47 protein-coding genes and 8 tRNA genes are annotated in these 57,671 nt (G+C 45.1%); 22 read left to right on the forward strand and 33 right to left on the reverse strand.

Annotated features, from left to right (window positions below; all coding sequences use genetic code 11):
* Positions 1-69 precede the first annotated feature (69 nt).
* The 4 genes from L5L91_RS00760 (at position 70) to L5L91_RS00775 (ending at position 4,703) form a co-directional block, all read left to right on the forward strand.
* Positions 70-1,539, forward strand: coding sequence for a M48 family metalloprotease (locus L5L91_RS00760; RefSeq protein ID WP_263199100.1), 1,470 nt, complete (start codon positions 70-72; stop codon positions 1,537-1,539).
* A 128-nt stretch (positions 1,540-1,667) separates the two neighbouring features.
* Entirely contained in the window at positions 1,668-2,018 is a 351-nt protein-coding gene (gene arsC / locus L5L91_RS00765; RefSeq protein WP_263235428.1) for an arsenate reductase (glutaredoxin), read from the forward strand.
* Between the two features lie 52 nt (positions 2,019-2,070).
* A complete protein-coding gene (locus tag L5L91_RS00770) occupies positions 2,071-2,445 on the forward strand; it encodes a DUF2069 domain-containing protein (protein WP_028760312.1) in 375 nt (124 codons plus the stop codon).
* A 302-nt stretch (positions 2,446-2,747) separates the two neighbouring features.
* Positions 2,748-4,703: a hypothetical protein gene (locus L5L91_RS00775; RefSeq protein WP_263138244.1), complete on the forward strand. Its 1,956-nt coding sequence runs from the start codon at positions 2,748-2,750 to the stop codon at positions 4,701-4,703.
* Positions 4,704-4,821: 118 nt separating this feature from the next.
* On the opposite strand, the gene hda is transcribed toward L5L91_RS00775, so the two are convergent.
* Both hda and L5L91_RS00785 read right to left on the reverse strand, forming a co-directional pair.
* The gene (gene hda, locus L5L91_RS00780; RefSeq protein WP_168823935.1) at positions 4,822-5,532 is read right to left on the reverse strand and encodes a DnaA inactivator Hda; all 711 of its coding nucleotides are present in this window, start codon (positions 5,530-5,532) and stop codon (positions 4,822-4,824) included.
* Between the two features lie 62 nt (positions 5,533-5,594).
* Positions 5,595-6,686, reverse strand: coding sequence for a DUF2066 domain-containing protein (locus tag L5L91_RS00785; RefSeq protein ID WP_105252829.1), 1,092 nt, complete (start codon positions 6,684-6,686; stop codon positions 5,595-5,597).
* Positions 6,687-6,901: 215 nt separating this feature from the next.
* On the opposite strand from L5L91_RS00785, the gene L5L91_RS00790 reads away from it, so the two are divergent.
* The gene (locus tag L5L91_RS00790; RefSeq protein WP_028760316.1) at positions 6,902-8,152 is read left to right on the forward strand and encodes a uracil-xanthine permease family protein; all 1,251 of its coding nucleotides are present in this window, start codon (positions 6,902-6,904) and stop codon (positions 8,150-8,152) included.
* Positions 8,153-8,313: 161 nt separating this feature from the next.
* On the opposite strand, the gene grxD is transcribed toward L5L91_RS00790, so the two are convergent.
* Positions 8,314-8,646 carry a Grx4 family monothiol glutaredoxin gene (gene grxD, locus L5L91_RS00795; protein ID WP_011846572.1) on the reverse strand — a complete coding sequence of 111 codons (333 nt, stop codon included), beginning with the start codon at positions 8,644-8,646 and terminating at the stop codon, positions 8,314-8,316.
* A gap of 225 nt (positions 8,647-8,871) precedes the next feature.
* Here grxD and sodB point away from each other — a divergent pair, with 225 nt between their 5' ends.
* From sodB to L5L91_RS00815, 4 genes are all read left to right on the forward strand, one after another.
* A complete protein-coding gene (gene sodB / locus L5L91_RS00800; protein WP_028760317.1) occupies positions 8,872-9,456 on the forward strand; it encodes a superoxide dismutase [Fe] in 585 nt (194 codons plus the stop codon).
* 286 nt (positions 9,457-9,742) lie between these two features.
* Complete coding sequence (locus L5L91_RS00805; RefSeq protein ID WP_105253139.1) at positions 9,743-11,677, forward strand: PrkA family serine protein kinase; 1,935 nt, start codon at positions 9,743-9,745, stop codon at positions 11,675-11,677.
* A gap of 66 nt (positions 11,678-11,743) precedes the next feature.
* Positions 11,744-13,012 (forward strand): YeaH/YhbH family protein, encoded by a 1,269-nt coding sequence (locus tag L5L91_RS00810; RefSeq protein WP_263235431.1) that lies wholly within the window; start codon positions 11,744-11,746, stop codon positions 13,010-13,012.
* A gap of 9 nt (positions 13,013-13,021) precedes the next feature.
* The gene (locus L5L91_RS00815) at positions 13,022-14,548 is read left to right on the forward strand and encodes a SpoVR family protein (protein ID WP_263235434.1); all 1,527 of its coding nucleotides are present in this window, start codon (positions 13,022-13,024) and stop codon (positions 14,546-14,548) included.
* A gap of 84 nt (positions 14,549-14,632) precedes the next feature.
* Here the strand turns inward: L5L91_RS00815 and fadR are convergent, their stop codons facing one another.
* Positions 14,633-15,349: a fatty acid metabolism transcriptional regulator FadR gene (gene fadR / locus L5L91_RS00820; RefSeq protein WP_028760321.1), complete on the reverse strand. Its 717-nt coding sequence runs from the start codon at positions 15,347-15,349 to the stop codon at positions 14,633-14,635.
* 301 nt (positions 15,350-15,650) lie between these two features.
* Between fadR and nhaB the strand changes: the two genes are divergently transcribed.
* The 3 genes from nhaB (at position 15,651) to L5L91_RS00835 (ending at position 20,660) form a co-directional block, all read left to right on the forward strand.
* Positions 15,651-17,252, forward strand: a complete 1,602-nt coding sequence (gene nhaB, locus L5L91_RS00825) for a sodium/proton antiporter NhaB (RefSeq protein ID WP_028760322.1) — start codon at positions 15,651-15,653, stop codon at positions 17,250-17,252.
* Between the two features lie 89 nt (positions 17,253-17,341).
* Positions 17,342-17,869, forward strand: coding sequence for a disulfide bond formation protein DsbB (gene dsbB, locus L5L91_RS00830; protein ID WP_263235437.1), 528 nt, complete (start codon positions 17,342-17,344; stop codon positions 17,867-17,869).
* Between the two features lie 160 nt (positions 17,870-18,029).
* Positions 18,030-20,660 carry a PAS domain-containing protein gene (locus L5L91_RS00835; RefSeq protein WP_263235439.1) on the forward strand — a complete coding sequence of 877 codons (2,631 nt, stop codon included), beginning with the start codon at positions 18,030-18,032 and terminating at the stop codon, positions 20,658-20,660.
* A gap of 11 nt (positions 20,661-20,671) precedes the next feature.
* On the opposite strand, the gene L5L91_RS00840 is transcribed toward L5L91_RS00835, so the two are convergent.
* From L5L91_RS00840 to L5L91_RS00875, 8 genes are all read right to left on the reverse strand, one after another.
* Positions 20,672-21,034, reverse strand: a complete 363-nt coding sequence (locus L5L91_RS00840; RefSeq protein ID WP_028760325.1) for an STAS/SEC14 domain-containing protein — start codon at positions 21,032-21,034, stop codon at positions 20,672-20,674.
* Positions 21,035-21,456: 422 nt separating this feature from the next.
* Positions 21,457-21,813 (reverse strand): DUF3802 family protein, encoded by a 357-nt coding sequence (locus L5L91_RS00845; protein WP_113938764.1) that lies wholly within the window; start codon positions 21,811-21,813, stop codon positions 21,457-21,459.
* A 176-nt stretch (positions 21,814-21,989) separates the two neighbouring features.
* The gene (locus L5L91_RS00850; protein WP_263235441.1) at positions 21,990-22,565 is read right to left on the reverse strand and encodes a YceI family protein; all 576 of its coding nucleotides are present in this window, start codon (positions 22,563-22,565) and stop codon (positions 21,990-21,992) included.
* 154 nt (positions 22,566-22,719) lie between these two features.
* Positions 22,720-23,172, reverse strand: coding sequence for a YaiI/YqxD family protein (locus L5L91_RS00855; protein ID WP_006081277.1), 453 nt, complete (start codon positions 23,170-23,172; stop codon positions 22,720-22,722).
* Positions 23,173-23,240: 68 nt separating this feature from the next.
* Complete coding sequence (gene pdxH, locus L5L91_RS00860; protein ID WP_131523902.1) at positions 23,241-23,879, reverse strand: pyridoxamine 5'-phosphate oxidase; 639 nt, start codon at positions 23,877-23,879, stop codon at positions 23,241-23,243.
* A 28-nt stretch (positions 23,880-23,907) separates the two neighbouring features.
* The gene (locus L5L91_RS00865; protein ID WP_263235651.1) at positions 23,908-24,849 is read right to left on the reverse strand and encodes an S-adenosylmethionine decarboxylase proenzyme; all 942 of its coding nucleotides are present in this window, start codon (positions 24,847-24,849) and stop codon (positions 23,908-23,910) included.
* Positions 24,850-25,008: 159 nt separating this feature from the next.
* The gene (gene speA / locus L5L91_RS00870) at positions 25,009-26,922 is read right to left on the reverse strand and encodes a biosynthetic arginine decarboxylase (protein ID WP_028760330.1); all 1,914 of its coding nucleotides are present in this window, start codon (positions 26,920-26,922) and stop codon (positions 25,009-25,011) included.
* Positions 26,923-27,409: 487 nt separating this feature from the next.
* Positions 27,410-27,562: a hypothetical protein gene (locus L5L91_RS00875; RefSeq protein WP_011846564.1), complete on the reverse strand. Its 153-nt coding sequence runs from the start codon at positions 27,560-27,562 to the stop codon at positions 27,410-27,412.
* Between the two features lie 598 nt (positions 27,563-28,160).
* Between L5L91_RS00875 and L5L91_RS00880 the strand changes: the two genes are divergently transcribed.
* The 5 genes from L5L91_RS00880 (at position 28,161) to L5L91_RS00900 (ending at position 32,330) form a co-directional block, all read left to right on the forward strand.
* On the forward strand, positions 28,161-29,003 hold the full coding sequence (locus tag L5L91_RS00880; protein WP_263235443.1) for a S1 RNA-binding domain-containing protein: 843 nt from the start codon (positions 28,161-28,163) through the stop codon (positions 29,001-29,003).
* A 133-nt stretch (positions 29,004-29,136) separates the two neighbouring features.
* On the forward strand, positions 29,137-29,808 hold the full coding sequence (locus L5L91_RS00885) for a YceH family protein (protein ID WP_263138240.1): 672 nt from the start codon (positions 29,137-29,139) through the stop codon (positions 29,806-29,808).
* A 161-nt stretch (positions 29,809-29,969) separates the two neighbouring features.
* Positions 29,970-30,800: an ABC transporter permease subunit gene (locus L5L91_RS00890; protein WP_263138239.1), complete on the forward strand. Its 831-nt coding sequence runs from the start codon at positions 29,970-29,972 to the stop codon at positions 30,798-30,800.
* The gene (locus L5L91_RS00895) at positions 30,797-31,708 is read left to right on the forward strand and encodes an ABC transporter ATP-binding protein (RefSeq protein WP_105252836.1); all 912 of its coding nucleotides are present in this window, start codon (positions 30,797-30,799) and stop codon (positions 31,706-31,708) included. Before L5L91_RS00890 ends, L5L91_RS00895 begins: the two co-directional genes overlap by 4 nt.
* A 340-nt stretch (positions 31,709-32,048) precedes the next feature.
* Entirely contained in the window at positions 32,049-32,330 is a 282-nt protein-coding gene (locus tag L5L91_RS00900) for an HU family DNA-binding protein (protein WP_263235445.1), read from the forward strand.
* Between the two features lie 152 nt (positions 32,331-32,482).
* On the opposite strand, the gene bioD is transcribed toward L5L91_RS00900, so the two are convergent.
* From bioD to bioB, 4 genes are all read right to left on the reverse strand, one after another.
* Complete coding sequence (bioD, locus tag L5L91_RS00905; RefSeq protein WP_105252838.1) at positions 32,483-33,223, reverse strand: dethiobiotin synthase; 741 nt, start codon at positions 33,221-33,223, stop codon at positions 32,483-32,485.
* 166 nt (positions 33,224-33,389) lie between these two features.
* Positions 33,390-34,349 carry a methyltransferase domain-containing protein gene (locus tag L5L91_RS00910; RefSeq protein ID WP_263235447.1) on the reverse strand — a complete coding sequence of 320 codons (960 nt, stop codon included), beginning with the start codon at positions 34,347-34,349 and terminating at the stop codon, positions 33,390-33,392.
* Positions 34,350-34,413: 64 nt separating this feature from the next.
* Positions 34,414-35,646: an aminotransferase class I/II-fold pyridoxal phosphate-dependent enzyme gene (locus L5L91_RS00915; RefSeq protein ID WP_263235451.1), complete on the reverse strand. Its 1,233-nt coding sequence runs from the start codon at positions 35,644-35,646 to the stop codon at positions 34,414-34,416.
* Positions 35,647-35,798: 152 nt separating this feature from the next.
* The gene (gene bioB / locus L5L91_RS00920) at positions 35,799-36,851 is read right to left on the reverse strand and encodes a biotin synthase BioB (RefSeq protein ID WP_028760338.1); all 1,053 of its coding nucleotides are present in this window, start codon (positions 36,849-36,851) and stop codon (positions 35,799-35,801) included.
* A gap of 122 nt (positions 36,852-36,973) precedes the next feature.
* Between bioB and bioA the strand changes: the two genes are divergently transcribed.
* Both bioA and L5L91_RS00930 read left to right on the forward strand, forming a co-directional pair.
* The gene (gene bioA, locus L5L91_RS00925) at positions 36,974-38,329 is read left to right on the forward strand and encodes an adenosylmethionine--8-amino-7-oxononanoate transaminase (RefSeq protein WP_263235454.1); all 1,356 of its coding nucleotides are present in this window, start codon (positions 36,974-36,976) and stop codon (positions 38,327-38,329) included.
* Between the two features lie 392 nt (positions 38,330-38,721).
* A complete protein-coding gene (locus L5L91_RS00930; protein ID WP_263235457.1) occupies positions 38,722-40,323 on the forward strand; it encodes a methyl-accepting chemotaxis protein in 1,602 nt (533 codons plus the stop codon).
* A 141-nt stretch (positions 40,324-40,464) separates the two neighbouring features.
* On the opposite strand, the gene L5L91_RS00935 is transcribed toward L5L91_RS00930, so the two are convergent.
* Positions 40,465-43,905 carry a PAS domain-containing hybrid sensor histidine kinase/response regulator gene (locus L5L91_RS00935; RefSeq protein WP_263235460.1) on the reverse strand — a complete coding sequence of 1,147 codons (3,441 nt, stop codon included), beginning with the start codon at positions 43,903-43,905 and terminating at the stop codon, positions 40,465-40,467.
* Positions 43,906-44,079: 174 nt separating this feature from the next.
* Between L5L91_RS00935 and acs the strand changes: the two genes are divergently transcribed.
* The 3 genes from acs (at position 44,080) to L5L91_RS00950 (ending at position 48,330) form a co-directional block, all read left to right on the forward strand.
* Positions 44,080-46,032, forward strand: a complete 1,953-nt coding sequence (acs, locus tag L5L91_RS00940) for an acetate--CoA ligase (protein ID WP_219233758.1) — start codon at positions 44,080-44,082, stop codon at positions 46,030-46,032.
* A 222-nt stretch (positions 46,033-46,254) separates the two neighbouring features.
* The gene (locus L5L91_RS00945; protein ID WP_263235464.1) at positions 46,255-48,009 is read left to right on the forward strand and encodes a DEAD/DEAH box helicase; all 1,755 of its coding nucleotides are present in this window, start codon (positions 46,255-46,257) and stop codon (positions 48,007-48,009) included.
* A 60-nt stretch (positions 48,010-48,069) separates the two neighbouring features.
* Positions 48,070-48,330, forward strand: coding sequence for a GrxA family glutaredoxin (locus L5L91_RS00950; protein WP_028760344.1), 261 nt, complete (start codon positions 48,070-48,072; stop codon positions 48,328-48,330).
* Between the two features lie 369 nt (positions 48,331-48,699).
* Here L5L91_RS00950 and L5L91_RS00955 read toward each other — a convergent pair.
* The 16 genes from L5L91_RS00955 to L5L91_RS01030 all read right to left on the reverse strand — a co-directional run bounded on the left by L5L91_RS00955 (position 48,700) and on the right by L5L91_RS01030 (position 57,510).
* A tRNA-Lys gene (locus L5L91_RS00955) sits at positions 48,700-48,775 on the reverse strand.
* A gap of 50 nt (positions 48,776-48,825) precedes the next feature.
* Positions 48,826-48,916: transfer RNA gene (locus L5L91_RS00960), tRNA-Lys, on the reverse strand.
* A gap of 59 nt (positions 48,917-48,975) precedes the next feature.
* Positions 48,976-49,051: transfer RNA gene (locus tag L5L91_RS00965), tRNA-Lys, on the reverse strand.
* Positions 49,052-49,088: 37 nt separating this feature from the next.
* A tRNA-Lys gene (locus tag L5L91_RS00970) sits at positions 49,089-49,164 on the reverse strand.
* A gap of 37 nt (positions 49,165-49,201) precedes the next feature.
* Positions 49,202-49,277: transfer RNA gene (locus L5L91_RS00975), tRNA-Lys, on the reverse strand.
* Positions 49,278-49,336: 59 nt separating this feature from the next.
* Positions 49,337-49,412, reverse strand: a tRNA-Lys gene (locus L5L91_RS00980).
* A gap of 38 nt (positions 49,413-49,450) precedes the next feature.
* Positions 49,451-49,526 (reverse strand) — tRNA-Lys (locus L5L91_RS00985).
* A gap of 184 nt (positions 49,527-49,710) precedes the next feature.
* Positions 49,711-49,786, reverse strand: a tRNA-Lys gene (locus L5L91_RS00990).
* Between the two features lie 142 nt (positions 49,787-49,928).
* Complete coding sequence (ybgF, locus tag L5L91_RS00995; protein WP_028760345.1) at positions 49,929-50,675, reverse strand: tol-pal system protein YbgF; 747 nt, start codon at positions 50,673-50,675, stop codon at positions 49,929-49,931.
* Positions 50,676-50,699: 24 nt separating this feature from the next.
* Positions 50,700-51,233 carry a peptidoglycan-associated lipoprotein Pal gene (gene pal / locus L5L91_RS01000; protein WP_028760346.1) on the reverse strand — a complete coding sequence of 178 codons (534 nt, stop codon included), beginning with the start codon at positions 51,231-51,233 and terminating at the stop codon, positions 50,700-50,702.
* Between the two features lie 46 nt (positions 51,234-51,279).
* Complete coding sequence (gene tolB, locus L5L91_RS01005; RefSeq protein ID WP_173496539.1) at positions 51,280-52,608, reverse strand: Tol-Pal system beta propeller repeat protein TolB; 1,329 nt, start codon at positions 52,606-52,608, stop codon at positions 51,280-51,282.
* Positions 52,609-52,617: 9 nt separating this feature from the next.
* On the reverse strand, positions 52,618-53,643 hold the full coding sequence (gene tolA, locus L5L91_RS01010) for a cell envelope integrity protein TolA (RefSeq protein WP_028760348.1): 1,026 nt from the start codon (positions 53,641-53,643) through the stop codon (positions 52,618-52,620).
* On the reverse strand, positions 53,644-54,078 hold the full coding sequence (gene tolR / locus L5L91_RS01015) for a protein TolR (RefSeq protein ID WP_028760349.1): 435 nt from the start codon (positions 54,076-54,078) through the stop codon (positions 53,644-53,646).
* Entirely contained in the window at positions 54,078-54,764 is a 687-nt protein-coding gene (gene tolQ, locus L5L91_RS01020; protein ID WP_028760350.1) for a protein TolQ, read from the reverse strand. The genes tolR and tolQ overlap by 1 nt, the downstream gene beginning before the upstream one ends.
* A complete protein-coding gene (gene ybgC, locus L5L91_RS01025) occupies positions 54,754-55,155 on the reverse strand; it encodes a tol-pal system-associated acyl-CoA thioesterase (RefSeq protein WP_263235466.1) in 402 nt (133 codons plus the stop codon). Before ybgC ends, tolQ begins: the two co-directional genes overlap by 11 nt.
* Positions 55,156-55,326: 171 nt before the next feature.
* Entirely contained in the window at positions 55,327-57,510 is a 2,184-nt protein-coding gene (locus L5L91_RS01030) for a prolyl oligopeptidase family serine peptidase (RefSeq protein WP_168823900.1), read from the reverse strand.
* Positions 57,511-57,671 lie beyond the last annotated feature (161 nt).

The following is a 57,671-nucleotide window of genomic DNA, read 5'->3' on the forward strand; positions in this document are numbered from 1 at the left end:
GCACCTCAAACTACAAGCTAAGTGCAGTATCTGCCTTTAGTTGAGATAATTAGAAATAAAAGGATCCGCTTGCGTAACTTGACTTTTTTGACTCGATTAAAACCTTTTGTTGCAGGCGCACTCTCCTTGATGCTGCTAACATTCGCCGCCAAAAGCTTTGCCAACAATGACTTACCGGATTTAGGTACGGCCGCAGTTAACACCTTCAGCCTTGAAAAAGAAATGGTTTACGGTGATGCTTATATGCGCATCATTCGCTCATCGGCACCTATGCTAAATGACCCCGTGTTGAGTCAATATCTTACCGAGCTTGGCAATAAACTGGTCGCCCATGCCACAGGCGTAAAAACGCCGTTTTATTTTTTCCTATTACAAAATGATGAAATCAACGCCTTCGCCTTCTTTGGCGGCCATGTTGCCGTGCACACAGGCTTATTTCTCAATGCCGACAATGAAAGCGAACTGGCTTCAGTATTAGGCCACGAAGTGACTCACGTTACTCAACGTCACCTTGCGCGTTCGCTTGAAGCACAGCAAAAAAGTAATCCTGCAACAATTGCCGGTTTACTCGGCGCCATTTTGTTAACTATTGCAGTACCACAAGCAGGTATGGCGGCACTTGCGACAACCCAAGCTATGGCGACACAATCGAAAATCAACTACACCCGTTTGCATGAAAAGGAAGCCGATCGCATCGGAATGCAAATTCTAGTGGATGCAGGCTTTAATCCTAATGCTGCAGCGGATTTCTTTGGTAAATTAGCCAGTCGTTATCGCTTTACCACAACACCACCACAAATGTTATTAACTCACCCATTACCTGAATCGCGGATCACTGAAGCCCGTAACCGTGCCGAGCAATACCCTAAACGTTATATCCCTGATAATCTTAATTTTCAGCTAGCAAAAGCTCGTATTCAAGTCCGTTTTTCCAGCTATAGCGACGAAGCAGTATTAAGCATGTTTGATCGGCAGCTCAACAAACAGACCTATACCTTCAAAGAGGCAGCACTTTATGGCAAAGCGCTGGCTTTATATAGATTGAAGAAGTTTAATGAATCAGAAAAAATCGTCGATGAACTGTTAAAAATCGATAATAACAACCTGTTTTATATAGACACTAAATCTGATTTACTGATCGAACGTAAGGACTATGCAAAAGCGATTACTATGCTCGAAGCCCAGCGTAAAATGAAACCAACGTCTCAAGTGATCAATGCCAACTTAGCCAATATATATATCGAAGCCGATCAAGCCCCCAAAGCAATTCCTTTGCTGGAGGATATGATTTTCCTCGATAAACAAAATGAACTGCCCTATCAATTGTTGACTATGGTGTATAAAAAAACCGGCAACCAAGCATTGGAATATTTTTCCACCGCAGAGCTGATGGCCTTAGGTGCTAACTATAAGGGCGCAATCGATCAACTTAACTTTGCCTACCGTGCATCCGAAAATAATCCATTACAGCTTGCACGTATTGAAGCACGTATTCGCCAGTTTAAAATGGCTGATAAAGAAATGGATGCGCTTAAGTAATAAGTTGTTTTACAAATAGATTAAAGACAATAACCCATTTATGCGCCCCGAACACACTGACGGGGCGCGGTTTTTTCTGTTATTATCCGCGCCATTGTTATTTCAGCCCGTATTGAGCCTCTAGTACTATGACCCAAGCGACGATTTACCATAACCCACGTTGTTCAAAAAGCCGTGAAACCTTAGCTTTACTCGAGCAACAAGGCTGCGACATTACCCTAGTGGAATACTTAAAAAATCCCCCTACGGCTAAAAACATCGGCGACATTCTGGCTAAACTAGGCATAAGTGCTCGCGAATTAATGCGCACCAAGGAAGCAGAATATCAAGCCTTGGGACTTGCAGACTCATCACTAACAGAATTGCAGTTGATTGAGGCTATGGTCAACACTCCTAAACTCATCGAACGGCCAATTGTGCTCGCCAATCAAAGCGCAGCCATCGGCCGTCCTCCTGAGAATGTGCTCACTATTCTTTAATCCATGATTTTTAAACCAAAATGGCTTTTATTTTCAACCCTTAGGTAGACTTATGACGTCCAACACCTTATTTATCCTTAGCCGTTTAGGCTACTTTGCGCTAGTGCTGCTATTAGGCGGTTGGTTTGTTGGCCAAGGGATTAGCGGTGAATACACCCTGCTATTTAGTCTCTTATGGATAGTGCCGTTATTACTACCCGCAAAGGGTGTTTTCCAAGGTAATCCATACACTTACGCTTGGGCAAGTTTTATTCTGTGCTTATATATGTTACATGGGCTCACCCTGCTTTATGTCACCAATGACGCCTTCGCTTTTGCCTTAATCGAAGTATTATTGATTGGCGTACTGCTAATCGCTTTCCCATTTTATGCCCGCATACGTGGTCGTGAACTGGGATTAGGCCTGAAGAAAAAATCTAAAGAATAGTCAGTTCAATGTATTTTCAGTGCCGTTTAACCTTGCTGGGTATGGCGGCATTTTTTATATTAGAAGGCCAAACCTTGGCTCAAATATCCCTTATGATCTCAGTCTGAATATCCATTTCAACCTTAGTTTCAACCTCTGTTCCGACGTCAATTCCCATCACGACAAAATTAACACTTATTATACTTACACTGACTTTTTGCAACTAAGTACCCGTGCTATAGTCAGTTTCTCACAGTATAAGCGTCCCATGACGCCACAAAAGTCTAAATAGCACAGCAGAGTTAGCAAGGGAGAATGGTGTAATGGGAATGTCGATACCACTGAAATTTTTCGGATTTATGGCTTGCTCTGGCCTACTTGCGGCATGCGGGGGCGGTGGTGATAGTAAACCAGATGATAGTGTAGTCACGCCCCCCTCCACCTCACTAGCACGCTGCACAGATAGCATTTCGCCACTCATTACCACCACGTCATCCTCAATTCGCTTTCAAACCGAGCAAAATTATGTGGCGGGTCAATCTAGTACTATCATTGCCAATATCCTAAATCGTGACAGCCAAGACTTAACCTTCCGTTGGCAGCAAATCGATGGCCCTAACATAGCACTCGTCAGTCAAAACAGCCCGGTATTAGCCCTTGATACTCCCACCACAGGCGGCTACCGTTTTAGCTTGCATGTGACGGGCAGTAATCTAGATGTCTCCGGAGAAATTGGTATTAATGTCGATCCCGCATCGACGGGTATGCTAAACGTCCGTCAAGATCACCAAGTGGTTGAAGGCAATAATGTGAGTTTAAGACTCGGGCAACAATCGGAATTAAGCGCAGCAAATATCTCTTGGTGTGTAGCATCTGGCCCAGATTTAATGGTCGATGTGAGCGATCCGTTTAGACCCTTGTTTACCGCGCCAACGGTCACTCAGGATACAATCACTCGCCTCAAAGTGAATGCCAACGTCAATGGCAATCAGCTTAGCGATGATGTCTTTGTGCTAACAACCTCAGCGCCAGCGATCAGTTCGCCATACTTCGATACCCCAGTTGCGCGCACCCATGCCTATCGTCCGACTTCACCTTACGCCAATGTGCTAGCAAACTGTGTTTACTCCAATCAGCTTAATGATAGCTGCACTATCAATACCTTACCTTTGATAGGTCAAACCTCAAGCGATCTAAATCGTGAGACCATTCTAAATCGTGTACTGGTTTCACACGACTGGATGGGCGATAACTTTGCCGCTTTCTTAGCCCAGATGGACCCCAACAGCGATTTTGCTCGCCTATTACAATCCGTCACGGCCGTGGTGATTAGCTATGATGTACGCCCTTCTTTTTATTGGGTAGTCACAGGGGCGATTTATCTCGATCCCAATGATTTATGGCTTACGCCAAGCCAACGCGACACTATTAATGAAGCGCCGGATTACCGCAGTAATTTTGGAAATGATCTTAACTTTGTGATGCCTTGGCGTTATGTAAAAGATAACCAATATGCCTCCCTTGGCGTGCCTATCACCGTCAGAGCAAACCGCACATTAGCGCAAATCAACCCCGATCTGGCCTCCTTGTTGTATCACGAACTCGCCCATGCCAATGACTTTTTTCCACGCAGCGTGCATGCCACACTCACAGGGCCAAGACTGTTAGATGACTACAGCCGCCGCAATGCCAACAAGAGTCTAATTTCAGATCAAGTCAGCAAAACCTACCCATTAACGAGCACTGAAATGATGGGACTTGCCAATGTTAGTTTCCTCGGCGCAGCGGCGAGTAATGTGCAAAAGGCCTATCAAGCATCGGATGTCAGTACTTTCTTTTCTACCGATATCGCCAGCGACTTCTATGCCTATTCCAGTACCCGTGAAGACACGGCCATGTTATTTGAGGAAGCCATGATGAGTTATCGCTATCAAATATTGCGTGATGTCGCCGTCACCAATAAACCTGCGATTTTAACTGCGGATTCGCTGATTATTGACTGGGGACAAAGGGGACGAATTGCGCAAGACAGTCTAGAAAATCGCGCTGCGTTGGTGATTGATGAAATGCTGCCAGAGCTTAATGGGATCAGTCTGGTCGAAAGCCTACCCGAGCCAATTAATATGGTGCAAGGTCAAAGCTGGCGTCAAACATTAGCAATATCGCCTGCGAATACGCAGCTCAAAGGCCAAAGCAATGCAACTGCAATTAATGCCGAGTCTCGTTTTGAAGCCGAACTTCGCTTAAGTGGTGACCGTCACCAACATCCACAACAATAGCGTTTTAAATTTTAGATAAACAAAAGCCCGTATGTATTCAACATGACGGGCTTTACTATTTTTGGCTTTAATGCCAGTAGGTTTTGTATCTTCAGAACGAACACAAGCCATGCTGTATCTAAAGGTGTAGCATCTCTTTAGCAAACGGAATCGTGAGCTTACGCTGATGCACTAATGAGGCTTTATCTAACTTATCCAATACATCAAACAAGGTACGCAAATCCCGCGCCATACGGTTCAGTAAAAAACGCCCGACATCTTCCGGTAATTGCAGGCCACGCATAGCGGCGCGGCGTTGCAGTGCGGCAAGTTTTTCATCATCTGCCATGGGTTGCAGTTGGTAATTCAACCCCCATTGCATACGTGAAACAAGATCTGGCAAGAGGAACCCAGCATCCGCAGGAGACGAGCTGCCGCTGACCACTAAGGCGCAATTCTTATTTTCTGCGACGCGATTGTAGAGATCAAAAATCGCCTCTTCCCAAACGGGGTGGCCGGCGATGGCATCGACATCATCGATACAAACCAAATCCAACTGTTCTAGGCCTTCAAGCAATGCGGTCGAAATACTCGCATGTATGCCTAAGGGAATATAAAAGCTGCGACGCTCCACTTCATTAGCGTGCGCGCAAGCAGCGTGCATTAAATGGGTTCGACCCGATTTAACTGGGCCCCACAAATAGATGGCGGCTTCACCATGCCCTTCGGCATTCGCTCTCAATTTTTGAATAAGTTCATCATTACCCGCGGCGGGGTAATAACTATTAAAGGTTTCGTCGTCTGGCAAATGCACAGGTAACGAGAGTTGCAGAGGTGAGTTTAAGGGCACTCGGTCTTCTCAATATTAAATAAAAACAATGCCGTGCTTAACTAAGCACGGCCGATAACATCTTAATGTAAACGCCATTCATACACAGGTTTGCCAGTTTGATTAGAGACAGGGCTAAATTCACCTGCACTCACAGGTGCGACCACAGAAATACGCGGCTCTAAGCTTAATAAGCGTTGTAAATCCGTCTCTGAGCCAAATAAATCTAACGAGAAAGTCACAGTATTACCTTGAATATGCGTTAACGTGGCATTTTTAATCGCGCTGAGTTGCTTCAAATATTTTTCAACTTCAACTAATTGCGCCATTTTTTGGATATTAACGAAGGTAACACTCGCACCAAGCTGAGTACCAGTATCGGCAATCGCATACTTAGTAAAATAATATTCACCTAACGCCGCCATCATAGCGGTAATCGCTTGGGCCGAATTTTCAGCAGTACCGTTGTAACTGAATAACGGTGGCGTCAAAGAGTCAATGGTAGCCTTAGTATAAAGATTTAAACGATAACGAACCTGATTCCCGGCGGCATCAATTGCCACTAGCGCCAAAAAGTCAGCTTGATAGCGGCCAGATACACTCGCTACTATGTCGGCAAACATCCCTTTAATATCGTTAGGATTTATACCCATCAACTCATCAAGATCTAAGATAGGCAGGAGTACAGGTATACCGCGGGCATAGGAAAAATCGCTAAAAATCTTACGTTCGGCTAACGCAGATGAGTCACCCAATATCATAGTGTCGCCATCACCAGGCATAGCGACCCAAAATAAGGTCAGCGGGCGTTGAGTTCCCCAAACAGGCAATTGTGCCTGACGCAGTAACGCCACTATGCGGCGATGCTCAAAACTCGCGGTCAACAGCAATTGGCCATTTTGCTCGATATAACCATACTGGCTCAGCAAGGTATCAGGATTACTGAGCTGAGATTGGATTAGGCTGTTATCGAGGGATCGCGCCGTCCCAGTGTTCTTGATAATGACTTGCTCAAGTGCACTTTTTAAGGCTTTGTCGCGTTCAGCAACTGCGCGCGAAGACACAGGCACATTGGCCTCATCTAATTTACTCACCTCAACAGCATTGACGCTATTAATCGTGAACAGACAATATAGAAATGCAATTAAGCTCGGCTTCAATAGGAATTTCAGCATCTTTGAGTAGTTGAAGTAGCGTCAGATGAGGCAAATTGTACCATAGTTAGCGCCTTAAGCGAGTCTTGCCAAAATTTAGCCCCATTTCCGTGCCAGCCATAGCACAGAAAACCCAAACAGTGATCAACGTCGGCAAAACAGGCGATTTTCTCCTGCTCAAAATCCGACAAACTGTTATCATTTGGCGGTTTACCCTAAATTAACGAGAATAATAAATGAGACGACTCGCTATCCCCCTACAGGGCGCGCAAATGCTATTTGTGGCCTTCGGTGCCCTAGTACTAATGCCGCTACTTACAGGGCTCGACACCAGTGTGGCATTGTTTACCGCAGGTATCGGTACCCTACTCTTCCAATTGATTACTAAACGCCAAGTGCCTATCTTCCTCGCATCTTCCTTCGCCTTTATTGCCCCCATACTTTATGGCGTGCAGACTTGGGGAATTCCATCCACAATGGGCGGCATTATGGCCGCGGGCGTGGTCTACGTCATGCTCGGCGCCTTGGTTAAAGTGCGCGGCACCGACTTTATTCACAGACTATTGCCCCCAGTCGTAGTGGGACCTGTGATCATTATTATCGGCCTTGGCTTAGCCCCCGTTGCGGTGAATATGGCATTAGGCAAGAGTGGTGATGGTAGCTTGACTTTAGTCGCTACAAATACGGCGTTATTTATTTCGCTCGCATCGCTTGGTACCACTATCGCGGTGGCGATTTTCGCAAAGGGCCTACTCAAAGTGATGCCGATTTTAGCAGGTATTATAGTAGGTTACAGCTTAAGCCTAGCCTTTGGTATTGTTGATTTTGCCGTTGTGACCGCTGCAAGCTGGATTGCTATTCCTAAATTTGTCGCGCCAGAATTAAACTGGTATGCCATCGCATTTATGATCCCAGTGGCAATCGCCCCTGCGGTAGAACATATAGGTGATATTCTGGCGATATCCAACGTCACGGGTAAAGATTTTATGAAAAAACCCGGTCTGCATCGCACGCTAACGGGTGACGGGATTGCCACAATTGCAGCCGCAGCCTTTGGTGGTCCACCGAACACAACTTACTCAGAAGTGACAGGTGCAGTAACTTTAACCCGAAATTTTGATCCTAAGATCATGACTTGGACTGCCATTACCGCCATCACTTTAGCCTTCGTTGGCAAACTCGGTGCGCTGATGCAAACTATCCCCGTCCCAGTGATGGGCGGTATCATGTGTTTGCTATTTGGTTCCATTGCCGCAGTTGGCCTCAACACCCTTATTCGTAATCATGTGGATTTATCAGAGCCACGTAATTTAAGTATTGTAGGTGTTACCTTAGTCTTTGGTATCGGCGGCATGGCATTTGGCATAGGTTCATTCAGTCTGACTGGTATTAGCTTGTGCGGTATTGTCGCAATTACCATGAACTTACTATTACCCGCGACTAAGCCACACAATAAACACCACGAGTCTGATGTAACGCCTCATTAATTACGGCTTGAAGACACGATCAATTTCGAAGTAGGTCGTTGAAAAATGAGTACTTTATAAAATTGATCGTTTCTTAAGAAACCACCATAAAAAAGCCGCCGTGATATCAATCACGGCGGCTTTTTTATGAAGCAATATTTTTATGAAGTAAGAATTAACTCTTACTCCTCAGTCTTGATCTTAGCGGCAGCCGCTTTAATCAAAGGTTGTAATTCGCCTTTTTGGAACATGTCCACGACGATATCACAGCCACCAATCAACTCACCTTCAATCCACAATTGTGGGAAAGTCGGCCAGTTAGCAAACTTAGGTAATTCTGCGCGAATGTCTGGATGCTGAAGAATATCCACGAATGCAAACTGCTCACCGCAGTTAATCATGATCTGAGCGACCTGTGACGAGAAGCCACAGCTAGGCAACTTTGGAGAACCTTTCATATAAACAATGATAGGGTTTTCCGTGATCTGTTGCTTAATTTTCTCTACTGTTTCCATTTTGATTCCGAAGTAGGATGACATTGACTCAATGCGACTATTGTACGTCAGCTAGACGCAGAACAAAATCCCACAGTTTGTAAGGTTATGTCGACATTTGATTTTTCGATGGCGTCTATCTAGTCAATTAGCTAAACAATGATTCACATCACAAATTTTATCGGTACAATAGTCCTAAGTGAGCACGTTTAAGAAACGATAACCTAAGACCATGGAGAGATACTAATGGCTTTCGAATTACCCGCATTACCATATGCAAAGAACGCACTAGAACCACACATTTCTCAAGAAACCATAGAATACCACTACGGCAAGCACCACAACACTTATGTTGTGAAGCTAAACGGCTTAATCGAAGGAACTGATTTCGCTGGCAAATCTTTAGAAGATATCATCAAGACTTCTACCGGTGGCGTATTTAACAACGCAGCTCAAGTGTGGAACCACACTTTCTACTGGAACTGCTTAGCCCCTAATGCTGGCGGCGAACCAACAGGCCCAGTTGCTGATGCAATCAATGCCGCTTTCGGTTCATTCGACGCATTCAAAGCGCAATTTACTGATTCAGCAGTAAACAATTTCGGTAGCGCTTGGACATGGTTAGTGAAAAAAGCCGATGGCACTCTTGCTATCGTTAACACTAGCAATGCAGCGACACCACTGACTGACAGCACAGTAACGCCAATCATGACAGTTGACGTGTGGGAACACGCTTACTACATCGATTACCGTAACGTGCGTCCTGACTACCTTGCCCACTTCTGGCAATTAGTTAACTGGGACTTCGTTAACCAAAACTTCGCAGGTTAATTCATTTAACCTAACGTAGTTTACTGCCGAATGAGCAGTGGGTTAATCCCAGTAAAAAGAGCCCTAGTGGCTCTTTTTTTATGCCCCTCGTTTGCCGCCCATCCCTTATCCCACCGATTTATCCTCCGCTAACTACAAGTGCAATAATTGCGTTTGCAACTATTTGTTATTGTTTTTATTTGATATTTTTTTGACACAGATAGTGAGTTTGTGTCTAAGATTAGAGTAGGAGGCTGGCTAGCCAGTTATCCGTTCCATGACATCACTGGCGTTTCAGGGGGTTTATATGGGCATTTTCGAGCATTACCAAAAGCGCTACGAACAAAAACTCGATGAAGAATATTCTTTGCAGGAGTTTCTGGACATCTGCAAGGGAGATCGCAGCGCTTACATGTCAGCATCAGAGCGACTACTGCTTGCAATTGGTGAAGCAGAAGTCATTGATACCGCAAAAAATCCAACACTTAGCCGTATTTTTTCGAATCGACTTATTTCACGCTATCCCGCATTTAAAGATTTCTTCGGCATGGAAGACGCCATAGAGCAAATTGTGGCTTACCTAAAGCACTCGGCTCAAGGATTAGAAGAATCCAAACAAATTCTATACCTACTGGGCCCAGTGGGCGGCGGTAAGTCATCGCTAGCCGAAAAACTCAAAGCCCTAATGCAAAAAGTGCCCATTTACATTCTGAGCGCGAATGGAGTCCGCAGCCCAGTCAACGATCACCCCTTCTGCCTGTTTGATGTGGAAGAAGATGGACAGCTGTTAAAAGAGGAATTCAACATTCCCAACCGTTATCTGAAAACCATCATGTCGCCTTGGGCGGTAAAACGTCTGCATGAGTTTGGTGGCGATATCTCCAAATTTCGCGTGGTAAAAGTCTTTCCATCCATTCTCGACCAAGTGGCAATAGCGAAAACTGAACCCGGTGATGAAAACAACCAAGATATTTCGTCCCTTGTCGGTAAAGTCGATATTCGGCAACTCGAACATTTCTCCCAAGATGATCCCGATGCTTACGCCTATTCAGGCGCATTGTGCCGTGCAAACCAAGGGGTGATGGAATTCGTCGAGATGTTTAAGGCACCAATTAAAGTGCTGCATCCACTACTGACTGCGACGCAAGAAGGTAACTATAACGGCACAGAAGGCTTATCGGCCCTGCCCTATAGCGGGATTATTCTGGCTCACTCAAACGAGTCCGAGTGGTCAACCTTCAAAAACAACAAAAACAATGAAGCCTTCCTTGACCGTGTTTACATAGTCAAAGTGCCCTACTGTTTACGGGTCTCAGAAGAGCTGCAAATCTATCAAAAATTGCTAATCAACTCTGAGTTATCGAAAGCGCCCTGCGCTCCCGGCACCTTAGAAACCTTAGCGCAATTTAGTGTGTTGTCACGCATCAAGCCGCCTGAAAACTCCTCCATCTACTCTAAGATGCGGGTATATGACGGTGAAAGCCTCAAAGATACCGATCCTAAGGCTAAGTCTTACCAAGAATACCGTGATTACGCAGGTGTCGATGAAGGCATGAATGGACTATCCACCCGTTTTGCCTTTAAGATTTTGTCGCGGGTATTTAACTTCGACCATTCAGAGATCGCAGCCAACCCAGTACATTTATTCTATGTCCTCGAACGACAAATTGAACAAGAACAGTTCCCCGGTGATACCGCCGAACGTTATCTTGAATTCCTAAAAGGTTATTTGATCCCTAAATATGTGGAGTTTATCGGTAAAGAAATTCAAACCGCTTACTTAGAGTCTTACTCTGAATACGGCCAAAATATCTTCGACCGCTATGTCACTTACGCCGATTTTTGGATCCAAGATCAAGAATACCGCGACCCAGAAACAGGTCAGCTATTCGACCGCGCCGCCCTCAATGCTGAACTTGAAAAGATTGAGAAGCCCGCGGGGATCAGTAATCCTAAAGATTTCCGTAATGAAATCGTCAACTTTGTGCTGCGCGCCCGCGCGAATCATGAGGGTAACAATCCACTCTGGACCAGCTACGAGAAACTTCGCACAGTGATCGAGAAGAAAATGTTCTCCAACACAGAAGATTTACTGCCTGTTATTTCCTTTAACGCCAAAACGTCGAACGACGATCAACGCAAACACGATGATTTCGTCAATCGCATGATGGAGAAAGGCTATACCAAAAAACAAGTCCGACTCTTGTCTGAGTGGTATTTACGAGTTCGTAAATCTTCTTAAACTTGCGCTAACTAAGTACAGGGCTTTGGTGTTGCCAAAGCCTTCGCTGGGTTTTGGGAGGTGCGTATGGCGAACTTTATCGATAGACGGTTGAATGCGAAAGGAAAAAGCACAGTCAACCGCCAACGCTTTATCAATAGATATAAGCAACAAATTAAAAAAGCCGTCAGCGATGCAGTGACTCGTCGCAGCGTAACGGATGTAGATAAAGGCGAAAAAATCAGTATCCCTACACGGGATATCAGTGAACCTATGTTTCACCAAGGCAAAGGCGGTGTCAGGGATAGAGTGCATCCCGGTAATGACCAATTTACCCGTGGCGATAAAATTGACCGACCACCTGGTGCTTCAGGCAGCGGTTCGGGCAAAGGTGAGGCCTCAAACTCGGGTGAAGGCGACGATGACTTTGTGTTCGAAATCTCTAAGGATGAGTATCTAGAGTTATTGTTTGAGGACTTAGAACTCCCCAATCTACAAAAAAATCGCCTTAATAAACTGGTGGAATACCAAATCTACCGTGCGGGATTCACCAATGATGGCGTCCCCGCTAACATCAATATTGTCCGTTCATTACGTTCATCCCTTGCTCGTCGCATTGCGATGTCGGCCAGTAAAAAGAAACTATTAAAAGAGTTAGAACAAGAACTTGCTGAACTGGAAAATATTCCAGGTACTAAGGCGGAGTTGATTTTGGATTTAAAAGCTCAAATTGAGGAGTTAAAACAAAAGATTGCTAGAGTGCCGTTTATCGATACCTTCGATCTGCGCTTTAATAATTATGCGAAACGAGAAATCCCCTCTAGCCAAGCTGTGATGTTCTGTTTAATGGATGTGTCTGGTTCTATGGATCAGGCAACTAAAGATATGGCAAAACGCTTCTATATCTTGCTGTATCTGTTCCTCACCCGTACCTATAAAAATTTAGAAGTGGTTTACATTCGCCACCATACCCAAGCCAAAGAAGTCGATGAACACGAGTTCTTTTACTCCCAAGAAACGGGCGGCACCATAGTGTCCAGTGCATTGAAATTAATGCATGAAATTCAACAAGCCCGCTACCCAGCCGATGAGTGGAATATTTACGCAGCACAAGCATCCGACGGTGATAACTGGGCTGACGATTCACCTACCTGTAGGCAATTGTTAGAACAAAAAATATTGCCACTGGTGCGCTACTACAGCTATATCGAAATCACCAATCGCGCCCATCAAACCCTGTGGCGCGAATATGAATCCCTGCAACAGCATTACGACAACATCGCCGTGCAGCATATACGTCAAGCCGAAGATATTTACCCTGTCTTTAGGGAGCTATTCAAGAAACAAGCGGTTTAAGGGGGCACTATGGGGATAACTAAATCAACATCTTGGACACCACTGAGCGATGGTCCCGACTGGAGCTTCGAGCTACTGCAAGACTACCTCAAGGAAATTGAGCGGGTGGCAGCGCTCTATAAACTCAGCACTTACCCAAATCAAATTGAAGTCATCACTGCTGAACAGATGATGGATGCTTATGCTGGCATAGGCATGCCCATAGGTTACACCCATTGGTCTTTCGGCAAACGTTTTATCGAAACCGAGCAAGGTTACAAACGTGGCCAAATGGGGCTCGCCTATGAAATTGTGATTAACTCTAACCCCTGCATCGCTTACTTAATGGAAGAAAACACCATCACAATGCAGGCGCTGGTGATAGCTCACGCCTGTTTCGGACATAACAGCTTTTTTAAAAACAATTACTTATTTAAGACATGGACAGATGCGAGCTCGATTATTGACTACCTTGTCTTTGCTAAAAACTACATAAGTGACTGCGAGCAAAAATACGGTGTAGAACAAGTCGAAAGCGTCATAGACTCCTGTCATGCGCTAATGAACTATGGTGTCGATCGTTATAAACGTCCCTCTGAAATCTCATTCAGGGAAGAACAAGCAAGACAAAAGGATCGCGAGGCTTACCTTCAAAGCCAAGTAAATGATTTATGGCGCACCATTCCAACCCATCAACATGAGCAGTCTCAATCGAAAAAACGTCGTTTCCCCGCCGAACCGCAGGAAAATATTTTATATTTCATCGAGAAAAACGCTCCTTTGCTTGAACCATGGCAAAGGGAAATAATCCGTATTGTGCGTAAAATGGCGCAATATTTTTATCCGCAAAAACAAACTCAAGTGATGAATGAAGGCTGGGCAACCTTCTGGCATTACACTATCTTGAATCACTTGTACGACGATGGCGTGGTCACTGACCGCTTCATGATCGAGTTTTTGCAAAGCCATACAGGCGTTGTGGCCCAACCCGATTACAACAGTCGTTATTACAGTGGCATCAACCCATACGCCTTAGGTTTTGCTATGTTCACCGATATTCGGCGTATTTGTGAAAATCCAACCGATGAAGATAAAGCTTGGTTTCCCGACATTGCTGGCAGCGATTGGATTGAAACCTTACACTTTGCGATGCAAAACTTTAAAGATGAAAGTTTTATTAGCCAATATCTTTCACCTAAAGTTATCCGCCAATTTAAATTGTTCGGTATCCATGATGATGAGAAACGCAATTATCTTTCGGTATCCGCGATCCACGATGAACGGGGCTATCAAGATATTCGCCAGTTACTATCACGACAATATAACCTGTCTAATATTGAGCCAAATATCCAAGTACATAATGTGGAAATCAACGGTGATCGATCCTTAACCTTACATTATGTGCCAAATAACGATATTCCCTTAGCCAATAGCCATAAAGAAGTATTAAAGCATTTACATCGATTATGGGGTTTCACTGTCACCTTAGAGCAAAAAAATGCAGATGCGAGTATTAGCGTCTTAGCATCCTGCCCTGAAGCCAATAAACCAGAATAATAAGCACAATAAAAAGGCCGTTTCCAATTGAAACGGCCTTTTTGTTTATTTAGCGCTATCTTAACGCGATATCACTCACAGATATTAATGATCTTGAGCAATAGAAGCCGGCATATCTTCGCGTAATTGTAACCACATCTTACCGCTATTCATTCCATAGGTACGCATTAGCGCAGAGACATCGAGGTAATTTTTCGCCTGAGCCAACAGTTCTAATTCTTTGTAAAAGTTCAATGCTAATAAACGCGCATCTGAGCTGGTAAAGTAATAACGACCAACTCGACTATACAAACCTTTAAATCCGTTTAATATCAAAACGTAAAGTGGATTTCCAGACGAAAACGCTAAGGTATGATGCAGTAAGTAGTCAAATTCAGCATAGGATTCAGCCGTATCTTCAAGCTGGTGTATCTTTGCAAGTACCTCCACAGCGGTATCCGGGTTATAACGCAAAGCACCGCGAAAATAGATAGCACTGACGTTCGTTCTAGCTGACAAGAGTTGGTCAACCAATACCGGAAAACCCTCGGGATTCAAATCAGCAATAGTCTCAAGGATGTTTAAGCCTGAGGTTTCCCAAAAGTTGTTAACCCGTGTTGGTTTGCCATGCTGAATTTTCAACCAACCGTCACGCGCCAAGCGCTGTAGCACCTCACGCAGAGTGGTGCGAGTCACACCAATCAATTCTGAAAGCTCACGTTCAGCCGGTAAAATGGACCCTGGAGGAAATTTGTTTTCCCAAATTGATCTCACAATATACTTCTCTGCAAAACTTGCAGGTCCTTTGGCATTGATAATCATCAGCCCACTTATCCAGTTGTTGTGCGTCGTAATGGTCACTGATCATACCAGAGCGGTAAAAAATGGAAACCATTCACTTAAAATCACTGTGTTATCGCCGTGTAAATGTCACAGAATCGCTCAAAAAAACGACCAAGGTCAATACAGGATGGGCCAATTTTGCCGCTTAGCTCCGCTTTTTGAAATGTCGGTATCAGTAACTCATTACATTAGCTTTCTCTTTAGGCTAGACTCATTTAACTAACGCAGGTATTGATAATAATCACGTGCAATTTTTAACATAATTAGAAGAGAGGCTGCCATGCCGGCGACAATGAGTCAGGCGTTTATTGGGAACTTCTTAGGAAATTCTCCTAAGTGGTACAAAACCGCAATACTGTCATTTTTAATTATCAATCCAATACTCTTTTTCTATGTCGACCCCTTTGTGGCTGGTTGGGTATTGGTTCTAGAATTTATTTTTACCTTAGCAATGGCATTAAAATGCTATCCATTACAGCCTGGCGGATTATTGGCAATTGAAGCCGTCGCGATCGGAATGACATCGGCAAGCCAAGTCTTACATGAAATAGAAGCCAACCTCGAAGTATTATTACTCTTGGTGTTTATGGTCGCTGGTATATATTTCATGAAGCAATTGCTGCTATTTGGCTTCACGAAAATCATTACTAAAGTGCGCTCTAAAATTTTAGTGTCATTAATGTTTTGTTTGGCTTCAGCCTTTTTATCAGCCTTCTTAGATGCGTTAACAGTTATTGCCGTCATTATCGCGGTCGCTGTGGGTTTCTATTCTATTTACCACAAGGTCGCTTCTGGAAAAGATTTCGGCGCCGATCACGATCATACCTCTGAAGGTAAAAATGATGATGGTGAAGATCAGTTAAACGAAGAAGAACTCAGTGCATTCCGTGGTTTCCTACGTAATCTGTTAATGCATGCGGGTGTAGGTACTGCGCTGGGCGGCGTGTGTACTATGGTGGGTGAACCACAAAACCTTATTATCGCCGCGCAAGCAAATTGGCAATTTGGTGAATTCGCCGTGCGTATGTCACCCGTTACTGTTCCTGTATTAATCTCGGGTATCTTAACTTGTTACTTAGTTGAAAAATTTGGCATTTTTGGTTATGGCGCTAAGTTGCCAACGGCCGTTCATCGGATCTTATGTGAATATGCCGCCCATGAAGATGCGCGCCGTACCAATAAAGACAACATGAAGTTAATCGTCCAAGCCTTAGTGGGTGTCTGGTTGATCGCAGGACTTGCATTGCACTTGGCCTCAGTGGGCTTAATTGGTCTTTCTGTGATTATTTTAACCACAGCCTTTAACGGCGTTACCGATGAGCATGCCCTCGGTAAAGCTTTCGAAGAAGCACTGCCTTTTACTGCGTTATTAGCTGTCTTCTTTGCAGTTGTTGGTGTGATTATCGACCAGCACTTATTCGCACCAGTGATCCAATGGGCACTGAGTTATCAAGGCAATACTCAGTTGGTGATTTTCTATATCGCCAACGGATTACTGTCTATGGTGAGTGATAACGTGTTCGTCGGCACTGTGTATATTAACGAAGTGAAAGCGGCATTGATTAACGGTCAAATCAGCCGTGATCAATTCGACTTGCTGGCCGTTGCGATTAATACTGGAACTAATTTACCTTCGGTTGCCACGCCCAATGGTCAAGCGGCGTTCTTGTTCCTACTAACCTCAGCCCTAGCACCACTTATCCGCTTATCCTATGGCAGAATGGTATGGATGGCATTACCTTACACTATCGTGCTGTCTATCGTAGGAGTCATGGCGATTCAAACGGGTTTCTTAGAACAAGCTACCCAATATTTCTATGATTCCCAGATAATCATCCATCACAGCGCTAGTGAAGTTTTAGAGCCGATGACTGGACATTAATCTTCTTTATTGACTGAACTTTATTTAATAAGTAGAGTCCAAAAAACGCCCCATGTCTGAGGGCGTTTTTTGTTGATATGGAGCTCACTTTGACTGTAATGACTCGCTTTGCCCATTCCCGTTCATCTTGGTTTATTCTCGCAGGCACAGCCCTTGGGTTAGAAGCAGCCGCCCTGTATTTTCAATATGTTATGAAACTGGAACCCTGTGTCATGTGTATTTACCAAAGACTCGCTATTTTTGGTTTATTGGCGGCAGGTCTCATTGGCATGACAGCACCCAAATATCGAATAGTCAGGATCTTAGCTGCCATGCTCTGGGCTATCAGTGCAACTTGGGGATTAAAACTGGCCTTATCGCTCGTAGATATGCAAGCCAACCCATCCCCTTTTTCAACCTGTTCATTCTTACCTGAATTTCCTGCTTGGATGCCATTACACGAATGGTTCCCTGCCATTATGATGCCTACTGGCATGTGTACTGATGTACCTTGGGTCTTTATGGGTGTAACGATGCCCGAATGGATGGTAGTGGCCTTCAGTGGCTTCTTAGTCGCTTGGTTACTCTTTATTGTGCCTGTCCTAAGTGGTTCAAATAAACCATCTCTTTATAAATAACGAGTTTGAGATAAGGCAGGCATAAAACCTGCCTTTTTATTGACGATTATATTCCACTTATCCTATTCAATCCTCGCAACTTAAACATATGCCAATAGCAAAACAGTGAGAAAGCGCTACACTGGCTCAATGAAAAGTGGTGATTTGGAAACTGGGGATTATGGGAAAAAGTTCGACATCTGAGCCACACACGCCATTAACCCAATGGCAAAACAGTTTGCCATTCAAATTTAGCCTTATTCAGCTCGTCATTGCCGCTATTTTGATTTGTAGTACAGCTTGGGTGATGCTGAGCATTCAACGCCAACAAGTTCTTGATCAGCAAGCCGTGTTAAACCAAAACTATGGCCAGTTGATTATCGCCAAACTGCAGGAAATGACTTCACAGGTTGAAACCGTAGTCGACTCTATTTCCAGTATTGCCAAACTTTACCGCTATGATCATGAGCAACTGGTGAAAACCATTCCCACGTTGCTGAAACTCGATAGTCAACAACGCATCATTTCTGGCGGCGGCGTCTGGCCGGAACCTGGCGCGTTTAATCAGCAAAAATTTCGAGATAGCCTGTTTTGGGCACACAATGTAAACGATGAATTAGTCGCCATTGATTCCTATAACAAAGACACGTTCCCAAGCTACCACACCGAAGAATGGTATCGCCCGACGCGCTATTTTCCTGCTGGTAAAATTTTCTGGTCAAAATCTTATTTCGATCCGACAACCCATGAGTCAATGATCACAGCCTCAGGCGCTATGTGGATGGACCATCAGTTTATTGGTGCCGCCACTGTGGATATCAGTTTAGAAAAGCTCAATGTGTTATTACGCAATACTATGATTAATGTCAGAGGCTATGTCATAGCCTTAGATCATCAAAACCAAGTACTCGCCTATCCAGATACCAATAACGATCTTAAGCATCAAACCAATACCAATCATTCTTTCGTCACCTTCAATCATCTCGCCAGCCAACAGCCAGATTTCAGCCCCGTCAAAGTCGCATTGCAGAGTGCAGATAAAGCCTTTATAGAAGCGGCGATTGCCGAGCGCGTTTTTACCCAAGAACAGATGCAGCATCTAACGAGACTAAGTCATCAAGATGAGCGTGACATGTTAGCGGCCATCGTAAATAACAATGCCTTAAATCATTTTACTGCCCCGAAATTACTGACGTCGGTAACTTTGACCCATGATCCAATCCTTAAAACGGCATCCCTCGTTTCGGTATTTCTCATGCCAAATACCTATTGGAAGGTACTTGTCGTCACCCCAATTTCACCGCTGCAGGATACCGCTAAACATTTAATCGAAAAGGTCGGCATTTATTTAGTCTGTATTCAACTATTAGGCTTAATTCTATTATTCTTACTCCAGCACCGACTATTTATTACCCCCATTATTGAAATCGTCCAAGCCTTAAAACGTAATGATTCCGCCTCTATCGAACTCAAAGCCAATAACAGCCATGACGAAATTGGCTTATTGGCAAAAACATTCCTATCGCGTACTCGACAACTTGAAGTGGCAATGGCGAGCTTAGATGCGAGTAACCTGGCGCTAGAACAGCAATTGCAGAGCCAAAATCTGTTTCAACTGGAGTTAAAGCGCCATAAAGAACAATTGAGGGCTTTGCTTAAATTTTCTCAAAATCTCATCTATATCAAAGATCTTCACGGTAAATATATTCTCGTCAATGACAAATATTGTGAAATCTTAGGTATAGAACGCAGACGCATTATTGGCACCTCTGATTTTGAGATATTTCCCAGCCAATTTGCCCACGAGTATCAACAAAATGATCGACGCGTTCTGCATAATCATGAAGCCATAAACTTCGAAGAAGCTATTCCATCGCCCCTAGGCAATCTTATTTATATCGTGACTAAATTTAAGATCAAAGATGATGACGATACCGTTATTGCAGTCGGTGCTATCGCCTTTGATATCACCTTACAAAAAATTAAAGAGCAAGAACAAGAAAAGTTACTTTTAGGGCAAGTCGAGGCGCTTAATCACCTACAAGAACAAGTTCGCCTCAGTAATCAACATAACCATGAACTCCATCTGCTCCAAGACAAATCAACCCAATTGCTTGAGAAACATCATCAACTCAATCTCAGTCGTGAACAAAGCCAACAGCTAATGCAAAATTTTCTAGCTGAAATGATGACGCAAATTATGCATGAACAAGATCAGCTACTCGCCAAAGTGTGCCAACTTCAGCCAATAGATAATGCTAACGGCCAAAATCAGATTACCGAAATCATGGTGACTCAGGCAGATAAATTGCGACATATTGCCCAGTTATTAACGAACCATCAAAACGATATTCGGCCACTGCATCTCGCACAATTTATGCGTCATCTTTTAGGGTTGCTAAAGGTACAGTTAGCTAAAACAAATGTGGAAATAGCGTTAAATTGTGAAGAAAATATCATCATTGATGGCCCTTCTTGGCAATATTTGCAGCTGTTTTATCGTCTAATCACCAACACGTTGAATCATGCATTTAAAGCTCACAATGAACAGCGTGAAATAACCATTAATATCGACAAGTCGAGTGAAGAGTTACACATCAGTATTATCGATAATGGGATAGGTATGACAGAGCCGCAACTCGCACAGTTACGGCAAGAACTAGCGCAAGAACTCTGCCTTGGAACGCTGACCTGTATAAATCTGTGGCTTAAAAATGATCTCAATGGCAGCCTTAGCATCAGTAGCCACTTGAACCAAGGCACACACATTCAATGTCGTTGGCCACTGAGTACAGATTTAGAACCGCAATAAACAAAGGTGCGTTATTGATCTAACCATGCCTTGGCTTGGCTATGTTCATCGGCGGTAAATACCTTTACCGGACATGGCAGCATGCAGGCTAGCGCATTAACCATAGCATTTGTTTGAGTGGCATTAGCAATCATCACGACCCTTGAAAAATCACTTAAATGAAATAAACCTAATACCGCATCATCCCACAGGGCCCCAACGGATATACCTTCAAATTCAGGGGAAAACTCGTACCAAAGGCGAATACTGGCGTGGTCTTGCAGCTTGGCTTCTATGGCGGGAACCAAATAGCCTTCAACATCCCCATGGTTAACACGGCCAGATGCGACCACAGCCAATATATCATCAGCATGACCCGAAGAAATCGTTAGCATTGAACACTCCTTATCAATACATGAAGGGAAAAATAGTTAAAGCTCATACACTAAAGATACACAGACAATGACATAAATGCGGGAAAGATGGGCTTTTATTTTAAGCTAACACCATTTTATACATACACATCAGTGATGCAAATAACGTCAAAAGGAGCTAATCCACAGCGATAACTCGCATAACCCAGCAACAAAACTTAGTCGCAGAACTCGATGAAAAATGGTGGCCATACGAAATAACATGAGGTGAAGCAAAGAGCAGATATTTACCTCACACTCAAAGCTGCTGCAGCTCGAGCTTAACAATAAGAGTGAGGAAACACATGGTACTCAAACGATGATGATTTACGCTGCTAAAAATTAGTATTAGTCCTGACTTACCTGAAATCACGCATTAATAAATAATCTAATTGCTATTCTGACTAAGCACTCACTTGAAGTTTAGCGATTTCTTGATCGAACAAATTCTTAATCAAACTAGAAAACTCGGTAATAAATAAAGTCTGTGCGGGAGTCGCTTTATGGTTGGCAACTGAAGCTAAAATTTCTTCTAAATCATACACAATTGCATCCACTTCACGGATAATCACATTACGTTGCGTAAAAGACAACGATGGATTTTGGCCACACACCATAATGATCTGTGCCGACAATTGCTCTTCAAATAACTCCATCACAGTATCGTCTGAAACAACCTCTGAACTTGGTGTTTCAAATAAGCCAAGATGTTCAGTTAAATACTGGACCAAATGCATGTAACCATCTTTATCTGTGACCATTTTTTACCCTTTAAACTCATTAACTTAATATCTATTGTGATGCTATTAATAGCACATCAGAAAATATCAAAGAAGCCAAAGGCTCGGCTTCTTATCAAGATCTAGCATACGCCACTTATTTAACTCTAGCCTATCTTCGATAACAGACGTATTGATCTATACCAATCTTATTGAAGTTACTGAGTTAAGGTTAGTATAAATGACACAGGAACAGCTTGACTAATGCTCGATAAACCCGCAATTTCACGTAATTTATCAATCCCAGCAACAAGATCAAACTCATTGGCATTAACAATTACCGGTTGAAAACTGTTCACTAAAAGTTTGTTATCAGAAACTTTAGTGATAATCACCGAAAAAGCCTTAGTTTGCGATTTACCGTGTAACGCAATTTTTCCATCAATATCAAAAACTTTACTCTCACCAACGCCAAGATTTTTTAGTATCTGAGGGTCTACTTGTGATGACAGTTTCAGCTCTGGATACAAAGACACTTCAAATAACAAATTTTGCATCCGCTCATCGCGGACATCAATACCCGTTGCCACACCGATTAGTGGAATTGTTAATTCAAATAGACCGTTATCTTTTAGCGTACCTTTGAGTTGTTTAAAGTGATGGACTTCACCTATATCACCTTTCTTTACCGAAATAAAACTGACTCGCGAATCTTGTTCCATCACTTGCCATTGCGCGGCACAGCTAAAACTGGCCATAGCAGATAAGGCGACAATTCCCATCCATTTTTTCATCGTATCCGTCCTTAAAGAGTGAGTTTAAAGCCATGCCGTAAAGAAAATCGACATCCGCAACAGACTAAAATCCTGCCCAGTTAAACGTGATCAACATCACCTAACTTAAGCTAAAGATACTCTGTTTATCCATTAGCGACCAGTAAACTATGATTCATACGCGCACTAACCATTTATCTAAGCTATTGGCAAAAGCCTGTTTATCTGCTTGAGAAAACGAATCAGGCCCGCCAGTGTGCACGCCAGAACCGCGCAAATCCTCCATAAAATCGCGCATCGTCAGCTTTTGTTTTATGTTATCGACGGTATAAAGCTCGCCACGGGGATTGAGCGCCAAGGCGCCCTTTTCAATGATTAAAGCCGCTAAGGGAATATCCGCGGTGATCACTAAATGCGTCGGTTCAACATGATCGACAATATATTGATCGGCCACATCAAATCCCGCACCGACTCGAATTTGGCTGATATAGGGAGATGGTGGTACGCGGATCATTTGATTAGCCACCAGCACCAGCGGCAGGGCTTTGCGCTCCGCCGCCCGAAACAGGATTTCTTTGATAGGATTGGGACACGCGTCCGCATCAACCCAAATTTTATAATCACTCAATGTCTTTTAACTCTGTAATTAGGTTCACAAGCTCAGTTTTATGCCGAGCTATCGAACTATGCACCGTACTAAGGCGCTAAACGATCGATTTCCCACTCTGCATCATGGCGAGAATAAATAAAACGATCATGCAGCCTATGTTCTCCACCCTGCCAAAATTCGATACTCGAAGGTCTCACTAAGTAACCGCCCCAAAAACTGGGTAAAGGCACATCGCCCTTGGCGAACTTAGCTTTCATTTCGAAGAATTTGCCTTCAAGTACTTGTCTAGCGCTGAGTTTACTCGACTGCTGCGATACCCAAGCAGCAATTTGGCTGTCCTTAGGACGGGTCATAAAGTATTTAAGCACTTCAGCGGTGGACAGTGCCTGCGCTTCACCGAGCACCGATACTTGACGCTCTAGAGGATGCCAAGGGAAATGCAAACTGACTTTATTATTAGCAGCAATTTGCTGTGCTTTGCGGCTGCCAAGGTTAGTAAAAAATACGAAACCTGTGTCATCAAAACGCTTAAGTAATACTATACGTTGAAAAGGTTGGCCGTGCTCATCCACAGTCGCCACACACATAGCGGTGGGATCGCTAAGCTCTGCATCCCTCGCCTGCGTCATCCACAGTTCAAACAAATCCATCGGGTTTTGCGGTAAGTCGGCACGTCTTAAGCCGCCTTTGGCATACTCGCGGCGGATATCACTGAGATCTGTCATAGGGTTTCCTTAAGCAAACGCCAAAAATTCACATGAGTTCAGGGATCAGCACTTCAGCCTGAAGCTGCTGATAGTGGCTAAAACCAATGTTATAACCTTGCTCGGTCGTTAATGAACACCGCCCTAAGCATAAATGGGCAGGAAATCCCTGCGTTGAGTCGTCGGTATTAAAGCGGATTGTGTCCCAACTGACAGGAGCAAACAAGGTTAATAGACGCGCTAATAGATCTTGCGGATACTGCGCTAAATCCAGATTCGTTTCAAAGCTCACATAGGAGCTAGCGCACGCATTGTCGCTTTGAGGCGTAATATGCAAAGTAACATAATATTTGCCCCAGAGACCGTTCATCGAAAAGCCTGACGGATCAAATAAATGGGCGTCAATCTCAAATTCAGGGAGTAAATCGTTAAGTTCGAGTGCAGCGCAAATCTCATCGTTACTCTGCGAGCCGCCATTAAGATAGTCGGCAAATTCGCCACGAATGTGATACATCAACAGCTCACTAGTTTGATCATCCTTTGGTGCTCGATAATCACTGTCAGAGCAGAAAAAATAGTGATGATGGCTGTCGAGATGACCCACTCGAAAGGCTTTACCGGCGATACGTTGGCGCAGTTTGCCAATATCCTCGGCAAAACTCGTGGTTTGCAGATGGGCTTGGTATTCGTTTTTACGCTGATAACTCACCAAGGCCATGGCAGGCACGCCAAGCGCGTCGATAAAATAACAAGCGGCGTCCACTAAGGTACTGTTACCACAGGTGAGCATGACAAATCTGTCATGCCATACAAACAAGCTGGATTCGCTCAAAAGATAGGCATCACAGTCCGCATTACTTAACTGCGACAGTATCTCGGCGTGGGCACAGTTGACTAAGGCAGACCAAAAACTCACATCGAGTTCTCGTAAATTCGGCGCAGACGCCGTCACGATAATCTCGAGTTTTTTTTCTGAACCTTCAAAAAACATCAACCCTTTGACCTCATGATCGTCACTCATCCTTTACTTGATCCTAGAACAACGCGATTTTACACGACTAAAACGGCAATAAAAGTGAAAAATCTGTCCTTATAAAAACAAAAATCAGCCGAGGTTACCCAAGGCTGATTTATTTTAACACGCTAGAAATTAAGAAAAATCTTCTAAATAGGTATAGCCTTTCAGCCCTAGTTGCAATTCTTCTAAAATTTGTGCGCGTTCACCTTCGGCGATATGCAGATTCACTAACTCTTCATAAGTGCGCATAAAGGCCACCGCATCTAAGTTAACGTAACGCAATACGTCAGCAACCGTGTCACCCGCCAATACAGATTCGATGTTAGTCACACCATTATCTTCGATGCGAACCACTGCTGAGTTTGTATCACCAAACAGGTTATGCATATCACCCAAGATTTCTTGGTATGCACCCACAAGGAAGAAACCAATCAGGTATGGGCTATCCGCACTCCATGCTGGCACTGGCAGCGTGGTTTCAATCCCTTGACCATCAACGTATTGATCGACAATACCGTCAGAGTCACAGGTGATATCGAGCATGACAGCACGGCGCTCAGGGGCTTTATCTAGGCCCGATAACGGCAATACTGGGAACACTTGGTCAATACCCCAAGCATCCGGTAATGACTGGAATAATGAGAAGTTAACAAAGAACTTATCGGCTAACTTTTCATTGAGTTCATCAATGATAGGTCTGTGATAACGGTTTTTCGCACTCAATAGCCCTTGCACTTCATGACACACGCGCAGGTTAGCTTGCTCAGCCCACGCACGCTCCGCTAAGGTCAATTGACCTAAAGCGAATAGCGAATGCGCTTCTTGTAAGTCACTTTGGCTATCGTGGTAAATCTCAATCAAAGCACGTTGATCGGCGCGGCCGCTGATCTCAGACCATGAATGCCACATGTTATGCAATAACTGTGGTGAATCTTCCGCTGGCGGTTGAATATCTTCAGGCTGATAAGCTTCAGTACCGATAACATCGGTGATAAGCACAGCATGGTGCGCCGTTAAGTAACGACCCGATTCTGAAATAATACGTGGCATAGGTTGCTCGTATTCATTACAGATGTCAGTCAATACGTTAACTATGTTGTTGGCGTATTCGGTCAGGCCATAGTTCATCGAGTTATTACTTTGGCTACGAGTGCCATCGTAATCCACCGCTAAACCACCACCGACGTCGAAGCAGTTAACGCTTGCGCCTAATTCACGTAATTCACAGTAGAAACGACCCGCTTCACTCACACCTTGGCGAATATCACGGATATTAGCGATTTGCGAACCTAAGTGGAAATGCAGCAATTGCAGCGAATCCAGCATATCGTGTTGCTTAAGTTGCTCTACAACCAACAAAATTTGCGCAGCAGATAAACCGAACTTAGATTTTTCACCGCCGCTCGCCTGCCACTTGCCTTTGCCTTGGAACGCTAAACGTGCACGTAGACCTAAACGCGGTGTCACACCCAGACGTTTAGATTCAGCTAACACCATTTTCAGTTCAGACAGTTTTTCTAAAACGATGTAAACCTTGTGGCCTAACTTTTCACCAATCAGTGCTAAACGGATATATTCATTATCTTTATAACCATTACATACAATGACTGAACTGGCTTTTTGCGCCATGGCTAACACAGCCATCAGCTCAGGCTTACTGCCTGCTTCTAAACCCAGTTGTGGTACTTCTTTTGATGCCTGACTCGCCAGGATCTCTTCCACCACAGTTTGCTGTTGGTTTACTTTAATCGGGTAAACCAGCAAATAGTCCGCCTGATACTCGTACTTCTGTATCGCTTGGTCGAATGCTTGGCACAAACTGTTCACTCTGTGGTGCAGGATCTGCGGAAAACGAACTAGTACAGGTAAAGCGACTCCCGCCTTAACCATGTCTTTGGCTAGCTCATTTAAGCCAATCTTGTAATCAGGATTTTTGGGGTCCGGTGACACAGTCACCTCACCTTGATCGCTAATCCCATAAAAACCTTGGCTCCAGTGAGTAACATTGTACCCAGCACGAGCATCATCAATAGACCAATCATTCATTATTATTTAGCCCGTCTATTAAAAAATGGGTTAAACGGTTATGGCTTAATAGCACAACCGCCCGTTCGACAAACCCAGGCAAAGGGACACCTTACCTGACATACACGAAGGTAGATTTTACCTTCTCCTTAATGCCGCAACGTCACGCTAGTGTAAGTGACATTGCTGCGATTTTCATTAATGGCGCAAGAGACAACGCATCTTAGCGCAATACATCGTATCATATTGAAGGGAAAGCTTATTCCCTTACCTCAGTAAAGCTATCTTTACTTGCCTCGCTTGCATTTATCCTCAGGCTAAAGGGCGAAAATACCGCCAAAAAGCCAAATAAGATCCTGAGTCACATCCTTAAAACATCAAGCTAATAAGTAGCTTAAAGACGTTTGAAAGAGGTTAAGACCTTCAGAAACAGATAACACAAGTAGAAAACGAAAACCGATAACACTGAACTAGCGAAAACGCCAAACCAGCTTATCGCTAGGCAAGATTATTTTAACAGGGGACTATTGGCTTCTTCGCGGCCAGAATTGATGCGGATCAACGTGAGATGCTTAAGGCCAGTATCATCGTATGGTACGACAATCGAGCGTTGGCATTGTGACACTTTTAGGCAAAGTGCAAAAAATGGATGCTTGTGCATTAGCTAATAAAAACCCTCTTAACCCCATGTAATTCGATATGTTGTCAATTACACGGTTAATGACTGGTGAACCATAAAACCTTTATTACTCACGTAATATTTGTAATGTCTGCAACGAGCGGAATCGTTGAACGGCGCAATTAAACCGCGCAATGTCACAGAATGCAAGCAAGAATCTCATTTAATCTTTTACATTAAAATATAATAAACACCTGCTTAACAATCACCCGCCACCCATTGGTTTTAAATAGAGTAATATTAGTTAGTTAACCCATAAACGTCGTACAAGTCTGTTCAATATTTTTTATATCACCTTTGTCACTTTTATTGACATTTACCCCTGCAAATATCCCTGATTTTTGTGTGTCACTCAAGTGATGCACATTTGCCAATATTAAGTGAAGCCAAACAACCAATTATCACGGCGCCAAACCCGCCACAAATCAGTGGTTCCTCCGAGACACAATACGTGGTCAAGCCTGCGCTAAGTGACGACTCACACACGCTAAAATAAAGCTCAAAGACAATAATGCTGCAGTTTCAGCACCGAAGTGTATAATCGCAACCGAATCACATTCCATTATGCACAGAGAGATCCATGGTACAGATAGGTAAAACCTGCAAACTTGAGGTTGTAAAACAAGTCAGCTTTGGCGTGTATTTAAACGCCCACGAATTAGGGCAAGTACTGCTGCCAAACAAAGTCACCCCAAAAGACTGCCAAGTCGGTGATCTGCTTGACGTGTTTCTGTATCTAGATTCTGAAGATATCGTGATTGCTACCACGCGCCGTCCATTGGCACAGGTAGGCGAATTTGCCTATTTAAAAGCCGTTACAACCGGCCCTTATGGCGCCTTTTTAGACTGGGGCTTAGATAAAGATTTATTACTGCCCTTCGGTGAGCAACATAAGCCTATCGAAGAAGGCCGCTCATATCTGGTCTATGTACACGCTAACCGCGCCGATGAACGCATCATGGCCTCATCAAAAATCGATAAGTTCCTCGATAAGACAGAGCCAGGGTACACAGTCGGTGAGCAGGTCGATTTATATATCGGCGGCACCACAGATTTAGGCTACAAAGCCATTATTAATCATGCCCATTGGGGCGTGATTTACGAAAACGAAGTGTTCCAAAAACTGCGTTTCGGCCAAAGACTCAAAGGTTTCATCAAACAAGTGCGCCGCGACGGCAAAATCGATCTTGTGCTGCAACAAGGCAGTAAACAAGAATTAGATAAGCATGCCCACATCATTCTGATCAAACTCAAACAGGCTGGCGGCTTCTTAGCCCTGACCGATAAAACCGATGCTGAAATCATTTACGATCAGCTTGGTATGAGTAAAAAAGCCTTCAAAAAAGCCATAGGTGGCTTATTTAAGAATGGCCAACTGAGCATAGATAATGATGGTTTGCGTTTAACTGAAACAGCAGAATAATCAACTCTATTCAGGACTTAGCGTTAAAATTGTACAGTTTACCGCCACTAAGGCAGAGTTTGACTGACAACTCCTAGGATATTAAGCATGGCTCTGTTATAAACAAAGCCATGCTTTTTTCTTTGGAGCTTATATGGAACTCACGTTACACGAAGCCAGAGTCATCGGATGCCTGCTTGAGAAAGAAATCACCACCCCCGAGCAATATCCACTCTCGCTAAACTCATTGACCTTAGCCTGCAATCAAAAAACCAGCCGCGAGCCCGTACTCGAACTCAGTGAAACCCAAGTGCAAATCGCCGTTGATTCCCTAAATCGGAAACGTTTGATCAGCGAACAGTCGGGATTCGGCAGCCGCGTCGTTAAATACAAGCACAGATTCTGCAATACCGAATTCAGCGAACTTCAACTGTCCCCCGCCGCACTCGCCATCGTCTGTTTGTTGCTATTACGTGGCCCACAAACACCGGGAGAACTTCGGACCCGCAGCAACCGCCTACACGAATTTAAAGACGTGATCGACGTGGAAGATTGCATCCGCCAATTAATGAGCCGTGAAAAGCCCTTCTTAAAACAATTACCCAGAGAAGCTGGTCGCCGTGAATCCCGTTATGTGGAATTATTCTCTGCAGCGTCATCGCACGAAAGTGCTAGTCAATCCCATAGCACAAGTCATCCCTTAGCCCATGTCGCTGTATCTGTAGACGCAGAGCCGCTTGAATTAGTGAACAGAGTGACAGAGCTTGAACAACAAGTCGCCGAACTGACGCAAAAGCTCGATGAATTAATCGCCTCATTGAGCTAATTAGCGATAGATAATGACTGATAAATACCGATGGATAATAAGTGCTATGTGAGCAACATGGCACTTATGGACCAATCCACTGTCTACCCAAGGGTGAGAAACTTAACCGCGCCAAGCACCATAGCCCCTAAACCTAGCGCAAAAAAGAATAGAGACAGCACATGACCAATAATCCACCCAGCAGTTTCAACAACATGTTTATTATCGCCATGTTTGAACTGCGCAAATTTTTATTTAATACCCGCGGGATCATCGCCTTGGTCGCCTTTGGTTTAGTTTGGGGTGTACTTCTGCTTTACCCCATTCAAAGTGCATCGGCCATGTTATTGCAGCCCAATGTAAAAGATATCATCGACAGCTTATTTGGTGCCAATACCCTCAATGTGCTCTTTGAGTGGCCCGTGGCCGAAATGGCAGTGTTTTGGTGTTTTGCGCTGTATTTGTTTCCACTGTTCAGTATTCTTATCGCCGCCGATCAGTTCTCATCGGATAAAACCCGCGGCACGCTGCGCTTTTTAACCATACGCACTAGCCGTGACAGCTTATTGTTCGGCCGTTTTCTCGGCCAAATTCTGATCCAAGGTTTACTGATCCTATTAACGATTATCGCCACTGTCGCCCTCGCGCTCAGCCGCGACAGCCAACTGATTTTATCTGCGTTAACGTCTGGCGCCTTAGTGGGCCTTAACCTCATCATAGTGATCTTGCCCTACACGGCTGTGATGACTTTATTGTCCCTGTATGCGCGCACGGCACGCCAAGCTATGGTGTTTGCCACCATTTTATGGACGGTGATTTCCATCACTATCGTGGTGTTAGCGAATCAATCTAGCCTACTAGCACAACTCCAGTGGGTATTACCCGGTGCTCAACTGTCGGACATGCTCAATACCAATGGACTCAATAGCTTAGTCTATGCCCCTATTCCACTGTTACAAACCGCTGTGGCCCTCTTGCTCGGCAGAATTTATATGCAAAGGAGCTCGCTATGAGTCTGATCCAATGCCAAGGGCTGTCGAAGCTTTACGGCAGCAAAAAGGCGCTGAATGATGTGAGTTTCAGTCTTGAAGCGGGTGCCCCCATCGCCCTTGTCGGTCCCAATGGCGCGGGTAAAACCACGCTTTTTAGCCTGTTATGCGGCTATTTATCACCCAGCTCTGGAACCATAACCCTACTCGGTGAAGCCCCCAATAGCCCTAAACTCTTAGGCAAGATTGCCGCTTTACCCCAAGATGCAGTGCTCGATCCCAACTTGACGATTGTCAGCCAGTTAATATTTTTCGCTCGCCTGCAGGGCATGAACCTAGAGCAAGCAAAGCAAGAGGCACTGCGCGTGTTGGCCTTGGTCGATCTAATTGATGTTGCCGAGCAAAAACCGCCTAGCCTTAGCCACGGTATGAGTAAACGTGTATCGATTGCGCAGGCGCTGATTGGCTCGCCAGAATTAGTATTATTAGATGAACCGACAGCGGGACTCGACCCTGCCAATGCAAAAAAAGTCCGTGAACTGGTTAAAGCCTTATCACCCACCACAACTTTTATGATCAGCTCCCATAATCTCGATGAGCTCGAAAAGCTGTGCGATCAAGTGTTGTATTTAGATAAAGGCCAACTGAGTCAAGCGGTGTCAATGCATGCGTCGACCGACAGCGATTACCTGACGTTAACCATGCAAAACTGTGACAGCGATGCATTGCAAGCGGAAGTGGCAAAACTGGCGGGAGTGGTGAACATCAGCTCAAAACAAAGCAATGTGTTTATTATCCAGCTAGACACAAATACAGAAAAAGCGCACAACAGTGATATTGAGATGCGCCTATTCGCCCTCTTCAATCAGCATCAATGGCAATACAAGATGCTGCTGAAAGGTCGCACTCTGGAAGAAACACTCTTTTCATAGGCAAGCGTTAAAAGGGATTTCTCATCACCCAACGGTTGAATAGTGTTCAATCCATAGCCTAAGCGCAATACGCCTTGCGCTTAGGCCTTTTAACTAAGGTTTTAAACTAAGGCTTTCAATAAGCCTTTAAATTAAGTCAGTCACTTCGCCCAGTAAAATCAGCCCACCACTCAATCCGACAAACTTGTACTTACTTTAGCAACACACAATCACCAAAAGCTTCACAAGCCTGTCAATAAAACACCAATCAACCGCGCTGAGCTTGCTATGGCTTTCAATCTCGGGACGAGCTTGTTATAACTCCCCTTCGATTGAACCTAAGCTGACTTCAGAGGTTTCTATGAACAAAGCACAACTTATCCAACGTATTGCCGCCGAGCTCAATGCATCGCAAGCGAGCACTAAACCTGTGGTTGAGCAGATACTGCAACAGATCCACGTCGCATTGAGCGAAGGCGAGAAAATTTTCCTGCCACAATTTGGCACCTTTGAACTCAGATACCATGTCGCTAAAACAGGGCGTAATCCACAAACGGGCAAAGCCATAGAAATCGACGGTTACAATCAGCCCAGTTTTAAAGCCTCAACCGCATTGAAGCAGAAAATCAATAGCGGCGCTTAGCTTTAATGTGCAGGCACTATTTTGCGAGATTTTGCGAACATTAGTCAGCAGCCTTGATAGAAATGAGCCTCAACATAATTTGAGGCTCATTTTTTATCAAAAGAAAAATAACCGTTCCGCTTAGGGGAAAGCCTTAAACAATTAAGTAGTCGCTAAGTATTGCTCTCCTCACCTTGATAAAGTGGCGCAATATCGACATAGTCAGCAGCGTTTTCAGCACTTGGATCCTCGAGAAATGGCACACAACCGAGGAAAGGTGCCGTCATCATCTCTTTAAGGCTCGTCAGATTCTCCTCAAACATACTCATATTCGGGTCGACACGATTAGCAACCCAGCCTGCAATCTTAAGCCCATCGGCCAATATCGCCTCTTGAGTCAGCAATGCATGATTTAAGCAGCCAAGTTTCATGCCAACCACGAGGATCACTGGCAGTTCTAATCTCTGTACGACTTCCGAAAGATACCTGCCATCACCTAAGGGTAAACGCCAGCCTCCCGCGCCCTCAATCAAGCAAAAATCCGCTTGAGCAAATGCCACTAAATCTAAACTTTCAATGATAGCTTCAGGCGCTAAACTCACGCCCACTTGGGCGGCGGCAATGTGCGGTGCAATCGCAGGTTCGAAGGAAAAAGGATTGATGAGTGGATAAGCCAATTTTAACGATGATGACGTCATCAGCTGTAACGCATCGGCATTACGCAATCCTTCAGAGGTTTGCGCGCAGCCCGAGGCGATGGGTTTAACACCTAAAGTCAACATAGTGTTGGCTGCAAGAATACTCACAGCGGAGTCAGCATTGGCTATGAGCCCTAAACGATTCACAGCGGTTAATAATGCCGCCGAAACCAAAGTCTTACCGCTATCGGTATCTGTACCTGTTACAAAATACATATTAGATCCTTATCTGTTGCTATGAGTTGTGCTTTGTTAAGCACACTCTCCATAAGCTAAATGTCCATATAGCTAACGATCTCTATACGTAATGTTAAAAATCCAACGTTTTCTAGATATTAGTGCTAATTGATAATGCCATGACTAAAGGCATAATATGTGAACTTTAAAACCTACGCCGAGCACGTATTTGAACTATCTGGTAGGTTAAAGGCAAACCTTGGGGTAAACGTAGCGATTCAGCTTTGGCCTGCATGGCCTGCCAATCTTGACGACCACGCAGCCGTGGAGTGAATTCTGAAGCACTCACTGTTGAACCTGAAACCCGAGTTGTTGAACTGGCTACATGTACAGAAGCCCCCACACCTTTAATTGAATATAGTAGTACCTTAAGAGTGTCAAAATACACTGTCATAGGGACGAGTCGCACTTCAAATAATTGCCATGTATCGAGTTTAAATGCAGCTTTTAGCACCTCCAGCGTCGAAAAGTCATTCACTCTTAACCCTAATTCAGCTAATTGATTCAAACTCCCCTGCGCTACTAGGCTCAAATGACACTCACCGTTCGGCTTAAGTACCCGCGCCATTTCGGCTACCGCAGCGGGAAAATCAGCACACCATTGCAGGGCTAGATTAGAGTAAATAACATCCATGCAGCCATTGGTAAAAGGTAAACACTGCGCATCGGCACATACGCCGAGATAATCGGGATAAGACTGTTTTAGCTTTTGCAGCATGCCAAGGGCAATATCCACGGCAAATACAGTTGTGGATGAATTTTGCGTAGAGAGATCCGCTGGTTGAGACACACTGTGATACCTAGAAAAATCCGTGCCTGGGCCTGCCCCTATATCTAACAGATAACCTGCTGCCGAAAACTCACTGAGTAAACTGGCAGCGCTCAGGCGTTGTAATTGATTATGATCTTGGTAACTATGGGCCGCTGCGGAAAAACGTTCAGCAATTTGAGTCCCGTGCACATTGGACACAGTCCCCGCGAGAACGCCCCCATAAGAAACGCCCGCATTAAGCTCACTCAGCTTAAGATCGCAAGAAATAAACTTGTTTGACTCATGAGCAAACTCACTACAGCTTGGATCACTAGACTTTATCAGGCTTGGCATTTTAACTAACACTCAACCATAAAAACTTAACATTCAATAAAATAACGCGATCTATAGGGTGCATTTATCTGTACTCATCGGCAGATTCTCGTTCACTGACAAGCGGAATACCAACACGACTGAGCACTTGGGCTAATTGCTCAACACAAGCAGCGATATCTTCAGCGGTATGGGTCGCCGTTAAGGTAATGCGTAACCGCGCCGACCCTACAGGCACCGTCGGCGGGCGAATCGCCCCAACCCAAATGCCCGCGGCTCTTAACGCTTCGGCGACTTGCAGGGTTTGCTGCGCATCGCCAATGATCAGCGGCTGAATTGCGGTATCCGAACCTAAAAGGGGCACGGCAGCATCGAGGCATAACTGTTTGAATAGCGAAATATTCTCAAGCAGTTTCTGCTGTAACTCAGGATGTGCAGTGCAGTACTGAGTCGCGGCTAACGCTAATGCGGCATTGGCGGGCGATAAGGCGGTCGAATAAATATATTCGCGGGCATTACTGACCAAAAAGTCAATCAGCGCCTGACTCCCCAAAACCGCTGCGCCTTGGCAACCTAATGCCTTACCAAAGGTCACCACTTGCACATCAATAAGCTTGGCGGCTTTATCTCTTACATCACTATTTTGATAGTCACCGAGCACCGCAAAACCATGGGCATCATCAACAATCAACCAAGTATTCTGTTGACGACAAAGCGCCGATAACTGAGTGATCGGCGCACAATCCCCGTCCATGCTAAACACGCTTTCTGTGATTAACGCCGATGCGTGATTTCGAGTCAGAAGCCGCTCAGCGCTCTCAAGGGAATTGTGTAAAAAACGTTTAAGCTGCGCACCGCTGTCCTGCAAACCATCGATAATTGAGGCATGCACAAGTTTATCGGCAATCACAGTATCTTGCTGATCAAACAAGGTTTTCATTAACGCCGTATTAGCACTAAAGCCCGAGCAGAATAGTAATCCCGCTTCATGCCCCGTTAAGGCGCAGAGTTCACGTTCAAGTGTGACATGCGCATCACTGTACCCTGTCACTAAGGGCGATGCGCCGCTACCCACACCGTAGGTCTGCGCCCCAAGGTGCAGCGCTTCAACCAACTCAGGAACGCGGGATAAGCCTAAATAATCATTACTGCTAAAATTAACATAGGATCGCCCTTCGAACACAAAGCGCGGGCTCGAAGTGGGTGCGTTAACATCAAAGCAGTGATCAACACTCAGCATTTTACGTTGCCGTAATAAACCTTGCTCACGTAAGGCTTGCTGACGGTCGGCAATTTTCATCTCGAGCAGAGAACTCATCGATTTAGCCTCAAGAATGATTGTCTTAAAAATGCTTGCTTGAAAAATGGAGTGCGGTCAATAAAGCTATCGGCCGCAATCAAAATAGGCTGCAGCCAACAAGGTTTACAGGCTATTCGACCTGTTTGTCGGACAACATGCGCTCAGTGATATTACAAAGCACCCGCGTCATAGAATTGTGCCGATGACTTATCTTGATAGGCCGCCGCTTTGGCTAATACAGCACTTTCTTCTTCCAGTTTTGCCGCTGCGCCCTGCTCGGGACGTAAGCCTAAACGTCGAAATAGCCCCATATCATCGCTTTCTTCTGGGTTTGGTGTGGTCAGCAATTTACAACCATAGAAAATCGAGTTAGCGCCAGCAAAGAAACACATGGCCTGCAGCTCATCACTCATATTTTCGCGGCCTGCCGATAACCGTACGCGGGAAAGCGGCATTAAGATACGCGCCACGGCGATAGTGCGCACAAATTCGAGTGGGTCGAGGTCGTCAAGCTTCTCAAACGGCGTGCCCGCCACTTTAACTAACATATTGATCGGTACTGAATCAGGATGCTGCGGTAAATTAGCCAGCTGTTGTAGTAAGCCTGCRCGATCCGTCGCCTTTTCACCCATGCCGACAATCCCGCCCGAGCACACTTTCATACCAGAAGCGCGCACATGTGTCAGTGTATCTAAACGATTTTGATAGGTACGTGTCGTGATCACATCGCCGTAATATTCAGGCGAAGTATCTAAATTATGGTTGTAATAATCTAAGCCAGCACTGGCTAAATCGTTCGCTTGATCTTCAGAAAGCATGCCGAGCGTCATACAGGTTTCCATACCTAAGGCTTTGACTTCTTGTACCATTTGCTTAAGGTACGGCATGTCTTTTTCTTTTGGGTTACGCCAAGCTGCGCCCATACAGAAACGAGAAGCACCCGCGGCCTTAGCGCTGCGCGCTTCGGTCAGCACAGTTTCCATTGCCAGCAAACGCTCTTTTTCTAGACCTGTGTCATAACGGGCGCTCTGTGGGCAATATTTACAATCCTCAGGGCAAGCACCGGTTTTAATCGATAACAAGCGGCTAATTTGCACTTCATTAGGATCGTACACTTCACGGTGAATGCTGTGGGCTTTAAATAACAAATCATTCATCGGCAGCGCAAATAAGGCTTCGATTTCTTCCCGCTTCCAATCATGACGAACTTGCAACTGCGACATTGAACACCCTTTTTATTCTGTTTTTTATCTTGGCTAGGATAACCTCAGCCCTTAAACTGTCAACGCCAACCAGTGAACCCAGTTTACTAATGGCTACTTTATCACCAAAAAAGTGAGCATTTATGCGCAATTTACTCGATTTTGACTTTGATAGCGCCCATATTTGGCATCCTTACACCTCAATGACCCGATCTCTTCCTGTTTTTGGTGTACACAGCGCCAAAGGCTGCGAGCTTGAACTGGTCGATGGCCGCAAGTTGGTCGATGGTACTAGCTCGTGGTGGGCCTGTGTGCACGGATATGCACATCCCGAGATATTAACCGCGATGGAAAAACAGTTGCATCAACTGAGCCATGTGATGTTTGGCGGTATCACCCATGAACCCGCCATTGAACTGTGTAAAAAACTTATCGCTATGACCTGCGAACCGCTAACAAAGGTCTTTTTGTGCGACTCTGGATCTATCTCAGTCGAAGTGGCAATTAAAATGGCGTTGCAATATTGGCAAGGTCAGAGTTGGCAAGGGCGAAGTGTACATGGAGAAGAGCGACCGCTAAAACAACGCATTCTTACCGTTAAGAAGGGTTACCACGGCGATACCTTTGCCGCGATGAGCGTATGCGATCCCGAAGGCGGCATGCACACTATGTTTGGCGATGCAGTAACCAAGCAATCATTTGTGCCCGCGCCACAAACCGCCTTTGGCGAAGCCTTACAAGCCGATGATTTAACCGCAATGCGCGACATATTAAGCATTAATCACCATGAGATTGCCGCAGTGATTATAGAGCCGATAATGCAAGGCGCTGGCGGTATGCGTTTCTACAGCGCAGATTATTTAACGGGTCTTCGTGCCCTATGTGATGAATTTGATGTCCTGCTGATCTTAGATGAAATAGCCACTGGCTTTGGTCGAACAGGCAAGCTTTTTGCTTATGAACACGCCAATATTACCCCTGATATCTTATGTTTAGGCAAAGCGCTAACTGGCGGTTATATCAGCCTAGCGGCAACGCTATGTACCGATAAAGTTGCCCAAGGAATCAGCCAATCTCCTGCGGGCGTGTTTATGCATGGTCCGACATTTATGGGCAACCCGCTGGCCTGCGCGGCGGCGTGTGCAAGCTTAGACATAATTAACCGTAATGAATGGCAAGCGCAAGTGGCCGCTATCGAGCAGCAAATGCGCGTTGAACTTAACGATGCGATTGATTTGCCAAGCGTAAAAGATGTGCGCGTGCTCGGCGCTGTCGGCGTGTTAGAGATGCACGAACCCGTCAATACCGCTGAGTTACAGCAGCAATTTGTCGATTTAGGCGTCTGGGTGCGTCCCTTCGCCAACCTTATCTATATCATGCCGCCCTATATCATTAGCTCAGCACAATTAAGCCAACTCACCAGTGCGATGAAGCAAGTCGCAGCAGGTATTAGCGCGGTATCAAAAAGTCTTGAGCCGCAGCTTATCAGCCACGGTTAATGCTTTAGCGCTTGACCATCTTTTAGCTTAACGCTCTTTCAACTCAATAAGCCTTCAACTTACATAGGCTCTCAAATAAACGAACCCCTGCGCACTGTGCGCTAGGGGTTCGAACTGCCTGGCTTATATCAGTACTCAGCAACCCCTTCCCTTGTTCGAATCTCGCATCCTCTCGATAGATAAACGCGCTAAGGTTGCAATTGCAATATTGCTCACAATTTCCATTAAAACCCTGTAATTTAGTGCATTTATTTAATCCGCCAACTGGAAATTTTATCAAAGCCAACGATGCTTATATCACTCACTTTACACAACATATCTTTCGCCAAAAGCTGACAACAACTTGAGCAGAGGGAATGGCTTAAATCGCTACACAAAGAAAAGGAGAGCATATGTTCAAACTCGCTGACATCCCCGTTAATCGAAAACTCGCACTACAGCTCATTATCGCCCTCGCAGGTGCCTTAATTTTACTCACTATTTCCGTCACAGCCCTCAAGCACAACCTGATGGCAGAGCGTGAAGCACGACTTAATGCCGTATTATCCCTCGCCAGTAGCCGTATCCAAGCGTTGTCGCAATCGCTACCCCTAGAGCAAGCACAGCAAGCCGCTAAAGACATGTTAAACGACATGCGTTTTGATGGTGATAACTACTTGTTTGTGATTGATGAATCGAGGCACGTTATCGTTCATCCCATCAAAAAAAAACTGGTTGGCCAACAAATGGGTAATCGAGGCGAAGAGAATTATTGGTTCGAAATGGTCGAACTCGGCCGTGATGGCAAACAAGGATTAGTCGAATACCGCTGGACGACGGCGAATGGCAAATCAGCGCAAAAAATCTCACTTGTCATGGGATTTAAACCTTGGGGCTGGATCTTAGGCTCAGGTATGTTACTCCAAGATATCGAAGCCACCATTTGGACTGAATACCTCACCATGGGAGGCATTACATTTGTCATTATTGTGCTTATGGCTTGGCTAGGTTATGCCATTAGCCGCTCTATTACTCAGCCATTGGATGATGTGAATCTGGCTATGCTCGCCATCACAAAAGGTGATTTAACGACTCAGCTAAAAATCTATGGTAAAGATGAACTTGGCATCTTAGCCCACAATATAAACCAAAGCATAGACTCCATTCGTAGCACTTTACTTCAAGCGAGTCATAGCGCTGACAATGTTGCACAGGCCTCGGCTCGTATCGCCTCAACTGCAGAGGAAACTAATCAAGCGGTAAATAATCAGCGGGATCAACTCGCCCAACTTGCCACCGCCATGAATGAAATGAGCGCCACTATCGCCGATGTCGCGAATAATGCGGAGAGCACAGCCAAAGATACCAAAGAAGCCACTTGGGAAGCTGGCCTTGGCGACCAAGATGTTCACGCCAGCGTAGATGGTATTCATGCTCTTGCCAAAGAAGTGGAGCAAGCGACGGATCAAGTGAATATGCTTAAAGAGGAAGTCATGCAGATCAGCGAGGTCACCTCAGTGATCAGCGCGATTTCAGACCAAACCAACTTGCTGGCACTGAATGCGGCAATTGAAGCCGCCCGCGCTGGCGAGCAAGGGCGAGGGTTCGCTGTAGTCGCCGATGAAGTGAGGCAACTTGCAAGTCGCACTAGGCAATCGACCGAAGAAATTCAAAACACGATTTCATTATTGCAACAACGGGCCGTGAGCGCCGCTAAGGCAATGGATGCAAGCCGAACTTTGGCAGAAAACAGTGTGAGTCAATCGGCAAAAGCGGGGAAGGATTTATCGCTTATCGTTGCTCATATAAAACATGTGAGTGACATGGCAACCCATATCGCCACCGCCGCAGAAGAACAAAGTGTGGTCGCAGAAGACATGAACAGAAACGTGTGCGGGATTAATAACTCAGCGCTCGAAGTCTCTGAATCGGCAACTTATTTGGCTCAAGAAAGTGAAAGTTTGGCCGAATTATCACTGAATTTAAACAATAAACTGGCCGTATTCAAACTCTAGTCATGTATTTAGTTACACCCACAAACCTGTGTCAAACCGTTTAGCCAAGATAAGCCGCATAAAAAATTACGCGATTATCTTGGCATTTCGTTAAACGTGCCGACGTCACTAAACTCATGTTACCGAAAACGCATACCAAGCTTATTTTACCAAGCTAGAAATCAAGGCACGTAGCGCGGCAGGTTTTATCATTTTCGCCATATAGTGATAGCCGCGGCGTTGCACATCTTCCACCAGCTCTTTGCGAGTATTGGCGGTGATCAAAATGCCGGGTAAATCTTGTCCATAAAGCGCGCGAATACCGTCCATCGCATCGACGCCATTTTGGCCATCATCTAAATGGTAATCCGCGAGCACAATATCAGGCGCGACGCCTTTCAGTCCTAGTTTAATGCGTGCATCGGATAAATCTTTTGCACAGATAACCTCACACTGCCAGCGGCTTAATAAGCTTTCTAATCCAGCTAAAATGGCCTCTTCGTTGTCGATACACAACACTTTGATACCCGATAACGGCTGCAGCAGCGACGGCAACGCCTTCACTTGTGGCTGACGCACAGTTTCTCCAAGCGGTACACAAATGGAGAAGACCGAGCCGCGCCCTAAATGGGACGAAACCTGAATACCGTGTTCTAACACTTTACTAATGCGATCAGCAATCGCCAGACCTAAGCCCAAGCCGCTAACATTATTGCTCTTAGGATTATTCAACCGCTTAAATTCTTTGAAAATTTCTTGGGTTTCTTTTTCATCAATACCACAACCCGTGTCTAACACTTGGATTTCAAGATAATGACCTCGATGACGGCAACCAAATAACACTCTGCCACCGCGAGCATAACGGTAGGCATTGGTTAAAAAGTTTTGCAGGACACGCCGTAACAGCGAAGGATCAGAATTAACGGTTGCGCTGCATGGGACCATCTTAAAACGAATTTGGTTATCCGCTGCCATCGCCTCAAATTCTACGGATAAGCCGTTGATCAGTTCTGAAATCGCAAAGTCACGGCGATTGACATCCACCATACCTGAGTCGAGTTTAGAAATATCCAATAGGTCAGTGAGCAATTCGCCGGCAATTTTTAGCGAGCTATTCACATGGGATAAGGTGGTTCTGGCCTCGCGATCTAGATTGGGATACTGAGATAACGACGCAGTGAACAGTCGCGCAGCATTAAGTGGCTGCATTAAATCATGGCCGACGGCGGCCAAGAAGCGACTCTTAGAAGCGTTGGCAATTTCTTCCTGCGCTTTAGCCTCCAGTAACTCACTGTTCAACATGGCTAATTCATAGGTACGTTCGTTAACGCGACTTTCTAAGGTTTCATTGGCCTCGAGCAGCGCGCGCTCCTGTTCGCGATACTGAGTAATGTCGGTAAAGGTCATCACAAAGCCGCCATCTGGCATAGGATTTCCCTGAATTTTTATCACTTTACCGTCCCTGCGATGGCGCTCAGAAGTGTGCGGCGTGCCATTACGCATATGCTGCACCCGCTGCTCAACCTGCTGTTCTATTTCCCCTTCACCACAATAACCCCGCGCCGCATTAAAGCGGATCACTTCACTGATCGGCATGCCCTGCTGCAAAAATCCCTCGGGATATTGATACAGCTCCACATATTTGTAATTCCATGCCACAAGATTGAGATCGTTATCGATAACACTCATGCCTTCATAGGCGTGTTCAATCGCGCCGCGCAACATGTCTTGGCTGAGCATGATTTTCGATGAAGCTTCATCGACCAGACTAAAGACTTCATCCAGCGCTAAATCGCGCCCTTGCAGCACGGAATCCATCACTAGCGCTGCGCTTGAAGCGCCGAGTACGCCCGCCAATAAACGTTCAGTGTGGGAAATCAACTCCGGCGGCGCCGCTTTATGCCAACTATCACTTTTTACCGCATCAATCGAGAAACGGCTAAAGCTCTCGTAGGCGCGTGTTGGGCTAACGAAGCGACTCGCCAGTATCAGTAAATCTTGCTGTGAAATCGGACCATTTTTCTTATTAGCGCTGTTTTTCAATTTGCCAGGGCTCACAAAAGCACTGGCCTGAATACGCTCAGCCACACCGGCTCTAAACCAAATAGAACCCAAAATATAACAGGCGATATTGGCAAAAAGAGCCGTCAGCGCATCACGCACATTGGGCGTTATCGCATCTAGCAGGCCTTTCTCGCTCGCGACACTAGACAAGAACGCCGATGAGCTTTGCACATCTGTCATGCCCTGCAACATGATGTAGAACCACAGCGAAAAGCCCACGCCGAGTCCTAAAAATACCCCAGCACGATTGCCGTGTTTCCAATAGAGTCCACCGACTAAAGCTGGCGCGAGTTGGGCAAACGCACCAAAAGACAACATGCCTAAATGGGACAAGGAATCACTGTCTGATAATGCCAAATAGCTGCCATAGCCTAAGCCCAGAATAATCACGATCGCCAAGCGGCGGGCATTAAGCAACAGGTGCGAGAACTGACTGAAGTTTTTCTCGCGGATATGACCCGTGCGCAGCATCACTGGCACCAGCCATTCGTTACTTACCATCACACTGATAGTCACTACAGCAACAATGACCATACCCGTTGCCGCAGATAAGGTGCCCAGCAAAGCAATCACAGCCAACAAGGGTTGATCTAACGCCAGCGGCAAATTAATCACATAGGTATCGGCCGACACTGAATCGCCGAGGATGATCTTCCCCGCCAAGGCTAGCGGTCCAACGAATAAACCGAAAAGCGCTAAATAGATGGGAAACAGCCAACGCCCCTTTGACAACACGGACTCATCGGCGCATTCCACCACCATCACATGGAACTGCCTTGGCATACATAAAAAGGCCGCTATTCCGACGAGTAACTCAGGCATTAAGGCTTCAATACGTGGATTAGGATAATTAATTAGTGACTGCGCATTGGCCTGCTGCCAAATATCCCCAAAACCATCGAACACTCCGAAACTGATGACGATGCCGACCAACAAAAATGCGGCAAGTTTCACCAGAGACTCAAAGGCAATCGCGAGCATCATGCCGGGATTATGCTCGGTCGCATCGAGTTTGCGAGTACCAAATAAAATGGCAAATATGGCTAACAGCGAAGTGATCAGTAACGGAATCGTCACGCCATCGAGGGGATCGTCAGCGGGTTGAAACAAATTAAGACTGAACACCATCGCCTTAAGCTGCAGGGCGATATAGGGCATGATGCCAAACAAGGCAATTAAGGTGACTAAGGCGGCTAAGGTTTGAGATTTGCCATAACGGGCGGCAATAAAGTCGGCCACGGAAGTGATATTTTGCGCCTTAGACACTAATACCATCTTGCGTAACATGCCAAAACCTAAAGTAAAAATCAGAATAGGGCCGATAAAAATCGGTAAGAAAGACCAAAAATCCTTAGCCGATTGCCCAACTGTGCCTAAAAAACTCCACGAGGAGCAATAAACCGCTAAGCTCAGACCATAGATCACGACCTGAAGCTTTTTAGTGATCTGAGTAAACCAACGCTCCGCCCCCCAAGCCAATAGGAATAAAAGCGAGACATAACAGACGGCAATAACAGCAACGACTAAGGTTAAATTCATACTTTGCTCTTTTTTCTGATTATTGTGCGATAAAACCTGTCTAAAATCTAGCCGGATTTTTAATGCAACAGACTAAATATAAAGGAAAATTTAACACTAGACCAAGGTCTAATGGAGTTGCCGCCCCCTTGCATACCATACTCAGTCCACGCAATTTTTCAAAAGGGAAGCCCTATGAGCTCGCAGTCTCTCTACAAAGTCTCCGGCAATATCGCTGCCAATGCACTTGTAAACAACGATAAATATAAAACAATGTACCAAGAGTCGATTGTCAATCCTGAAGGTTTCTGGAGAGAACACGGCAAGCGTATTGATTGGATAAAACCCTATACCAAAATTAAAAAAACCTCTTTTGATGACCATAACTTATCGATCAATTGGTTTTACGATGGCACCCTGAATGCTTCTGCCAACTGTTTAGATCGTCACTTAGCCGAGCACAGTGATCGCGTGGCGATTATTTGGGAAGGCGACAACGCCAGCGAACAACGCAAAATTACCTACGGTGAATTACATGCAGATGTGTGTAAGTTTGCCAACGCACTGCGCAGCCAAGGCGTGCGCCGCGGGGATATAGTCACAATTTACATGCCTATGGTGCCAGAAGCCGCAGTCGCTATGCTTGCCTGTGCCCGTATCGGCGCGGTGCACTCAGTGGTCTTCGGTGGTTTCTCACCGGATTCAATCGCCTCTCGCGTGATTGACGGAAAATCCAAAGTCATCATTACCTCCGATGAAGGTATGCGCGGTGGCCGTGCAATTCCATTAAAGCGCAATATCGATGATGCCTTAAAGCACCCTGATGTCACTACTATTGAAAAAGTTATAGTGCTGAAGCGTACTGGTGGCAAAGTAGATTGGGTAGAAAGCCGTGATGTGTGGTGGCATTCACTGATGGAAACCGCATCAGAGCACTGCCAACCAGAAGAAATGGACGCCGAAGCACCGTTATTCTTGCTTTATACCTCAGGTTCAACCGGTAATCCCAAGGGCGTATTGCACACCACTGGCGGCTACATGGTTTATGCGTCTATGACCCATGAATATGTGTTCGACTACAAAGCGGGTGAAGTGTACTGGTGTACCGCGGATGTGGGTTGGATCACAGGCCACTCTTATATGGTTTACGGCCCACTTGCCAATGGTGCGACTGTGCTTATCCATGAAGGTGTGCCGAATCATCCAAGCCCTGCCCGTTTAGGCGAAATGATTGACCGCCATAAAGTGAACATTCTATATACAGCGCCAACGTTAATTCGCGCATTGATGGCAGAAGGTAAGCAACACTTCGATAAGTTCGATGGTAGCAGCTTGAGGATCATGGGCTCGGTAGGTGAACCTATCAACCCAGAAGCGTGGCGTTGGTACCATGAGGTCATAGGTCATGAACATTGCCCTATCGTCGATACTTGGTGGCAAACTGAAACGGGCGGCATTTTGATCACCCCACTGCCAGGCGCGACCGATACTAAACCCGGCTCAGCTACCCGCCCGTTCTTTGGCGTTCAACCCGCCTTAGTGGATAACATGGGGAATATTTTAGAAGGTGAGAACGAAGGTAACTTAGTGTTACTCGATTCTTGGCCGGGCCAAATGCGTACTGTGTATGGCGACCATGAACGATTTGTACTGACCTACTTTAAAACCTTCCGTGGCATGTATTTTACCGGTGACGGTGCCCGCCGCGATGAGGATGGTTACTACTGGATCACAGGCCGCGTCGATGACGTGATTAACGTATCCGGCCACAGATTAGGTACAGCAGAGGTTGAAAGTGCGCTGGTATCACACGAACTGGTTGCCGAGGCTGCAGTAGTTGGCTACCCACATGATATTAAAGGCCAAGGTATTTATGCGTATGTCACGCTAACCCGCGGCACTGAAGAAACCGAAGAGCTACGTCAAGAGCTGCGTCAATGGGTCCGTAAAGAAATTGGTGCGCTGGCAACCCCAGATCTCATCCAATGGGCGACGGGCTTACCTAAGACACGTTCAGGCAAGATTATGCGCCGCTTCCTGCGTAAGATTGCCGCTAACGAAGTGACCAACTTAGGGGATGCATCAACCTTGGCCGATCCAGCTGTGATCGAGACCTTGATTGAATCACGCTTAAATCGTACTGAGTAATATCCGAGTTAAGAATAACGTCCACAACGCTTAGTCTATGCCCAATAGGCTAAGCGTAACCTGAACCTCCCTTTTTAAACCTCAGGTTAAAAGTGAACCCTGTTGAGAGAGTGTGTGTGATTGCTCCTTTCTCTAGCTTGCCCCTCCAACCAGGGGCATTTTTTTTGCCTGTTATGTTAAGCTTGCAGCCTCACTTTTATTCAGCATAGATTTTTTATCAGCGTGTCAGTCAAACTCAGAGACTATCAACAGCAAGCGGTTAATGCCGCCATCGCCCATTTTAGGCAAAGCCAAGCTTCCGCCGTGCTCGTATTACCCACAGGCGCCGGCAAAAGCATAGTGATCGCCGAACTGGCACGCATCGCCAAAGGCAGAGTCTTAGTGCTCACCCATGTGAAAGAATTAGTTGCGCAAAATGCCGAGAAAGTCGGCCTCCTCACAGCACAAGCCAGTATCTATGCGGCGGGACTCAATCAAAAAGCCACCGACGGAAAAACCGTCGTTGCCAGTATTCAATCGGCAGCGCGGGGATTAATGCAGTTCGATCAGCCATTCTCGTTAGTCATTATTGATGAATGCCACAGAGTCAGCCTAGAAAAAACCAGCCAATATCAGCAAGTACTCAAGCATTTACGCACGAAAAATCCCCAATTAAGATTGCTCGGTCTCACCGCCACGCCCTATCGCCTTGGCACTGGCTGGATTTATCAGCATCACTATCACGGCAAAGTGGGGTCTCCTGAACATGCCGTGTTCGAACATTGTGTGTTCGAACTACCCATCAGGCCGCTCATTAAGCAAGGTTACCTCACAACACCAACCCTGTTTGATGGCCTCAGTGCCCAGTACGACTTCAGCCAACTTAAAGCAAACGAGAATGGCGAATATGCCGAAGCCGAGGTTAACGATTTACTGGGACATTACGGCCGCGCGACCACTGCGATTGTGAAACAACTCATTGAACTGAGCCAACATAGAAAAGGTATTATCATTTTTGCGGCAACGGTACGTCACGCCAATGAGATTTTTGGCCTACTCAACCAAGCTCACGCTGCACAAAGTGCCATTATCACAGCACAAACGCACGACAATGAACGTGACGCTACGATTGAACGCTTTAAAGCCCAAGAGCTTAAGTTTTTAGTCAACGTGGCTGTGTTGACGACAGGCTTCGACGCGCCCCATGTGGATTTGATTGCAATTTTGCGCCCTACCGCCTCAGTCAGTCTGTTTCAACAAATGATCGGCCGTGGATTGCGAATCGCTGAAGGCAAAAAAGATTGTCTTATCATCGACTATGCTGCCAATGGTTATGACTTGTATTTCCCTGAGGTCGGCCAAGCTAAACCCAACAGTAAATCGGTCCCCGTGCAAGTGCATTGCCCAGTATGCGATTTTGCCAATATATTCTGGGGACTCACGGACGACGATGGCGACATTATCGAACACTTTGGTCGCCGCTGTCAGGGCATAGTCGAACAGCAAGGTAAAAAGCTGCAGTGCGACTTTCGATTTAGATCTAAATCTTGCCCTGATTGCGGCGAAGAGAATGATATCGCGGCGCGCATTTGCCAGCACTGCCAATCGACCCTCATCGATCCCGATAAACGCCTACGCCAAGTGCTCAGCCTGCAGCACCATCATTTATTCCGCTGCCAGCATATGAGCCTCATCGACGATGGCGGCAATCTGAAAGTGCAGTACCTCGATATCGACGGTAATGAATTCAATCGCCGCTTTAAATTACAAACACCGGCCCAGTGGCGAGCCCTATATGCCTTATTCATCTTTCCCCATAGCCGTACACCGGGATTAAAACCGAAAAAATACACTAAGGTGACAGAGTTAATCAGCGACGCGGATAAATTCCGCATGCCCGATCTCTTGCTGCTGAAGAAACATAAAAAAGGCTGGGATCTGCTCGAAAGCTATTTTGATTATCAAGGTCGCTATCAAACTGAAAATAAACGTGGCTGACATTATCAATTCACTTAGGCCTATGGTATAAAACGACTAAAGTAATCCTAAGGAGCTATTATGTTCGTTGTTATTTTTGGCCGTCCAGGCTGTCCTTATTGCGTTCGTGCTGTGCAATTATCTGAGCAACTCGTTGAAAAACGTGATGACTTTAAGTTCAGATATGTCGATATCCATGCAGAAGGCATCTCTAAAGCAGATTTAGAAAAAACTGTCGGTAAGCCAGTTGAAACCGTACCGCAGATTTTTGTCGATGAGAAGCACATAGGTGGCTGCACAGATTTCGAGCAATATGTTCGTGAAAACAATCTGTTAGATTAAGCGTTATAGATATGTGATCCGCTTAATGCAAAAGGAGACCTAAGGTCTCCTTTTTAGTCTTTATCACAACCCAGTGAGATTAGAGCTTTCCATAAATAGTGCTCGGTACATGAACTGCCTAGAAAGCCCCCTTGAATCCAGCGCACCATTGTCATCATCACGGCACATAATGTCAGCTTTAATATATCAAGATACGTTTCTTTTTAAAGATGCCGCATTAGTCGAACTTGCTAATGCCAATAATTATGTTAGAAAAATATTTTGCAGTGGAATAAGTAAAACGAAGGTATTGAATTCGGTACTCAGTATTGGAGTTTAACGTGGGACATTCAGGGGGAAATTCGAGAGATATACAGCTGAAGAAATAAGTGGTGGGTCGTGAAGGATTCGAACCTTCGACCAATTGGTTAAAAGCCAACTGCTCTACCGACTGAGCTAACGACCCATCTATTGTCTATTAAAACTGTTACGCTGATTTATACACTTTCAGTAAAGTGGTGTGTCATGAAGGATTTGAACCATTCGACTGATTGGTTAAAAGCCAACTGCCCTAGCTTTATAAAAAAAGCGACTGAGCTAACGACTCATCTAAGTATTGCGATAAAACGATTCACTTAGTGTGGCATTCATAATGCAGATAATAAGTGGTGGGTCGTGAAGGATTCGAACCTTCGACCAATTGGTTAAAAGCCAACTGCTCTACCGACTGAGCTAACGACCCATCTAGTGTTGCACTGATTTATGCACTTTCAGTAAAGTGGTGGGTCGTGAAGGATTCGAACCTTCGACCAATTGGTTAAAAGCCAACTGCTCTACCGACTGAGCTAACGACCCATCTGGTGTTGCGCTGATTTATACACTTTCAGTAAAGTGGTGGGTCGTGAAGGATTCGAACCTTCGACCAATTGGTTAAAAGCCAACTGCTCTACCGACTGAGCTAACGACCCATCTAGGTATTACGATAAAAATGTTCACTTATTTTAGCATCAACAATGCGAATAATAAGTGGTGGGTCGTGAAGGATTCGAACCTTCGACCAATTGGTTAAAAGCCAACTGCTCTACCGACTGAGCTAACGACCCATCGAGGTATAACGCTGATTTATGCACTTTCAGTAAAGTGGTGGGTCGTGAAGGATTCGAACCTTCGACCAATTGGTTAAAAGCCAACTGCTCTACCGACTGAGCTAACGACCCATCTGGTGTTGCGCTGATTTATGCACTTTCAGTAAAGTGGTGTGTCATTAAGGATTAAAACCATTCGACTGATTGGTTAAAAGCCAACTGCCCTAGCTTTATAAAAAGCGACTCAGCTAACGACCCATTGTACTACTGGCTATCTCATTAAATACCACTAACTTATTCTATTCATTAGAGTAAGTGGTGGGTCGTGAAGGATTCGAACCTTCGACCAATTGGTTAAAAGCCAACTGCTCTACCGACTGAGCTAACGACCCATTTACTGGTATTTCACGCCCCGAACGACCTCGCCGCTCTGAGGGCGCCTATAATACCTTTTTCATCTTCTCATGCAAGCGCAAATTCCCAATTTTTTGTCGTTTGCATGAAAAACAGACTAAGAGTATGTTTTTTAGTTAATTACGCTTTAATTGCAGCCAGTTGCTGCTGTGCAATGCGTGCTGCGGCGCTGTTTGCGTAATCTTTGACAACTTGTTGGTAGTATTGCATCGCACCAGCTTTATCACCGGTTTTCTCGGCGATCATGCCAAGCTTCACTAAACTATCGCCACGTTTATTAGAATCACTAAAACGATCAACCACAGTTTTGAAGGCTTGTTTGGCTTCTGCAAATTCGCTCTTATTAAATAATAGCTGTCCTAACCAATAGTTCGCATTCGCGGCATACACAGAGTCTGGGTATTGTTTGATAAAAGCACGGAAGGCAGGAATGGCATCGTCATACTTACGCTCTTTTAAGACTAAGTTAACGGCATTTTCATAACTTGCAGTTTCACTTAAACTACTTGCGGCAGCATTAGTCGATACCACAGAGGGGATTGATGTCGCTGCAGCTGCAGGTGCGGCAGATGCCTTTGAGGATAAATTAGCAAGCTCATCATATAACTGACGCTGACGCTCTTGCATCTGCTCAATCTGATAATTCTGTTGTTCGGTTAAACCGCGTAAATCGAGAACTTCCTGCTGCAGTGTATCAAGACGACGTTGCATCTCGAGCTCACTTTGTTGTCTCGATTTTACAATACGTTCGATACGAGCAAGTCTGTCATCACCCGAACCACCAGCAATATCTTCCACAGGAGCAGGCGCTGCAACTGCAGCGCCCGCACCAAGGAACATTGCCGTAATTAAGACGGCACGTTTCATTGTGTTACTCTCCGAGATTCAATCTTAGTAAACTAAAACTGCACGACGGTTTTTGCCAAAACCTTCATCAGTGCGAGAAAAATCAAGTGGTTTTTCTTCGCCATAGCTGACTACGCTCATTTGGCTTGGCTGTACGCCCATACCTTGTAGGTATTTAGCAACGGCTTTAGCACGACGTTCGCCCAGAGCAATGTTGTACTCAGGAGTGCCACGCTCGTCCGCATGACCTTCAATCAGTACGCGCACACTTGGGTGCTCAACTAAGTAAGTACCATGAGCTTCTAATACTGCGGCGAATTCAGTTTGAACTTCACTGCGGTCGAAATCGAAGTAAATGATGTGTTCTTTTCTCAACTCTTCTAACTGCTGACGTTGCTGCTCTTCAGATGACAACATAGCACCCACACCACCAGTTTGAATGCCACCATTCAGTTCGCTACCTGAACCGTTTGTTGAGCCCATTGCATCAGTTTCTGATTCTGAAGTTGAGCTACATGCACTAATAGCCATAATTGGAAGTGCTACCAACATAGCTTTTAACAACTTATTCAGATCCATTACGTGTTCCTTATAAAATTAAATGTGATTAAATCAAGGTATAACATTAGAGAAACGGAGACCAAGAAGGTGATTTCACCTCGCCTTGACCCACGGGTAATCTCGCTTTAAAGCGTCCATCCGTAGAAACAGCTGCTAATACTTGCTTACCTTGGTGTGTAGTGCCATATATGACCATAGTACCATTAGGCGCCACACTTGGGGATTCATCCAAGCGTGTAGAGGTTAGCACCTGCATAAAACGCGTATTTAAATCCATACGCGCAATATTAAACTTACCGTTAGTACGGTTAACAAAAATCATACTACGTCCATCTGGAGTAATTGAACCGCCAAGGTTCCATTCACCTTCAAATGTTTCACGACTCACTTTACCTGAACTTAACTCTACGCGATAAATTTGCGGTCTACCACCACGTTCAGAGGTGAAAATCAACGACTTCCCATCAGGATACCATGATGGTTCAGTATCGATAGCATAGTGATTGGTAATACGCTTAATCGCTTTTGTCGCAATATCGATAACATAGATCTCAGGCTGACCATCCTTAGACAGCGTCACAGCCAAAGATTTGCCATCAGGAGAGAAAGCCGGCGCACCGTTAATACCAGGGAAAGAGCTCACTTTAGTGCGCACTTGGGTATAAAGGTCTTGTACGAAAATCTCTGCTTTTTTATTTTCAAAGCTAACATACGCCAAACGACGCCCATCAGGCGACCAAGTAGGTGACATTAATGGCTCAGGTGAGCGCAGTAACATTTGCTCGTTAAAACCATCATAGTCAGCAACCATCAACTGATAAGGTGCTTTTTGAGTATGATTGACCACGACGTAGGAGATCCGCGTTAAGAATGCACCGCGAATACCGGTTAACTTTTCATAGACGATATCGCTAATTCTATGACCATATTGACGAAATTGCGCTGCTGAAATCACAGTTTGGCGACTGTCCATCAAAAATTCTGTAGCGCTGACTGAACCTTTCAATGCTTGGTTTTGTGCTTTAACTAAATCGATTAAATCAAAACTCACCAAATACTGATCGGTTCCGTAAGGTTTCACAGTACCTAACACCACAGCTTCTGCGCCAACGCTAGACCATGAACTAGGTTGAAACTGAGCCAAAGCACCAATATTGCGCTGAGGTAGTCCGAGCTCGTCTAAAGGTTTAAAGGTACCGCTACGAGCTAAGTCAGACATCACCACATCAGCAATCGCTTGTGGCGGTGCGCCAGGACCTTGCCATACAAAAGGCATCACAGCGATGGGACGCGCTGCGTCAACACCTTCTGTGATCACAATATCCAATGCCGCTTTCGCGGGGGTGGCGCACAGCAGAACTGCCAGTGCTAACCATTTTGCCAATATTTTCATGGTGCTCCTTTAATTAAACGTTGGTTCAACGATTAAGTTAATTTCTTTCATCAAGTTATAAACCGCAGGATCCGGAGACACAGGCAGTTTGCCCGCTTTCAGAATCGCCGCTTTTGCTGCACGACAAACGTTGGGATCACCACCTTTTGTTTGGCTGCTGATCACAAACCCATCATTCGCTAAACGCACAGAGACAGTACAAGTCTTTCCACGCATAGATTCATCCACTACCAAATTACGTTGAATAGTTGATTTTATCATTGCCTGATACTTACCGACTTCACTCTGCATCTGCTTATTCATGGTTTGCGACAGCGCCGCTTGCTCAGCCGCTAATGCATCAGCCATTTCCTGCTCTTGATCGGCAAGGGCTTTAGCATCTGCTTTAGCTTTAGCATCTGCTTTAGCTTTAGCATCTGCTTTAGCTTTAGCATCCGCTTTAGCTTTGGCATCTGCTTTAGCTTTAGCATCTGCCTCCGCTTTAGCTTCCGCATCTGCTTTTTGCTTACGGTCAGTTTCAGCTTTCACTGCAGCAGCTTCTTCAACCTTGCGTTTTTCAGCGGCTTTTTGTGCGGCGTCTTCAGCAACCTTACGCTCCTGCTCTTTCAGCTTACGGTCAGCTTCGGCTTTGACCGCCTTTTCCTTTTCCTGCTGCTGTTTCACCTGAGCTAATTTGGTCGCTTCATTGGCTTTTTGAATCTCAATTTCCTGCTGCTTACGTTCTTGCTCTAGCTGTTTAATCTGAGCTTGTTCGCGCTCGCGTGCCTGTTTCGCTTCTTGAGCTTTGCGTTCAAGCTCGGCTTGACGTTCTTGCTCACGGCGTTCGGCATCACGCTTTTCTTGCTTAAGTTTCTCAACTTGATTAGCCACTTTTTGCTGATCAACCATAACCGCTTTGATTGCTGGTGCGCTAACTTGTTGCATAGGCTCAGGTTTGTGAGAAAAATCTATTCCTAATGCCAGAATAATTATCACGCCAATATGAATACCCGCTGAAATTGACAGAGGTAATGTTACATCTGACTTATCTGCCACCTATTTCTCCTTGGGTGAATCCGTCATCAAACCGACTGATGGCACGCCAGATTGCTGCAGTGTCACCATCAACTGAATCACTTTATCGTAAGGAATATTTCTATCGGCTTTAACCACAACAGGACGTTCAGGTTCAGTCACGATAAGTGCAGCCACTTCCGTTGCCAATTCTTCCAAATCCATAGGCACATTCGTTGAACCTCCTTTATTGAGGAAGTAATCACCATCACCATCGATTGAAGCAACAATGGGCGGCTTACTGTCATTGGGTAAAACTTCTGCCGCCCCTTGAGGCAGCTCCACTTTGACCCCTTGGGTCACTATGGGTGCTGTTACCATAAAAATAATTAACAGCACGAGCATGACGTCGATATAAGGCACCACGTTGATTTCAGCAACGGGGCGACGACGTTTGCGCTGATAAGCTGGTTGCATTATGCCCCTTCCTTCTCACTGTATGCTTGGCGATGCAAAATGCTGGAGAACTCTTCCATAAAGTTTGCGTAAGCCATTTCTAATTTATCGACTTGAGTCGAGAAACGGTTGTACGCAATTACCGCTGGAATTGCAGCAAATAAACCCATAGCCGTTGCAATCAAGGCTTCAGCAATACCGGGGGCAACCATAGCTAAGGTGGCATTTTCCATCGAACCAATAGCGATAAAAGAATTCATGATCCCCCATACAGTACCAAATAAACCGATATAAGGGCTAGTCGAACCAATCGTTGCTAATAACGGCAAGTTAGCTTCTAACTTTTCCATTTCGCGAGACAAGGTCACACGCATAGCTCGCGATGTACCATCCATGACGGCATCGGGCACTTTGCTATTTAATTTATTCAGGCGTGAATATTCCTTAAAGCCAGTCACAAATAATGACTCTAAACCGCTATTATCTGGACGAGATGATAATTCTTTATACAAACGGTTTAAATCAACACCTGACCAAAATTTGTCTTCAAACTTCGCCGATTTACTTTTTGCGGATGTCAGTAAGCTACGGCGTTGTAAAATCACCGTCCAAGACATCACCGACAAGCAAAGTAAAGTGAACATAACAAATTTCACTAATAAACTGGCTTGTAAAAATAACCCAACAATCGACATATCAGCTTGCACTGTCAAACTCCTGCACAATATTTAAGGGAATAGCTCGGGGACGCATACGTGATAGCGCAATACAAACAACTAGCACTGTGCCTTCACAATAACAGTCTCCCTGTTTATCGACCAAGCGTTGATGAAAGATCAACGAGGCCTTTTTCAACTCTATGACCTTAGTTTCAACAATAAGGTTCTGTTCAAAACGTGCTGCTTTACGAAAATCGAGTTCCGCATGCTTTACGACAAAAGCAGTGTCGTCGGCTAATAACGCAGTCTGACTCACGCCAAGGGCTTTTAGCCACTCGGTTCGCGCGCGCTCAAAAAAGTTGAGGTAGTTCGAATGATAGACAACGCCACCAGCGTCGGTGTCTTCGTAATAGACTGAAATTGGCCAATGAAACATCATTTGAAAATAAGCAAATTTTGGTTGAAAAATTGACGCTTACTATACCTAGGGAAACAAGACTTGTGAATGACCCGATGAAGATATAGATAGGAATAGCGCGGGTTTCAGATGAATAGGGGCAATTGTAAAAGAGAATGGGGTCAAACGACCCCATTTTATTAACATAGTTAGTTATTTTGCGATAGCTTGTGGCAAGGTTAAGCCAAAACTCTGCCACAAGAAACTGTAGATGTCGGCAAATTCGTCGATCTTCATCGCCGTGGGCTTACCCGCTCCATGACCAGCATTTGACTCGATACGCATAATGACTGGTTTATTGCCCTGCTGTTTCTCCTGCAGCATGGCCGCAAACTTGAAACTGTGTAATGGCACAACACGATCATCATGATCCGCAGTCATTACCATAGTCGCAGGATAAGCTTGCGCTTTTACATTGTGATAGGGCGAATAAGCCAATAGCGCAGGGAATTGCTCTGCTTTATCGGCACTGCCGTATTCACTCGTCCAAGCCCAACCAATAGTGAACTTGTGGAAACGCAGCATATCCAACACGCCCACCGCAGGTAATACGGCAGCAAAGAGTTCAGGACGTTGAGTCACCGCAGCGCCCATCAACAGACCACCATTACTGCGGCCATAGGCACCGAGTTTAGAGCTGTTGGTGTATTTTTCGCTTACCAGATATTCCGCAGCAGCAAAATAGTCATCAAACACATTTTGCTTTTTGTCGAACATCCCCGCTTGATGCCAGCTTTCGCCATACTCAGCACCGCCACGTAAACTCGGCACGGCATAAATGCCACCCATGTCTAACCAAGCGATATTGGCAGGGCTAAAACGTGGTGTCATCGAAATGGCAAAACCACCATAGGCATAAAGTAATGTCGGATTTTGACCGTTTTTCACTAAGCCCTTTTTATAGGAGAGCATCATAGGCACACGCGTACCGTCTTTGCTGCTATAGAAAACCTGTTCAGAAACATAGTCATCGGGATTAAACGAGACTTTGGGTTTAGCAATAACGGTTGAACCGCCAGTTTTAAAATCAAACTTATAGGTGGTTTCAGGCTGAATATAACTATTAAACACATAATAGAAATAATCTTTGCTGGCTTTACCAAAAGGCCCTGCCACATTGCCAAGACCAGGCAATGCCACATCTTGACGCTTCTGACCACCCATACTGTAAATCGATAATTGACCTAACACATCATGTAAATAACTCACCACTAAATGGTCATTAATAATGGCGACATTATTAATCGGATCTTTAGACTCAGGAATAATCGTTTGCCATTGCGATTTATCACTATTGCGGGTGTCAATCGCAATCACTTTACCATTAGGCGCCTCTAAGTCGGTTTTGAAATAAAACACTGAACCATCATTACCGAGAAACTCATATTCAGCTTCTAATTTGAGGATCAATTCCACCACTTGGGATTTAGGCTCAAATAACGATTTATAGAAGAAACGATTACGCTTATCCGTACCTTGAGAAATCGACAGTAATAAGTATTCACCTTTCTCAGAGACATCAATGCCAAAGCCCCAATCTTTATTCTGTGGACGCTCATAAATCAATAGATCTTGATGTTGGTCTGTGCCTAATTTGTGGTAATACACTTTTTGGTTAAAATTAACGTCAGCTAAAACATCACCCCCTGCTGGGGCATCATAACGGGCGTAGAACACACCTTGATTTTCTTTATCCCACACTGCGCTAGAAAATTTAATCCATTTCAGTTCATCGGCCAGTTTCTTACCGGTTGCAATATCAACGAACTGCCATTGCTGCCAATCTGAGCCAGAATTTGAAACGCCATAGGCTAAAATTTTACCGTCATTACTCACAGCAACGCCGGATAAGGCAACAGTACCATCCGCAGACAGTTTATTTGGGTCAAGAACAGGCTTTTCAACACCATCTAAACCTTTAACGTACAAAACCGATTGCGCCTGTAGGCCATCATTGCGGTAGTAAAATTGATTGTCGCCGTTTTCAAACGGAGCAGAGACTTTTTCGTAATTCCAAAGTTCTGTAATACGTTCGACCACAGCTTGTTTATTGGGGATCTTAGCGAGGTAGGCTTGACCAAAGTCTTGTTGTTCTTTTACCCACTCTTCAGTTTCAGGCGTATTGGCCTCCAGATGACGATAAGGGTCGGCCACTGCGACACCATGAATGGTTTCGACGAGGTCATCTTTTTCAGTAACAGGGTAAACGAGTTTAGTTGCGCTTGCCTGCTCAGTCGAATTTTGCTCAGGTGCATTGCCACTTTGGCAGGCACCGAGTGCCATCCCCAATGTGGCCACTAACAAACCTTGCTTTGCAAGGCGAAATCTTAATGCCATCGTGTTGTCGTCCTTCTTATGGTTTCGGGCTTAAGGCCTTTTCAGCAAGTACTATACAAGCAAAAAAAATCATGGCAATGGCGTAACTTAATATGAAGTTTTTTAAGCTGTATCGTGAATTTAACAAAATAGCAGCAAGGATAAGCTTATTGAAGTGTATT

Source organism: Shewanella sp. SM55 (genome assembly GCF_025654025.1).
GTDB classification, from domain to species: domain Bacteria; phylum Pseudomonadota; class Gammaproteobacteria; order Enterobacterales; family Shewanellaceae; genus Shewanella; species Shewanella oncorhynchi.

Excerpts from the sequence above, each read along its gene's own strand:
- arsC (WP_263235428.1), top strand. The coding sequence starts at position 1,668 with ATGACCCAAGCGACGATTTACCATAACCCACGTTGTTCAAAAAGCCGT.
- L5L91_RS00770 (WP_028760312.1), top strand. The coding sequence starts at position 2,071 with ATGACGTCCAACACCTTATTTATCCTTAGCCGTTTAGGCTACTTTGCG.
- L5L91_RS00775 (WP_263138244.1), top strand. The coding sequence starts at position 2,748 with ATGGGAATGTCGATACCACTGAAATTTTTCGGATTTATGGCTTGCTCT.
- L5L91_RS00785 (WP_105252829.1), bottom strand. The coding sequence starts at position 6,686 with ATGCTGAAATTCCTATTGAAGCCGAGCTTAATTGCATTTCTATATTGT.
- L5L91_RS00790 (WP_028760316.1), top strand. The coding sequence starts at position 6,902 with ATGAGACGACTCGCTATCCCCCTACAGGGCGCGCAAATGCTATTTGTG.
- grxD (WP_011846572.1), bottom strand. The coding sequence starts at position 8,646 with ATGGAAACAGTAGAGAAAATTAAGCAACAGATCACGGAAAACCCTATC.
- sodB (WP_028760317.1), top strand. The coding sequence starts at position 8,872 with ATGGCTTTCGAATTACCCGCATTACCATATGCAAAGAACGCACTAGAA.
- L5L91_RS00805 (WP_105253139.1), top strand. The coding sequence starts at position 9,743 with ATGGGCATTTTCGAGCATTACCAAAAGCGCTACGAACAAAAACTCGAT.
- L5L91_RS00810 (WP_263235431.1), top strand. The coding sequence starts at position 11,744 with ATGGCGAACTTTATCGATAGACGGTTGAATGCGAAAGGAAAAAGCACA.
- L5L91_RS00815 (WP_263235434.1), top strand. The coding sequence starts at position 13,022 with ATGGGGATAACTAAATCAACATCTTGGACACCACTGAGCGATGGTCCC.
- fadR (WP_028760321.1), bottom strand. The coding sequence starts at position 15,349 with ATGATTATCAATGCCAAAGGACCTGCAAGTTTTGCAGAGAAGTATATT.
- nhaB (WP_028760322.1), top strand. The coding sequence starts at position 15,651 with ATGCCGGCGACAATGAGTCAGGCGTTTATTGGGAACTTCTTAGGAAAT.
- L5L91_RS00835 (WP_263235439.1), top strand. The coding sequence starts at position 18,030 with ATGGGAAAAAGTTCGACATCTGAGCCACACACGCCATTAACCCAATGG.
- L5L91_RS00840 (WP_028760325.1), bottom strand. The coding sequence starts at position 21,034 with ATGCTAACGATTTCTTCGGGTCATGCTGATGATATATTGGCTGTGGTC.
- L5L91_RS00845 (WP_113938764.1), bottom strand. The coding sequence starts at position 21,813 with ATGGTCACAGATAAAGATGGTTACATGCATTTGGTCCAGTATTTAACT.
- L5L91_RS00850 (WP_263235441.1), bottom strand. The coding sequence starts at position 22,565 with ATGAAAAAATGGATGGGAATTGTCGCCTTATCTGCTATGGCCAGTTTT.
- pdxH (WP_131523902.1), bottom strand. The coding sequence starts at position 23,879 with ATGACAGATCTCAGTGATATCCGCCGCGAGTATGCCAAAGGCGGCTTA.
- L5L91_RS00865 (WP_263235651.1), bottom strand. The coding sequence starts at position 24,849 with ATGTTTTTTGAAGGTTCAGAAAAAAAACTCGAGATTATCGTGACGGCG.
- speA (WP_028760330.1), bottom strand. The coding sequence starts at position 26,922 with ATGAATGATTGGTCTATTGATGATGCTCGTGCTGGGTACAATGTTACT.
- L5L91_RS00875 (WP_011846564.1), bottom strand. The coding sequence starts at position 27,562 with ATGCACAAGCATCCATTTTTTGCACTTTGCCTAAAAGTGTCACAATGC.
- L5L91_RS00880 (WP_263235443.1), top strand. The coding sequence starts at position 28,161 with ATGGTACAGATAGGTAAAACCTGCAAACTTGAGGTTGTAAAACAAGTC.
- L5L91_RS00885 (WP_263138240.1), top strand. The coding sequence starts at position 29,137 with ATGGAACTCACGTTACACGAAGCCAGAGTCATCGGATGCCTGCTTGAG.
- L5L91_RS00890 (WP_263138239.1), top strand. The coding sequence starts at position 29,970 with ATGACCAATAATCCACCCAGCAGTTTCAACAACATGTTTATTATCGCC.
- L5L91_RS00895 (WP_105252836.1), top strand. The coding sequence starts at position 30,797 with ATGAGTCTGATCCAATGCCAAGGGCTGTCGAAGCTTTACGGCAGCAAA.
- L5L91_RS00900 (WP_263235445.1), top strand. The coding sequence starts at position 32,049 with ATGAACAAAGCACAACTTATCCAACGTATTGCCGCCGAGCTCAATGCA.
- bioD (WP_105252838.1), bottom strand. The coding sequence starts at position 33,223 with ATGTATTTTGTAACAGGTACAGATACCGATAGCGGTAAGACTTTGGTT.
- L5L91_RS00910 (WP_263235447.1), bottom strand. The coding sequence starts at position 34,349 with ATGCCAAGCCTGATAAAGTCTAGTGATCCAAGCTGTAGTGAGTTTGCT.
- L5L91_RS00915 (WP_263235451.1), bottom strand. The coding sequence starts at position 35,646 with ATGAGTTCTCTGCTCGAGATGAAAATTGCCGACCGTCAGCAAGCCTTA.
- bioA (WP_263235454.1), top strand. The coding sequence starts at position 36,974 with ATGCGCAATTTACTCGATTTTGACTTTGATAGCGCCCATATTTGGCAT.
- L5L91_RS00930 (WP_263235457.1), top strand. The coding sequence starts at position 38,722 with ATGTTCAAACTCGCTGACATCCCCGTTAATCGAAAACTCGCACTACAG.
- L5L91_RS00935 (WP_263235460.1), bottom strand. The coding sequence starts at position 43,905 with ATGAATTTAACCTTAGTCGTTGCTGTTATTGCCGTCTGTTATGTCTCG.
- acs (WP_219233758.1), top strand. The coding sequence starts at position 44,080 with ATGAGCTCGCAGTCTCTCTACAAAGTCTCCGGCAATATCGCTGCCAAT.
- L5L91_RS00950 (WP_028760344.1), top strand. The coding sequence starts at position 48,070 with ATGTTCGTTGTTATTTTTGGCCGTCCAGGCTGTCCTTATTGCGTTCGT.
- ybgF (WP_028760345.1), bottom strand. The coding sequence starts at position 50,675 with ATGAAACGTGCCGTCTTAATTACGGCAATGTTCCTTGGTGCGGGCGCT.
- pal (WP_028760346.1), bottom strand. The coding sequence starts at position 51,233 with ATGGATCTGAATAAGTTGTTAAAAGCTATGTTGGTAGCACTTCCAATT.
- tolB (WP_173496539.1), bottom strand. The coding sequence starts at position 52,608 with ATGAAAATATTGGCAAAATGGTTAGCACTGGCAGTTCTGCTGTGCGCC.
- tolR (WP_028760349.1), bottom strand. The coding sequence starts at position 54,078 with ATGCAACCAGCTTATCAGCGCAAACGTCGTCGCCCCGTTGCTGAAATC.
- ybgC (WP_263235466.1), bottom strand. The coding sequence starts at position 55,155 with ATGATGTTTCATTGGCCAATTTCAGTCTATTACGAAGACACCGACGCT.
- L5L91_RS01030 (WP_168823900.1), bottom strand. The coding sequence starts at position 57,510 with ATGGCATTAAGATTTCGCCTTGCAAAGCAAGGTTTGTTAGTGGCCACA.